This window comes from Acinetobacter sp. AB03 (assembly GCF_058107045.1).
Window position 1 is genome coordinate 113,015 of sequence record NZ_JBUEBA010000002.1, and the last position, 50,371, is coordinate 163,385.

Genomic DNA, 50,371 nt, shown 5'->3' on the forward strand with positions numbered 1-50,371 from the left:
ACTAAAATTAATTTTCTGGGGGAATTATGCCTTCCATAAAACCATCGCTGTTTGCAAACATCAAACGGAATGTATTTCTCAGCACTGTCCTGATTCTAGTGCTTTTTTTGGCCTTAATTCTTTTTGACCCAAGTGGTTTTGAGGCTTTAACCAAAAATTTAAATCAATGGATTATTGATTCATTTAGCTGGTTTTATGTTTTAGCCGTTGCGTTATTTCTGATCTTACTGATCTTTATTGCGCTCTCCGATATGGGGAAAATCAAACTCGGTCCTGATCATAGTCTGCCTGAATATAGCAGTGGTTCTTGGTTTGCTATGCTGTTTACCGCTGGGATGGGGATCGGCTTGATGTTCTTCGGTGTCGCTGAACCCGTGATGCACTATGTCAACCCGCCCACAGGGGATGGGCAAACCGTAGATGCCGCACAACAAGCGATGTGGATCACCTTTTTCCACTGGGGATTACATGCATGGGCCATTTATGCACTTGTGGGCTTGTCACTGGCCTATTTCTCTTTCCGACATAATTTGCCTTTAAAAGTTCGCTCCGCTTTATATCCTTTGGTGGGTAAAAAAATCTATGGTGCAACGGGAGACGCGGTCGATACCTTTGCAACCTTAGGTACCATTTTCGGGATCGCTACCACACTTGGTTTTGGAGTAACCCAAATTAATTCGGGACTGAATTATTTATTTGGTATCCAGCAAAGTATTGGTATTCAGGTCGGGCTGATTATCTTTGTCACTTCTTTAGCTTCGCTCTCAGTCGGTTTTGGTTTGGACAAAGGCATTAAGCGGCTGTCTGAATTGAACTTGGTGCTGGCAGTGGTTTTACTGTTATTTGTGTTTTTTGCCAGTTCTTCTATTTATATCTTACAAACCAGCATTCAAAATGCAGGGCAATATGTATCCAATCTGTTCACGATGACCTTCAACCTGTATGCCTACCAACCTAATGGTTGGATTGGGGGTTGGACCATTATGTATTGGGCGTGGTGGATTTCGTGGTCTCCTTTTGTGGGAATGTTTATTGCCCGAGTGTCTAAAGGACGAACTATTCGTGAGTTCATTGTCGGTGTGTTGTTCATTCCTACAGGTTTTACCCTAATTTGGATGGGCTTCATGGGGAATGCAGCGCTGTTCAGTATTATTCAAGATGGGCACACTTCGTTAATCTCAGCGGTACAACAAGATTCATCCGTCGCACTGTTTGAATTTTTGACCCATTTACCTTTCTCTCAAATATCGAGCCTGATTGCGACTGTTCTGGTGGTGCTATTCTTTGTGACTTCAGCCGACTCAGGCTCATTGGTGATTGATTACTTAACCGCAGAAACAGAAAATTCACCCTTATGGCAAAGGCTATTTTGGACCATTTTGATTGCGTTACTGTCGATAATCTTACTGATGGCAGGCGGACTTTCAGCCTTACAATCGGCCACAATTATGAGTGCCTTGCCCTTTACTTTGATTATGTTACTGGTCTGTTGGGGCTTAGTGAAAGCACTGCGTTTGGATGTCACCAAAATGCGTGCACTACAAGATGCGCGAATCACGCCACGTGCGATTCAAAATCCACGCAGTTGGCAACAACGTCTAGGTCTGATTATGCATTATCCGCATACCCAGTCTGAGGTTGAAGAATTCATTGGTCAGCAAGTACAACATGCATTTTCAGCGGTGCAAAAGGAATTTCAGCGCCGTCAGCTAGATGTGACCATTCAACCGATTGAGCATGGCTTGCAGTTACGCGTAGATCACCATAATGAAATTAACTTCATCTATCAGGTGGTTGCCCGTGAAACCCAGCCTCCTAGATTTATGGCGGATCGACTGGAGGAACAGCAGTTTTATCAGGCTGAGGTTTTCTTAAGAGAAGGCGGGCAGAATTATGATGTAATGGATTGGACTTTAGATGATCTCTTGCAAGATATTATTGACCAATATGAGCGTCATTTACATTTTTTAAATTTAGTCAGAGCCACAAACTAAAAAAAGGACGCTTAAAGCGTCCTTTTTTCTATTCAGTTTCTAAATTGAATTAGAAGCGGAATTTAGCGTTTACGCCAACAGTTTGTGTATCGAGATTCTCAGTATTGTCTTTAGCGTTAGCATTTACATAGCTTGCGCCTACAGCAACTGCTGGAGTGATGAAGTAGTTAACGTTTGCACCCCAAGCTGAATCTGGAGTACCAGCAAAGCTTGATTCAACATAAGAAGCACCAACACTTAACGCAGGTGTTAAGTAAAGGTCAGTTTTTAATTGGTAAGCAGTGTCATCACCATAAACAAGGCCAGCTTCTAAGCCAAGCGCCATGTTAGTACCGTCGATGTTACCTACGTATTTAGTACGTGCAGTAATCGCGTCTTGGTCATCACCGATTGTTACAGTTTCACCAACAGCTTTAACCGCGCCATTGCTCATTACGTTGAACGCATCAAGAGCAAATTGGTCAGCAACGCTAGTATAACCTACAGCAACCAAGAAGTTTGGAGCAGCTAAAGCACCCACTTCAAGAGCATAACGGTCGCCTTGGTCATTTGACTCGCCGTTTTTACCATCAAGAATAGTGTGGCTGTAAGACGCGCTTGCATAAGCAGGAACGAATTTAGTTGGTACATAAGCTTCAGCTTTAGCGCCATAGTTGTGAGCAACTACGTCAGCATCTAGTTCAGCATAGTTATACGCTACAGATAAATTAGATGCTTGGTTTAAGAAAGCTGCTTCAGCTAAAGGACCTTTAGATGAATCAACATCTTTAAAGTAGAAAGTACCTTGTAAACCGCCAGTAAAATCTTTGTCATTTGCATCAGATGCATCGATGTATTCAGATTGACCTTGTACTTCGAATTGGTATGCTTGAGCACCGGTCATGGCTAATAATAAAGCAGTGGCTAAACCGAGTTTTTTCATGATATTTACCAGATTGTTAACATTGGATTAAACTAAGGCTATTCTATTGTAACAATTTATTAAGTCAATGAGCTCTAATGGTATTATATTATTGAGTAATTACTCTAGCTGTGTTATAGGTTAAAAATTACTCAATTGAGTGTATCCATGTCAACCAAAAAAAACTTACAGCAGAACAATAGGGTATACCTATTTAGAAAACAGAGAATGCAGGAAAATGAATTGTACTGAACTTGATTTTTAATTGGTAAATTAGATTGAATATATAGATATAAACGGTAAAAAAGTTAAATAAAGCACCTTAAATATAGGCGTTTTTGTGTCCTAAATCTAAAAAACGCCTAAAATTAGCGCAAAAAGCTCGTTTTTTGCTTGCATAATGTACATATCCGCCGAGTATTTGTGATAATTTTCACGCTAATTATAGCGTTGTGTTAATCCATAGTGCTTTAGTTGGCTTTACAAGTGAACGGATTTATTTCATAATAATTTTAGCGAATCATTTAACAATATTGTTGTTTTGTGAGAAGCTAATTCTCCTCAAACAGTTTTTGTTTATCTGCCCAACTTTCCCCAAGGTTGGGCTTTTTTTTATTTAAATTTTCGAGATCTTCTTTTTTCTAATAAAAATCTATTGGAATTTAATGCACAATAATGGTGCAAATGTGGGGCTGTATTTTTCATTAAAAACTTTTATTCGAGCAAAAAAAAACCAACTTCTAAGAGAAGTTGGTTTTTTCCGCCAAAATTTGTGGGAAAATTAGAATATTTGCTGAGGATATACTCTAATTCGCTCCAATACTGTGCATTATGCACTTAAATGTTGCATATGTAAATATAGGAACTTTAAAAAATGGGAATTAAAAATATTGAATGAAATTCACACTAAACATGAATATTATTAAGGATGGATTGACTCAGCTTTCATAGGTGAGTGAAAGTTTAGCTGTGATCATTTGGGGATGATGAAATCTTAAAACGATGCAAAACAAAGAATTAATCACTTAAATACACGATATACTGTTCGTATAATAAACAGTTAATTTAGTTTTCTTTTATTTGGGAATGGGGGCGTGGTTGAAGTATGCGAGAAATACGCTCTGAGTATTTGAGTCAAAAGCTGTATATTGCAATGAGCATTATTATTTTGTCATTGTGCAGCTTATCCATTCCGTTGATAGTTAAAAGTTATCGTGATTACAACAAAACCAACCAAGCTTTAACTGAAATACAAGCCTTACAGGCTGTTGCAGACTTGGCCAATAAGATTTCACGAGAGCGTGCACCAGCCAACAAACTCATGTCGAGTAATCAACAAGACTTTGCCAAACACGTGCTTGAGTTAAAACTATATCGGCTCACGGTGGATGAGCAGATGAAAAAGACTTTAGAGGTTTTAAAGCACTCGAACCTCCCAAATTTAGATTTAAGTTTAGTTGACCGTTTAGATGAAGCTTTAATGCAAGGCAGACAACAGGTAGATGCCTATGCAGCTCTACCACGTGAGCAACGTAATGCCGAGACCATGGATCAAGCCATCCTAAAAATGTTTAGTGCTTGGGATCGTAGTCATGATGTTTTAAAAGACGTAATCGCTGTATCTGAAGGCAAAGACACCGCTGTTTCAAACTTCTATGTCCAAATTTTATTATTAGCGGACTTACGTGATCAGGCCGGTCGTGCTGCATCCAATGTGATGGCACATGTGGCTTTTAAACAACCGATTCCTGAAACCAATTTAGCGCGTTCTTTACAGACTCGGAGGCAAGTGATGTATTTGTGGGAACTCATTGATACCTTACAGCCCGAGCGTGATAAAACCGAAGAATTTAAAGTGCTGCATCAAGCGGTTTATAACGAGTTTTTAGCCAAAGGGCTATTAATCGTAGAGCGCTTGATGAATGAAAGTATTTACCATCGACCGTACTATTTAACAGGGACACAGTTAACTGAAGCAATCGTTGATAAATTTTCGACCGTGGTGGAATTGCAAAATTATTTACTCAAATATAGCGTTGAAAAAGCCATTATCGAAAAGCATAAAGCACAAAATATTTTGCTCACAACGGTGGGTATTTCACTGATTTCAATTTTTGCGGCACTGTTTACCATGATCTATGCGCGCAAGAGAGTGTTTAGTCCACTCATTCAAGCGCGTGAAATTCTGTTTGATTTATCCCATTCAAGTATTCGCCCCAACCCGATGGATACCAAAGATCAACCCGCCAATATGTATTCTTTATTTACAGCAATTCAGCAGTTAAAACAGACGCTTCAGCAGCGAGATGCGTTGGAGTTTCGACTCAAGAATATTGCGCATTTGGATTCATTAACCGGGGTTGCAAACCGTTATGCGCTGAATGAATACATTAAACTTTTGGAAAATCAGCCGACTCAGTTTTCGGAAACTTGTTTAATGGTGATCGATATCGATCATTTTAAACAGGTCAACGATGTGTATGGACATCTGATGGGGGATCAGGTGATTCAGTTTGTGGTTGAAAAATTAAAAGAAAATATTCGGACATCTGACTTGTTGGTACGTTACGGTGGCGATGAATTTATTGTGCTGATTGAAAATGTTGGAATGGAGCGCGCTTTAAAAATTGCGGAAAAGATTCGTTCTGAGATTTATGAAGCGAAGCCACTTGATAATGTACGTTGCCCTGATTTAAAAGTTAGTATTAGTATTGGGGTCGCAATTGGTGCGACCAGTTGGATGGCACTGTTAGAAAAAGCCGATCGTGCTTTGTTTCAAGCCAAAGAGCAGGGTAAAAATAAGGTGGCGAGTTGAGTTTATTTGTGAAATTCTTAGCTACTGGAAATATCAAAAAAACCAGGGTGATATAACTCAATAGAAGTCTGTGTTTAAATTAAATTTGATAATAATAGAAGGAGCTAAACGTGAGCGAAGGCTGTATTTTTTGTCAGATGATTCAAAATAAAATACCTTGCCACGTCATTGATAGCAATGATGACTATATGGCTTTTTTGACTATCTTTCCAAATACATTAGGCGCAACGGTTGTGATCCCGAAAAAGCATTATGCAAGTTATGCTTTTGATTTAGATGATGATGTTTTAACTGGGTTAATACTCTATACCAAGAAAATTGCGAAAAAGTTAGATGGATTCTTTGAAGACGTTGGACGTACCGCAATGGTATTTGAAGGTTTTGGTGTCGATCATATACATGCAAAATTGTTCCCTATGCATGGAACTATGCAAGTGCATGAAAACTGGAAAGCTGTAAATTCTAATGTTGATAAATACTTTGAGCAGTACGAAGGCTATATTTCATCACATGATTTTCAGCGGGCAAATGATGAAGAGTTGGCTTTGCTTGCTGAGCAGATTCGAGCTTTTGAATAATAAGTTGAACGATTGGTATTAATGACTATCGTTTTAGAGCATCTTCGTACTGGATTGCTGGCATAATTGCTATTGTGTAGCGTTATCTCATTTTTACTGGGCAAAAGTGACAAAACCCACTTGTTTAACTAATGTTCAGTCCCTTGAGCATAGTCAAACAGGCGACATTCATGTCGCCTGTTATGTGGAAGGAGGAAATCCTCCCCCTCTTAAAGTGGGAGAATCCCAGAATCACTTCAACAACGGCTTCAAAAACTTCGCAGTATGTGAAACTTTAGATTTCACCACATGCTCAGGTGTACCTTGCGCAATAATCATCCCACCACCTGCACCACCTTCAGGGCCCAAATCAATCACCCAGTCAGCAGTTTTGATCACATCCAAATTATGCTCAATCACCACAATAGTATTGCCCTTATTACGAAGCTCATGGAGGATATCTAACAGTTTAGCAATGTCATGGAAATGTAGACCTGTAGTGGGTTCATCCAAGATATACAACGTTTTACCCGTATCACGTTTTGCCAATTCACGTGCTAATTTCACACGTTGCGCTTCACCACCTGACAGTGTCGTTGCAGACTGACCTAAACGAATATAGCCTAAACCGACTTGATTTAACGTTTCCAAACGACGGTGAATCACAGGAATCGCATCAAAGAAATGCATGGCATCTTCAACCGTCATATTCAGTACATCGGAAATATTCTTCCCTTTATACCCAACTTCTAAAGTTTCACGGTTATAGCGTTCACCATGACAGTTATCACACGGCACATACATATCAGGTAAAAAGTGCATAGCCACTTTGATCATGCCGTCACCTTCACAGGCTTCACAACGACCACCTTTCACGTTAAACGAGAAACGTCCCGCAGCATAACCACGTGCTTTGGCTTCAGGCGTTTGCGCAAACAATTCACGAATTGGGGTAAACAAACCCGTATACGTTGCAGGGTTAGAGCGAGGTGTACGACCAATCGGGCTTTGGTCAATATCAACCACTTTATCAAGGAATTGCAGACCATCAATTGAATCAAATTTTTCAGCCGTTAAAGTGGTTGCACCATTAAGCTGTGTTGCTGCTAAAGGCAATAAAGTACGATTAATCAACGTTGATTTACCTGAACCAGATACACCAGTCACACAGGTCATCACACCCAAAGGAATGGTTAAATCCACATTCTGTAGGTTATGACCCGCAGCACCCATCAATTTAATTTGTTCTTCAGGCTTTGGTGGTTCAGTACGTTTTTTCGGTACTTCAATTTTCAGTTTGCCTGATAAATATTGACCCGTGAGAGATTCACTATTCGCAAGGATTTCATCATAAGTCCCTTCAGCAATCACATGACCACCATGAATACCAGCACCAGGGCCAATATCGATAATATGATCTGCTGCACGAATCGCATCTTCATCATGCTCAACGACTAAAACAGTATTCCCCAAATCACGTAAGCGGACTAAGGTTTCTAATAGACGATCATTATCACGTTGATGCAGACCAATCGACGGTTCATCGAGGACATACATCACACCCATCAAACCTGCGCCGATTTGCGAAGCCAAACGAATACGTTGCGCTTCACCACCAGACAAGGTTTCTGCTGAACGAGAAAGACTTAAATAATTCAAACCAACAGAGACTAGAAAGTGCAGGCGCTCACGAATTTCTTTAAAGATTTTATCGGCAATTTCGCCTTTTGCGCCATCAAGATTTAAATCTTGATAATAACTTTCAGCATCACCAATCGACATTTTGGTAATTTGGGCGATGGTTTTATCTTTTACTCGAACATGACGTGAAATTTCATTTAGACGTGATCCACCGCAAGCATCACAGGCCGCATTAGACAGGTACTGTGCCAAATCATCACGAACATAGTTTGACTCTGTTTCACGATAGCGACGTTCTAAATGTGGCAAAATTCCTTCAAAAGGTTGTACACGATTATGTTTACGACCCCGTTCGTCGATATAACTTAAATCAACTTTTTCTTTGCCTGTGCCGTAGAGAAATTTCTTTTTGGTGTCGGCATCCAGTTCATTCCAAGGCGTATCCAAAGAAAAGCTAAAATGCTCAGCCACTTTTTCAATCATGCTGTAGTAGTACGGACGTTGTCTGTCCCAACCACGAATAGCGCCTTGGCTAATCGACACATCAGGACTTGGAATGAGTTTTTCGGCACTAAAATGGCTACGAGTCCCTAAACCATCACAGGTTGGGCAGGCACCAAAGGGATTGTTAAATGAAAATAAACGGGGCTCAAGTTCTGCAACAGCGCGGTCACATTCTGGACATGAGTGTTTAGCTGAAAAGACCCGATCTGGGTGTTCACCGTTCATCCACGAAAGAATCGCAATATCACCGCCCAAACGTAGAGCCGTTTCAAAAGACTCTGCAATGCGGTTGCCGAGGTCATCACGGACTTTAAAACGATCCACCACCACTTCAATGGTGTGTTTTTTCTTTTTATCGAGTTCTGGAATTGGGTCGAGATCAACAATCTCACCATCGACGCGCGCCCGTACAAAACCTTGACTTTGTAGCTGTTCAAACAGGTTGGAATATTCACCTTTACGCTCACGCACCACAGGTGCAAGCAGCATCAGCGCTGTCCCTTCATCCAATCCTTTTACGGCATCGACCATTTCCGATACGGTCTGTGCCACCATCGGCAAATCATGCTCTGGGCAAAATGGCGTACCGACACGTGCGTAGAGTAGACGTAAATAGTCATAAATTTCGGTAATGGTGCCCACCGTAGAGCGTGGGTTATGGCTGGTTGACTTCTGTTCAATCGCAATGGCAGGGCTTAAACCTTCAATTGAGTCAACTTCAGGTTTTTCCATTTGTGATAAGAACTGGCGCGCATAGGCCGAGAGCGATTCGACATAACGACGCTGGCCTTCGGCGTACAGCGTATCAAATGCAAGCGATGACTTACCTGAACCAGAAAGTCCCGTGATCACCACGAATTTGTCGCGGGGAATATCAAGGTTCACATTTTTTAAGTTATGGGTACGTGCGCCTCGAATACGGATATGACTTTGGCTCATAAAACTATCTCGAAATTGTGCAGATGAAGGAGGTATATGATAACGACTTATGCTTTATTCAAGTGTTAAACATGATTTTATAGCGACAAATCATGTCGGCCAAAAGAAAAGTGATGCTGCTAAACTGTAGCTAGATTTCAGTGTTGAAACAAGTCTCAAGCTATCGATATTGGCTGCGACTGAAGATAGAAAGATGTTTACGCATTGCGTAAAAAAGAGTGGATCTCCCATTCGGCGCAGCGCAAAAGTTGCATCATGGTTGTGCTATTTTTGGTTTGCCATACGCCTTCAGGGATAGAGTGTTGTAGTGTTTGCAGCATTTAACATGCTAGCGCATAACGACGTTCAAAGATTGAATCGACCGTCTCAAAAGCAAAGGGACGGATAATGTCATGATGAAGACGGGCATAGAAATTGACTTTGTGCTCAAGAGTTTGCAAGAAGGCATCGTAGTCATTTTCAAAGTCTGGTAGGTCGAGTAAGTCTTGTTCTCGACTTAAAACGCAATGATATTTTTTAATAAACGCCAACATCAATTTTTGAATATGTGGATTGGTATAATAAATGAGATAGGTCGCGGCAGAACCGCAGTGTAAACAGCCTTTTTCAAGGTAAATTTCTTCGTTATTTAGCCAGCAACATTGTACGGTAAAAAATGCACGAATGGCTTCAGTACCAAGAGTATCCGGATGCATGAGAACGGCCCTCGAAAGTTAATTATGCAAATGATAATTATTATCATTACTAGAGTTTAGTTTTAAATGCTTAAAATAGCAATCGCGCCTTCTGAAAAAATACGATATTCGGTCAATAAAAAGCCCTGAAGGTTTCAGGGCTTTTTGGATCATTTTCGCTTTTAAGCGTGGTCTAAACCGAGCCATTGCTGCTGTTTATAAGCGCTGTCCCAGAACAACCATTCCAGTTCAGCCCCTTTACGGTAGGCTTTATGCATTTTCTCAATAGTGTCTGCATCGCAACGCGCAGCCACTTTATCGATGGTTGCAATTACATTACGTACTGCTTGGTTGAATTCTTCACCTGCGTAAGTATCAATCCACGCTTGGTACGGGTTGTTGGCGATAGAGTTACCCACAATGTCTTTACCGACTTCAGCATAAATCCAAAAACAAGGTAAGAGCGCTGCTAACACCACAGGGTAGCTTTCAGACCATGCTGTTGCCGTTAGAAATGAAGTGTAATGGTGACATGCCAAAGTCAGAGGTGTTTCTTCAAACTGTTGTTTTGAAATATCAAAATTTTTCATAAAGCCATCATGCAAACTGCGTTCCACCACAATCGCTTCTTTGGCTCCTTGGCTAAACTGGATAATGTCATCGGCCTCATACGCTTTGGCACCACACACCGCTAAAGCACGACCATAAGCCACCAAGTAGTGCGCATCTTGAATCACATAATGACAAAATGCTTCTTTATTAAGTGTGCCTGAAGCCAATTCTTGGTTAAAAGGTAAAGCCAGTGTTTTTTGATATAAGTCGACATTACGTTGCCAAACGTCTTGAGAAAAAGCCATGATTAGATCCTGAGGGAAGCCAAAATATGGGCAAGACTATAACAACAGTTTGCGCGGAACAACAATCCATCTCCGTACATCGGTGAGATAAGTAAAAATTAACGAAGATGTTTTGGTTTCAGACTTAAAAAGCGTCATAATTGCGGCCATAAAACTCAACCTGTTTTTTTAAGTTTTCGTTCATCTCCAAATTTTTTATAGGTCGATCTGTCATGATGAAACATTTTGGTTTCTCTATCATTTTTACGATCGTGTGTCTTGCGTTATCTGCGTACTGGGGTTTTACCCATGGACCAGAAGCGGGCTTAAAGACCATGTTTACTGCTTTGACCATTACTGCAATTTTAGCGGTGATGGAGGTCTCGCTATCTTTTGATAATGCCGTGGTCAATGCATCTGTGTTACGTGGCTGGGATCATTTCTGGAAAACGTTGTTCCTGACGGTGGGTATTTTAGTCGCTGTATTTGGTATGCGTTTAATCTTCCCTGTCGCAATTGTGGCGGTAACTGCAGATATGGGCTTTGTTGAAGTCGTACAACTGGCTTTGAATGATCCAAAAACCTACTCGCAACGTCTGATGGATCATCACCCTGAAATTGCTGCGTTTGGTGGTGCATTCTTGTTACTCGTGTTCTTAAACTTCTTTTTAGATGAAGAGAAAGATACACACTGGTTCCGCTGGTTAGAACGTCGTTTGACCAACTTAGCCAATGTTCCTGCAATGTCGGTATTCCTTGCACTGATTGCACTTTTGGTGATGGCGGCCAATGTCGATGAAGCCAAACGTCTGGTGGTGACCATGGCGGGAATCTGGGGCATCGTGGTTTATATTGGCGTACAAGTCTTGAGTCATTTGTTGGGTGGTGAACCTGAAGTTGATGAAGATGGCAATGCAGTTACGCATGATGCCAATGGCGCAACCACAGGGGTAGTCAAAGCAGGTATTGGTGGTTTCTTATACCTAGAAGTACTTGATGCATCGTTCAGTTTTGATGGCGTAATTGGCGCGTTTGCGATTACTTCGGATGTCGTGATTATTATGCTGGGTCTCGCGATTGGTGCGATCTTCGTGCGTTCGATGACCATTTACTTGGTCGATAAAGGGACTTTGGATGCCTATGTTTTCCTTGAGCATGGTGCACACTACGCGATTGGTGCTTTAGCATTCATTATGCTGGCAAGTGGTACAGGTCTACATGTACCAGAAGTCGTCACAGGCTTAATTGGTGTGGCCTTTATTGTTTGGGCTGTTATTGCTTCTATTCAATACAAAAAACATCAAGCCGCTTAAAGCAGATTGCTTTAAACCGCGGAAAAGCGCAGCTCAGGCTGCGCTTTTTGTTTTTCAGATCAGGAAGGCTTTTATTAAACATAAAATTCATGCCGCTAGTCGGATTGAATAGCCTATAATCTTGATCCAAGATTAATTCAATACAGTCTGTCCTCGTTTATGATGAATGCTTTAGAACGTCGTTCAACTTTTGCCTTAAGCAGTATTTTTGCCTTACGCATGTTGGGTTTGTTCATGATCATCCCTGTATTTTCTGTAGCAGGGCAGACCTATGAATATGCAACGCCTGCGTTGCTCGGTTTGGCTGTGGGGATTTATGGCTTAACACAGGCCATTTTACAGATTCCTTTTAGCTTGATTGCCGACCGTTATAGCCGTAAGCCTTTGGTGGTTTTTGGGCTACTCCTGTTTGCTTTGGGCGGTGCAATTGCAGCGATGTCAGACACTATTTATGGGGTGATTATTGGTCGTGCCATTGCGGGTGGTGGTGCAGTGTCTGCGGTGGTGATGGCACTACTGGCGGATGTGACCCGTGAAGAAAACCGTATGAAAGCCATGGCAACCATGGGCATGAGTATCGGGGTTTCTTTTGCTGTGGCTTTTAGTTTGGGGCCGTGGCTTACGGGTTTAGTGGGTATTTCAGGATTATTCTGGGTAACGACCATCATGGGTTTGGCAGCTATTTCGATGCTGTTTTTGGTGCCCAAAGTCACCCGCCATCACCGTAATTATCAACAAGGTTATTTGGCTCAGCTCAAACAAGTCTTAAAAATGGGCGATCTGAACCGTCTGCATGTATCGGTGTTTAGCTTACATTTATTGCTGACGGCAATGTTTATTTATGTCCCATCGCAACTCATCGACTTTGCAAAAATTCCACTAAATTCGCATGGCTGGGTGTATTTACCGCTGTTGGTGATTAGCCTATTTTTTGCCTTTCCAAGTATTGTGTTGGCTGAAAAATATCGCAAAATGCGAGGCATCTTTTTAACGGCTATTGGCGGCATTATTTTAGGTTTAGGCATCCTAATTTTTGGCTTTGAGTCGAAGTATATTTTGCTGACAGGTTTGGGCTTATTCTTTATTGCTTTTAACGTCATGGAAGCGTTGCTGCCGTCATGGTTATCGAAAGCTGCGCCAATTCAGTCTAAAGCCACCGCGATGGGCGTAAATGCCAGCAGCCAGTTTTTAGGCGCATTCTTTGGTGGTGTCACAGGCGGTCAGTTGCTGCTGTTAAACAATACAGCCTTGGGCTGGAGCATCCTGACTGGACTTGCGATTGTTTGGTTATTGATTAGTTTTGGCTTGGCACAACCGCGCTATTTGTCTTCGATGGTATTGCGTTTACCTGAACATAAACAAACGGACGAATGGACTTCACAGCTTTTAGCGATTCGTGGTATTGAAGAGGTCGTGGTGATGTCTGATCAGCAAGTAGCGTATGTAAAAGTCGATAAGCAGCAAATAGATGATGCTACGCGACAAGATTTAACGCAGTTGTTGGGGAAAGAGGTAGCCATTTAAGCATAACTCTTATAAAGTAAATAATAGAAATAGATAGGAAGTAAACATCAGATGCGCGGTGTAAATAAAGTTATTTTAGTGGGCACATTAGGCCGAGATCCAGAGACGAAAACTTTCCCAAACGGTGGTTCGTTGACCCAGTTTTCAATTGCAACGAGCGACTCTTGGACAGACAAAAGCACCGGTGAGCGTAAAGAGCAAACCGAATGGCACCGTATTGTGTTACACAACCGTCTAGGTGAAATTGCGCAACAATACCTACGTAAAGGTTCGAAAGTTTATATTGAGGGTTCACTGCGTACTCGTCAGTGGACAGATCAAAATGGTCAAGAACGCTACACCACAGAAATTCGTGGTGAGCAAATGCAGATGCTCGACAACAACCGTCAGCAAGGCGAGCAAATGCAAGGCGGAAATGATGGTTATGCACAACCACGTTTCAACAATAACCAAGGTGGTGGTTATAACAATAACAACAACCAAGGCGGTTATGGCGGTAATCCAGCAGCGGGTAATAGCAACAACCAACAAAGTGGTTATGCGAACAATAACCCAAGCGGTTTTGCACCAAAGGCGGCTCCTCAGTCAGCGCCTGCGGCAGCACCAGCAGATATGGATGATGATCTTCCGTTCTAACTTGTGCAATATCTAAATATTGTATGAAGTGAAAAAGAACTTGATTTATATCAAGTTCTTTTTTTATGGCTAGGCAAATTTGGTATTTAAAAAGAGCTTTATAGAATAAAAATGTTCAGCTAATACGAGTGACAGAGCATACTTTTTCTCTCTATAAAAAAGGGACCTCTGATGAGATCCCTTTTTAAAAATACGAAATGCTAATAAATCATGATAAAGATTGCTGAGGATGAACCATATTTTTGATTGATAGCACATCAGCCAAAAGTTGATCAGACAATAGGTTTTCAGCTTTAATTAAAGCCAATACACTTTGACCAGTTTCATTGGCTTGTTTTGCAATACGAGTCGTTGTTTCATAGCCCAAATAGGGGTTGAGTGCAGTAATAATGCCGATTGAATTATCTACATTTGCCTGACAGTGTTCAGCATTGGCACGGATGTTTTCAATACATTTGTATTGGAACATTTGCATCGCTTTACCCAACAAATCGATCGATTCGAACAGTTTAAAAGCAATTAACGGCTCCATCGCATTGAGCTGTAACTGACCTGCTTCGGCCGCCAAAGTAATGGCCAAATCATTTGCAATCACTTGAAAACACACTAAATTCATTGCTTCTGGAATAACAGGGTTCACTTTGCCAGGCATAATTGAGCTGCCCGGTTGACGCGGTTCCAAATGGATTTCATTCAGACCAGTACGAGGGCCACTAGAAAGCAAACGCAGGTCATTGGCAATTTTTGAGAGTTTAGTCGCGGTACGTTTTAAGAAGCTCGATAATAAAACGAAATCCCCCATATCTGAGGTTGCTTCGATTAAATCAGGTGAACTGCTGATCTGCTTTTGGGTAATTTCAGACAACGCTGCGATGGCATATTCACGATACTTAACTTCGGTATTGATGCCTGTTCCAATTGCTGTTCCGCCCAAATTTACAACACTTAAAGCAGACGGCATGATGTCATTGAGCTTGTTTAAATCATTTTGTAAGGTATTTGCAAATGCGCCAAATTCTTGGCCCAAGGTCATTGGAACGGCATCTTGCAATTGGGTACGACCCATTTTTAAGATATGCGAAAACTCATCTGATTTATTCTTAAAACTTTGAATTAAATTTTGAAACGGGCTATTCAATTGCTCAATTGCAAAAATTAAACCCACTTTAATTGCCGTTGGATAGACGTCATTGGTTGACTGAGACATATTAATATCATTATTTGGATGTAAATATTGATATTCACCTTTTAAATGATCTAAATGTTCTAATCCAATATTAGCCAGTACTTCATTGATATTCATATTGGTGGATGTTCCCGCACCACCTTGAATCATATCAATTGGAAATTGGTCATGATATTTATAATTAATAATTTGTTCACATGCATACTGAATAGCATTGTATTTATTTTCTTCAAGTTTATTGATTTTAAAGTTAGCTTCTGCGCATGCAGCTTTAACCATTGCAAGGGCATTAATAAAAACAGGGAATTGATTGAGTTTATTTGGACTTAAATTAAAGTTCTCTAAAGCTCTTAAAGTTTGTACACCATAATAGCAATGAGCAGGAATTTCTTTATGTCCTAATAAATCCTTTTCAACGCGTGTGTTAATCTTAATGTTCATTTAAATAGACTCTAATCTCGAATAAATCGATATTAAAGTGCGCACGGTTTTTTTTCTAATGTAAAAATATATTACTACATGCATTTTTTGCATAATAGATTATAATTGATCAAAGGATGAGTGAAGAATGAGGAGTTATGACTTTAGAAATTCGATGGATTGAAGATTTACTTGCGTTAGAGCAAGAAAAATCGATATCTCAAGCAGCAGCTCTACGACATGTCACGCAGTCTGCCTTTACGCGCAGAATTCAGAATATTGAAAACTCATTGGGTTTCCAAATTTTGAAAAGATATAGTAAAAATATTGATTTCACAGAAGCAGGCCAAGTTTTACTTGCTTCGGCAAAAAACATACAAAATCAACTCACTACAACAATAAAATATTTAGAAAAGAATGTGAAACATGATGAGTTAACCGTCAAGTTTGCAGTGTCACACTCGCTCATTACCCAGTTTTTCCCCCGCTTTATTCATGAGTTAGCGATGGATATGACGGACTTAAAATTGGAAATTATTGCCTCAAATTTCAAACAGGGGATGCGCTTATTAAAAGATGGCTCGTGTGATTTTTTAATCAGTTATTGTGATCAAAAAACATTAGAACAATTCGATCGTTCTTTGTTCGAATTTCATAAAATTGTTGAAATGGAAATACTCCCTGTAACGGCGTTAGATCATGACGGAACTGCCAAATATTCACTCGATCAGTCATTTCCTTTGTTGTCTTATAGTAAACAAGCATATTTAAGAAACTGTGTGGATGAAGCGATTGAAAATAGGTTGGATTATAGAACTTTATATGAGACTGATAATGCAGGTGACTTAAAAGAGTTGGTATTACAAGGTTTAGGTGTGGCATGGCTGCCTAAATTATTGGTTGAAAGAGAAATCCAAGAAAATAAATTAAAAGTACTGGACGGTAAGCAGTACTATTTATTTCAAGATGTCTATCTGGTTAAACGAGAAATGTCATTTTCAAATCGAATTAATTATATTTGGAATATTTTAATTCAGAAAAATAAATAATTGGATTTTATGAATTATTTTAGTTAATCGTTGTGAAACATATTGTTAATAATAAATATGGTGATTTTATGAATAGTAAATAAAGGGCTTTACTTACTATTTAAAAATCACCTTTTATTTTCTCTATAAATAATTCTAACTATTATCGGCCAATTGATTTGCGGGAGGAAGGTTGTTCACCATGATACCTTCTTGCTCCGTAAGCTCATCTTTATTGCCCTCAGTACGTGCAATCACGGCAGTTGCAATACTATTTCCAATCACATTGGTTGCCGTACGGCCCATATCTAAAAACTGATCAATCGCTAAAATTAATAGAATACCGGCTTCAGGAAGTTTGAACATGGCCAGAGTGGAGGCAATCACCACAATGGATGCTCGTGAAACACCTGCAATCCCTTTACTCGTAATCATGAGGGTAAAGAGTATGAGTGCTTGCTGGGAAAAACTTAAATCAATGTTGTAGGCTTGTGCAATAAATAACACGGCAAATGCCATATACATCATCGAGCCGTCGAGGTTGAAAGAATAACCTAAAGGGAGCACGAAACTGGTAATACGTTTAGGCACACCGAATTTATCCAAAGCTTCCATGGTTTTTGGATAAGCCGATTCACTACTTGCGGTCGCAAAGGCCAACATGGTGGGTTCTCGCACAATTCGCATCAATCTAAAAATATCTTTTTTCAAGAAGATATAGCCGAATGCAATCAGGAGAGTCCAAAGTACCAGTAGTCCCACATAGAACTGTCCAATGAAAATACTATAATCGATAATCAGCTTAGGGCCTTGAATGGTAATCGCTGAAGCAATGGCTGCAAAAACGGCGATAGGGGCAAATGCCATGACATAATCTGTAATTCGGAACATCACCTTACAGAGTTCATCAATAATTTTACCAATGACGGTCACTTCACTATGATGTTGAACATAGGCAAGTGCGGAACCAAAGAAAATTGAGAAAACCAAAATCTGTAATACCTCATTATTGGCCATGGCTTCAGCAAAACTACGCGGGAAAATATGCGTAATGAAGCTTTCTAAGCTCAGACTTGTCGCACTGACACCGATATCAACCGCTGTTTGAGGAACGGTGAGATTCATCCCAGCGCCAGGTTGGAATAAATTGGCTAAGCCCATGCCCAGTAAAAGTGAAATAAATGATGCACCAATAAACCAACTCATGGCCTTTAAGGTAATTGATCCCAAGGAAGAGGATTTTCCCATCGAGAGCAGACCAGAAACGATTGTTGCAAACACTAAGGGTGCAATAATCATTTTAATTAATCTTAAGAATACATCAGTCACAATTTTAAAATAGGCGGCAAGTTCTGTGGTTTGTGCAGTTGTTAAAGTGCTATGAAAAGCCCAGCCAATCAGTATTCCTGAGATCATGGCAATCAGAATATATTTCAGTAATTTCTTCTGCTTCATACTTATCGTTCCTTCTTTAATCTTCTTTTCATCAACTTTTGGCCTGATGTAGCAAGGCATTGATGACATTCCATGTTGATCAATTTATAGAGGCATTGCTTTAGGTGTTGAGTGCTAAATCGTCGATTGGGGATTTAGCTGTGGCAAGTGTTACTTTTTTTTAAAAAAAACGACAATGCAATTTTTAATTCAGTTATGCAAAAAATGCATGAGATGATTCTTTAGTTTTACTTGATATAGGTGAGCTGTTTTTAATATAACGACCGAATGTTTGTTTTTTTAATTCTGATTGGTGATAGGAAAGATATTAAATTTCCTGATTCTGTGAGGAAGAGCCAAGGTCAGAAAGAGGAGCCAAAGTTAATAAATACAAGAACTCAAAACCAAGCTTGCACTCATCATTTTCCCACAGACAAAACCATTGAATTGCCTGTTTTATCTAATATTTTAATAATCAGCTCATGACTTTAAGTTGCTGATGTAAAAAGATAATTAAAATAAAGATGTAGCGTGTTGATGACGTTGATTGAGCAATATCATGACTTTTCACAGCTCACGCACGAGGGCTTGATGTTTTCATTCTTTCCTTTCGTACATCCACAAAAATTATCCACGCATAATTGATTGTTAAAGTGAGAGAATTTCTAAACATGAATTTAGTTCACTTTGGTGTGAGATTAAATCATTTTTATTCATGTGATCATTCAGGTATAAATTAAACCACGCTCTTAACGATAGATCATATTCATCGTTGCTTCTTAGCCTGATACTCAGAAAAAACTGAAAAGGCTGGAAAGATGATTCACTAGAAATATCCAAAAAAGAAAATTGGACCCTCTAGAAAGAGCATGAAAGAAATTCAGTTTTATCGCAGAAATATAGGGTAATAGATCGCCATGAGTACAGAGTTTGCATGTTCAATTAAACGCATTCGTTTTGATGAAAACTATCAACCAGCAGATAACACACGTCTAACGACGAACTTTGCTAACTTGGCGCGCGGTGAAAGTCGTGAGCAGAACCTACGTAATACACTTCGTATGATTAATAATCGTTTCAATGCCTTAGCACAAACAGATAACCCGAATGGTGATCGTTATTCGCTTGAAATCGATATTATTTCTGCAAATTTAGACATTGAAGGGAATGGTCAAACTTTCCCAATTATTGAAATGCTGAAAAGCACGATTAATGATCATCATACCCATCAACGTATTGAAGGCATGATTGGCAATAGCTTCTCGTCTTATGTACGTGACTACGATTTTAGCGTTGTGCTGAAAGAACATAATAAAGAGAATTCGACGTCGTATGCACCTGAAGGTTTTGGTGATCTACATGGCAAACTGTATCAATACTTGGTGAACTCAGAGACTTTTAAAGCAGAGTTTAATCAACAGCCTGTGATTTGTTTGAGTGTTTCAACGGCGAAGAAGTACCACCGTACTGCCAATGAGCATCCTGTTTTAGGCGTTGAGTATAAACAAGATGAATATTCACGTACCGATGAGTATTTCCATAAAATGGGCTTAAGGGTTCGCTTCTTTATGCCAAAAGGGAGCGCTGCGCCTTTAGCATTCTATTTTGCGGGTGATTTACTGCGTGATTACACCGATCTTGAATTGATCAGTGCGATTAGCACCATGGAAACCTTCCAAAAGATTTATCGCCCTGAAATTTACAATGCAAATTCATCAGCGTCCCAAGTCTATCAAGCCAGCCTAGAGTATCCAGATTACTCATTGACACAAATTGTCTATGACCGTGTTGAACGTGGTCAGCTCGCGGTTAAGCAAGGTAAATGGACGGAAGAGAACTTTATTAAGCCTTATCAAGACATCCTTGAGCAATGGGCTGCGAATTATACCGTAGACAGCGACGCTGCTTAATTTAACTGAAATAGAATATTGAAATAGAGATTTAAAATGGCCATTTTATTACCAACATCAACAGCTGGCAGTTTACCTAAACCATCTTGGCTTGCAGAGCCAGAGAAGCTTTGGTCACCTTGGAAACTCGAAGGTGAGGCATTACTCGAAGCGAAACAAGATGCTTTACGTTTGTCATTGCAAGAACAACTCCATGCAGGTATTGATATCGTCAGTGATGGTGAACAAACCCGTCAACATTTTGTGACGACGTTTATTGAACATCTGGATGGCGTTGATTTTGAGAAACGCGAAACGGTGCGTATCCGTAATCGTTATGATGCAAGTGTGCCGTCTGTAGTCGGTGCAGTAAGCCGTCAAAAGCCTGTTTTTGTTGAAGATGCTAAGTTTTTACGTAGCCAAACAAATCAGCCGATCAAGTGGGCATTACCTGGCCCGATGACCATGATTGATACGCTGTATGATGGTCACTATAAAAGCCGTGAAAAACTGGCTTGGGAATTTGCTAAGATCCTGAATCAAGAAGCACGTGAGTTAGAAGCTGCTGGCGTGGATATTATTCAGTTCGATGAACCTGCATTTAATGTGTTCTTTGATGAAGTGAATGATTGGGGTGTTGCAACGCTTGAACGAGCACTTGAAGGTCTGAAATGTGAAACTGCGGTTCATATTTGCTATGGCTATGGTATCAAAGCCAATACCGATTGGAAAAAGACCTTGGGTTCAGAGTGGCGTCAATACGAAGAAGCATTCCCTAAACTGCAACAATCTAAAGTTGATATCATCTCACTTGAATGTCAAAACTCGCGTGTGCCAATGGATCTGATTGAACTGATTCGCGGTAAAAAAGTCATGGTCGGTGCGATTGATGTGGCAACCAACACTGTTGAAACACCTGAAGAAGTTGCGAATACACTACGTAAAGCACTTCAGTTTGTCGATGCAGATAAACTCTATCCTTCGACCAACTGTGGCATGGCCCCTTTAGCACGTGAAGTCGCACGTGGTAAGCTGAATGCGTTAAGCGCAGGCGCAGAAATTATTCGTAAAGAACTTTCGGCTTCATACGCAGCAAGCGCGTGATGTGAAAGGGCTATCTATTTGATCAGAAATGGGTAGCTTTTATCTGAGTCAAAGCATGTGTCCGTTCTACTGAGGAATAAAATGATGATTGAAGCAACAGACTTTAGAAATGCAATGTCTTTGTTAACCAGTGCAGTGAGTGTCGTAACCACGGCAGGCATGGCTGATCGTCATGGATTCACAGCATCTGCCGTATGCAGTGTGACGGATACACCACCGACATTATTGGTCTGTATGAATAAAGCATCGCGCTCACATGCACATTTTGTCGACAATAAAATTTTATCGGTGAATGTGTTAGGTGCACAACATCAGCATATTTCGAATGTCTTCGCATCTAAAATGACGTCTGAAGAGCGTTTTAAACATGGTGTGTGGACAGAGCTAGAAACGGGTGCACCTGTTTTAAAGGATGCTTTGGTCAATTTTGATTGTGAAATTGATGATATTCAAGAAGTGGGAACACATACGGTTTTTATGTGCCGTATTGTCGCGATTCAACAAAGCCAACATGAGCAAAGTTTGGTTTATTTTAATCGTGCTTATCATCAGGTGGGGCAGACCGAAACGGCTTAAATTCACTTTTTATTGAACATCAAAGCTTTGAAAGGCCCTTCCAAATCATAGATTTTCCTCGGCTTGACTCTAGATTTGACTGTATTGCGCTCATTTAAAAAGTCGAAAGGTTTTCATTTAGACTACAAACCGGTGAAAATCGAGCAACAGTGTCAGGAAATAATAAATCTAAAAATCCGATAAAAATAATAAAAACTTACTGTTTTACCAATTTTTGGTTTGTGCGTATTCTTGCTTCATCACTTAAGCACTCTCACAAATCTTTTGAGGACGAATACATGAGTTTAATCAATACTGAAGTTAAGGCGTTTAATGCAACAGCTTACCAAAATGGTGAATTCATTGAGTTGTCTGAGCAAAACTTGAAAGGCAAATGGTCTGTCGTATTTTTCTATCCTGCTGATTTCACCTTTGTGTGTCCAACAGAATTGGGCGACTTAGCCGATCACTATGCTGAATTTCAAAAACTCGGTGTGGAAATTTACGGTGTATCGACCGATACCCACTTTACCCATAAAGCATGGCACGACACGTCAGATGTGATTGGTAAAATTCAGTATCCATTGATTGGCGATCCAACTTGGACTTTGTCTAAAAACTTTGATGTGCTGATTGAAACAGAAGGTCTCGCAGACCGTGGTACTTTTGTGATTGATCCTGAAGGTAAAATCCAAATTATTGAAATTAATGCCGGCGGTATTGGTCGCGATGCGTCTGAACTATTACGCAAAGTGAAAGCAGCACAATATGTGCATGCGCACCCAGGCGAAGTATGTCCTGCAAAATGGAAAGAAGGTGAAGCAACGCTTGCGCCGTCAATCGACTTGGTTGGTAAAATCTAAGTCAACCTCGATGGTTGCATTGTGCTAAGTCATGAGCATGATACCTGTAAAAAATCAGCCCAAGTGGCTGATTTTTTTATGCTGGGTTCTTTTAGCTTTTACAGATGGTAACCCTTGCTGGTGCTGGCAAAGTCTCTTAAACCCTGAATCAAATGCTCAATCAGTTTCCCCATGACCAAACGTTGTCCTTTACGTCAAGCATAGACCAACTGTACGCTTCCAATATTGGAACACCAGTCGGGCAAAATGTGAACTAGGCGACCTGAAGCAATATCTGCCTCTACCGTTAAGTAAGGCAGGTTGGTAATGCCGAGTCCATCCAGAGCCGAGTAATACACGCCTGCGACATCATTACTTTTGACCCGTGGTTCTAAAGGAATCACGATCTGTTCATCACTCTGGGTATGATGCAATAACCATTGATAATCAGACTTTTGTACCCCCAGTGCGAGCGTTGGAAAATCATTCAGCTCGGTGGCAAATTGAATTTCACGGTCCTGTAACAGATCAGGACTGGCCACCAAACAATGCGTGGTTTTGACCACATCACGGACCACAATGCTCGAGTCTTCATTGGCACTAAAATTGGTCCGAATGGCAAGGTCAATGTCATCATGCAAGACATCGACACGACGGCTGGTCAGTTCCATTTCCACTTGGACTTTGGGATATTGTTTTAAAAAATGATTGAGTAAGCTTCGTACTTGATAGCGCATCATCACAGAAGGGCAGCTGATCTTGATTAAACCTTGCGGTTCACTTTTCTGTTTCAGTAAAACATTGTGCGCACTTTCGACTTGCTGAATGATTTGACGACATTCTTCAAATAGCTCTTGGCCCAAAGGGGTGACTTTAAAATGTCGTGTTGAACGCTGAATTAAGGTCACGTTGTATTTGGCTTCAAGGTCTAAAATACGGCGACTAAGCTTAGACTTGGTGATGTTCGAGGCATCACTTGCAGCACTGAAACCGCCGTGTTTGACCACAAGATAAAAATAATAATAGTCGTCAAATGAATGCATGATGGGTTCAAGCCTGTATTGATTTGTGACCGAAGGCAGTCTGCGATGGATGATCTGATACTGTATCATTGCTAACGATTGCACACGACAAAAAAGCGATCCGAAGATCGCTTTTACTGAGGTCTGATTATTTCTGCGCTGTATTTTTGCTATAGCTTTGAATCAGGTTTTTATAGTCTGGAATATGCGCTGCAAAGAGTGAACCGAGGCCTTCAATATCATTACGCCAGTCGCGGTGTAATTCGCAAGCTGCACCAAACCATGACATCAGCTGTGCGCCTGCCTGAGACATGCGATCCCATGCTGCATCACGTGTGATGGGGTTAAAGGTTCCCGATGCATCGGTAATCACAAAGACGTCAAACTCTTCTTCCAGTGCTGACAGTGCAGGGAAGGCCACGCAGACTTCAGTTACCACACCCGCAATAATCAATTGTTTTTTACCTGTAGCTTTTACGGCTTGAACAAAGTCTTCATTGTCCCATGCATTGATTTGCCCGGGGCGTGCAATATAGGGTGCATCGGGAAACATTTCGACCAATTCAGGGACCAAAGGACCGTTTGGACCCTCTTCAAAACTGGTGGTCAGAATGGTGGGAAGATTAAAATATTTCGCGGCAGCAGCCAGTGCCAGCACATTGTTTTTAAATTTGTCTGGGTCAATGTCACGGACCAATGAAAGGAGACCCGCTTGGTGGTCAACCAAAAGAACCGCTGCATTATCTTTGTCTAAGCGAATATAAGGTTTCGCCATTTTTCTGTCCTCGTTGTGATTATCAGTCGAGTCTCAAGGCAATCAGTAAGAAGGTTAGTGCCTTGAGCTTGAACATCATCATAGGTAGGAAAATGAGACAATAAAATAAGCCAAATGAGATGCTTAATCTTGAAAATAGGAAAATTTGAGCAAAAATATGCCATAAAAATAAAGAATGGCTTTGTTTTTAAATTGGTTTTTATGCAGGTGAGATGATTCTAACGAGATTGTCCTATCTGTGTGATTGTGTGTACTAGTGCAGTGCTATAAGAGGGCTGAGGAAAGGGGTAGTATAGATTGCATATTCATCCTATCGATATAGGAGTTCCAAGATGAAAAAAGTAATCGGTGTTTATCGTAATCAAGACATGCATTGGGTTGGTGATGGTTTTCCTGTCAAAAACCTCTTTTCATATGACCGCTTAGGACAAGCGATTAGTCCGTTTCTACTTTTGGACTATGCAGCACCTTACAAATTTGATCCAACCACATCGCAACGTGGTGTGGGTTCACACCCGCATCGTGGCTTTGAAACGGTTACCATCGCCTATAGCGGTGAAGTGACACACAAAGACTCTAGCAGCGGCGGTGGGACCATCAATACTGGCGATGTACAGTGGATGACTGCGGGTTCAGGTGTGGTGCATGAAGAGTTTCATTCTCCAGCCTTTGCTGAGCATGGTGGCTTGTTTGAAATGGTGCAACTTTGGGTGAATTTACCAGCCAAAGATAAAATGACCACACCGCGTTATCAAGCCTTGACCGTGGCGGATATCCCGCGCATCGAAATGGATGACAATGCTGGACATCTACGTGTGATTGCGGGTGAGTTTGGTGGTCATCATGGCCCTGCTCAAACGTATAGTCCCGTCAATGTTTGGGATGGTGAATTAAAATTAGAGTATGAAACTTTTATTCATGTGCCCGTCACGCATAACACGATTGTGGTGGTGCTCAGTGGTGAAGTGCTGATTAATGGCACGCAAAAAGTGGTGGATAGTTCTATTGTGATGTTTGCTCAAGATGGCGAAGCTGCAATTCAACTGCAAGCACTGCAAGACACTAAGTTCTTGGTGTTGACTGGTGAACCACTGAATGAACCGATTCAAGGTTATGGTCCATTTGTGATGAATAGCAAAGCGGAAATTGTGCAAGCCTTTGATGATTTTAATCGTGGCAAGTTTGGTGAAATCCCTGTTGCTGTGGTGGACTAAAATCTTGTCGCTAAAAAGAAGAAATCCCTACTCGGTCAAGGGTAGGGATTTTTTAGGCGCTGTAGTCTTCTTGTTTTGCATAGTTGGTCATGAATTATTATGTGATGTAATTATCGTTTTTATGCGGGGCGAATATTAGCGCTTTTTCGCTGGTTTGTAAAACAGATGTTATAAAAATAGTTAATTTATATACTTTGTTTTTAAAGGGTTTATATTTTTATTTAAAATAAAATGTATAAAAAACCTGTGTTTATTTAAGTGACTTTTTAGTGTAATGAAATGTAATTTAAGCAAATATCGTCCTACTGGTGCGGCACATGAAAAAATGTGATTCTGGTATTTTTTAATAGCCCTATTTTTTCGACATTGGGTCATAATTTCAGTCAATATAAGTCAGACTGACGGATCATAATTTTGGATATTGCAGTTATTGGTAGCGGCATGGCCGGTCTTGCTACCGCAAGAATTCTAAAGGATGCTGGGCATAATATTACTATTTTCGAAGCACTGACTGGGCGAGGGATGGATAGCCACAGTACAGAGTTTGAAGGTGGTCTGATTGATGCTCCGTTACGTGTCATGAACCCACACTTATGGAAAAACACCTTAAGTCTTGCGACTTATTTAGGCATCAAAACGTATCCAGTACGCACCTACATGGCATGTAGTTGGTTGTTTGAAGACCGTACAGAAACATGGCTAACCACTACGCGTAGTCGCATTGGCAATTTCCCAATTATCAATAACCGTAAAGGCCTGCAGCAGTATGGATGGCGCTTGGTTAAAGGTATGTTGCAGCTTAAAACCGCGATTGCTAAATTCTTCAAATCTAAAGATCAAGACATTACCTTAGCTGAATTTATCAACCAGCATGACATTGAAGAAGTGTTTTGGCATGGCGCAGTGATGCCTGTGCTCTACACCATCTGTACCTGTAATCCAAAAACCATCGGCGAATGGCCAGCGAAACCGCTGTTGATCTTTTTGCGTCAGTTGACGGATGGCGATGCTTTATTGCGTATACAAGGGGGAACACCTGCCTTGGTCGATAAATTGATTGAAAACATCAATATCCAAAGCGGATCGGCTATTAGCAAAGTCACTGAACAAGGTGACAAGGTTTTGGTTGAAAATAATAAGGGCGAACAGCAACTGTTTGACCGTGTGGTGGTGGCAACGCCAACCACAAAAATTGAAGAGTTTTTAGATCCTGTTCAGTTTGCAGATGATATTGCGCTGTTAAAACAGTTCCGTTTTGAGCAAGGTCAACTGGTGATCCATACTGATCCTTCCGTGATGCCACCTAAGCGTAAAGACTGGTCGGTGCTGAGCTATATGATGGACCGTAAGTTTACCCGTCAACAGTTCACGGTTTGGCTCAATTCAGTCGAACCAAGTCTGGTCGGTAAAAACGCCGTGTTCCAAACGTGGCAGCCAGTGACTGAGATTGACCCGAAAAAAGTGATTTCAACAGTAACTTTGACCCGTGCGGTGGTGGACTCGCAAACTGTGGCTTTGAATAAAGAGTTACAACAACGCCATAAGAGTGCTAACCGAAAAGTCTTCTTCTGTGGTTCATGGTCGTGCGATGGTCTGCCTATTTTAGAGTCTGCCGTAACTTCAGCAATGCATATTGCAGAAATTTTCGGTGCGCCATTGCCGTTTGTTGGATTAAAACCTAAAGTTGAGGTTGCCCCACAACTCGGCTACTAAAGCATGAAATGGCTCCAAACCTTACAGCGACATCTGCCCAAACATAAATATGCAATTGATGCAAAACAATTGGGAGATCAGGCGGTATTGGCTTGGAGCAATCTTGGCTATTGGGATGATGCAAGGTCATCCTATCCTGAGGCTTGCCAAACACTGGCAACGCATCTTGCTGATCGATTACAGCTAAAATCAAATGACCGTGTTTTAGACTTGGGCTGTGGACAGGGCGCTAGTCTATTGCTGTGGCAGCAGCATTACCATGTTCAGCAACTTTGTGCGGTTGAGTTACAAGCCGAATGTGTTCAGCGTATACAACACACGTTAAATTCAAAGATACACATCATTCAAACGTCATTTTTAAATTTAAATTCAAAGCTATTTTTAGCGCCTTTTGATGTGGTGTTTTGCCTCGATGCCGCTTATCACAGTGATTTAAATTCATTTCTGAGATCAACCCATTCTGTTTTAAATTCAAAAGGGCGCATCGGTTTTCACTATCTGATGTTGAGTGATGCATTTTTGAATTTAAATCGTTTTGAGAAGCTTCAACTGAAAATGCTGTTAAAAGCAGCCGATGTTCATTTGGAACATCTTCAGTTAGAAGAGAATTTGCAGCATTCGATAGAAGCGCAAGGCTATCAGCAGGTTGCTATTGAAGATTTATCAGATGCAGTTTTGGCGGGGTTTTCTCGTTATTATCATGTGCATTTAGTCCAACAGGCCGCTCAAAATTTGGATTATTTCAAAATTAAAATGACGGCTAAGCTTTGCCAAAAATTATTTGAACAGGGCATTGTGCGCTATGTTCAAATTACAGCAGTTAAAGACATTTAAAATGAAATAAAAAACCAAAGGGCCAGAAACAACAAAGCCTCACTAAAAAGCGAGGCTAAGTATAAAATGGTGCCGGCACACGGATTCGAACTGTGGACCTACTGATTACAAGTCAGTTGCTCTACCAACTGAGCTATGCCGGCAACGTGGTGAGAATAATAGCGGATTTTCTTGAAAACGCAAGCCAAAAAGTGAGCGATTGAAATGCGCAAGATTTTTTGTGCAAACTTCACCCACCAAGGGGTGGGTGAAAGCTAAGAATAAAATTTGGGTGGCTGTGATGAAACTGTTTTTAAATAGGGTTAAGTGAAAACATGGAACTTATTTGCTTCTTAAAATTTGATCGAGGTCTTGGGCACATTCTTCCAATGTAAAAGCCATGTCGAGTTGCATTTGAGGTTTGAGTTCATTGGCCAGCGTTCTCCATTGTTCAATCAGACGAATTGCTTTTTGAATTTTATGTTTGTTGACATCCTTTGCAAGGGTTGGGGTATAACCGCCTCGTTTAGCGTTTTTAATTTGTTTGACATAATTGGTGCTGTTATTCATTCTGACTCCCGAATAGCAGTTTTATTGGTCAATTTTGTGTTTCGCTAGTTATATACCGCAAATGAATTGTGCTTCATAAACATTGCATCTAGATGATCATTGATGATTTATTTTAACCTCCCTTAGAAATTGTTTTAGCTCAAGTTTGAATCAGGTTCAAGCGTTTATTTTTGAATAAATATTTCACTTTGTGGTGCAAATTATCCTATTGGGTGAAGAGTCATTTTTATAAAGCAGACTTTGTGCCAAGTCTAAATAAGAATGTTCAGCATAAAAAAAGACCTTAATCTTTCGATTAAGGTCTTTAAAATTTTGGCGGTGAAAGAGGGATTCGAACCCTCGAAACGCTATAAACGTTTACACACTTTCCAGGCGTGCTCCTTCAGCCACTCGGACACTTCACCATGGCCGAGGATAATATCGAAAAACATAGCCATCGACAAGGTGAAACAATTGATTTAGAGAAAAACTTTTAGCGTGATGATATGATTCGCAAAAATACTGTCTAAATTGAAGACACCCTATGCAAAGTACTGCAAAAAAAGCCGCATTGCCCGCAATCACCTTAGCCGCCCTTGGGGTCGTGTTTGGAGACATTGGAACCAGTCCACTTTATGCACTGCGCCAATGTTTTTTAACAGCCCATCTAGCGATATCAGAAGCGTCAGTTTTAGGCATTTTGTCCCTCATTTTTTGGTGCATGATGCTAACGGTGAGTTTTAAATACGTTACGATTATTATGCGAGCAGACAATAACGGTGAGGGCGGAATTATGTCCTTACTGGCACTAAATCTGCGAACCACCTTAATTAGTGATAACAAGAAAATTTATCTTATTGCTCTGGGGTTTATTGGTGCATCACTGTTTTTTGGTGATGGAATTATTACTCCTGCAATTTCGGTTCTTTCTGCAATAGAAGGTCTCAGCATTGCTACGCCTATTTTTAATCAGTGGTTAGAGCCCTTATCCATAGGAATTATCACTGGCTTATTTTTGGTACAGCGCCATGGGACAGGGACAATGGGGAAATTCTTTGGGCCATTAACCCTACTGTGGTTCTTAGCGATTGGTGCTTTAGGGCTGTGGAGTATTTTTCAGACCCCTCATGTATTATTGATGGTTAATCCGTACTGGGCATTGAGTTTTGTTTTTAATCAACCCTATGTAGCTTTTCTGACTATGGGTGCCGTGATTTTGACTATGACGGGCGGCGAAGCACTTTACGCCGATATGGGACATTTTGGTCGTCTTCCGATTCGTTTAGCTTGGTTTATTATTGTATTACCATGTTTGTTATTGAATTATGCAGGGCAAGGAGCATTGTTATTGCGTGACGCGGATGCACTCGCAAATCCTTTTTATATGCTTATTCCAGAATGGGCACTATTTCCAATGATTGGTTTGGCGACAGCAGCAGCAGTTATCGCATCTCAGGCGGTTATTACGGGCGTATTTTCTATGGTTAATCAAGCCATTCAATTACGTTATTTACCTCGTTTGGCAGTGCGACACACTTCAGAGGTAGAGCGCGGTCAAATTTATTTGCCATTTATTAATTGGGCGCTGTATATCTCTGTACTGATCTTAATTTTATTGTTTGAGAATAGTGAGAATTTGGCTAGTGCTTATGGGGTTGCTGTCACCATGACTATGTTGTGTGGCACTATTTTAATCTCTATTTTGGCCTATGGGTTGTGGCGTTGGCCAATGTGGAAAGTTGCATTATTCGCCGTGCCATTTTTGTTACTTGATACAGTTTTTGTTGCCTCGACTTCGCTTAAAATTTTATCAGGTGGATGGGTTCCAATTTTAATTGGTGCAGTGCTGTATACTATTTTAATGACATGGAAAGATGGTCGTGCATTAGTGTTGAAGCGTCTTGAAAAGGATTCATTGCCAATAGACCTATTTATTAAAAGCATTAGTATGGGTAGTGAAACTAAGTTCGTTCCAGGTGATGCAGTCTTTTTGACTGGTACACCAAATATTGTGCCACACGCAATGCTTCACAATATTAAGCACAACAAAGTCCTGCATGAACGCAACATCATGGTAACGGTTATTACACGCGATATTCCTTTTGTTCCGTCACAAGAACGCAGTAGTGTTGAAAAACTGGATGTCCGTTTTTATCGTATTACTTTGTATTATGGTTTTAAAGATCAGCCAAATATTCCGCAAGCATTGGAAATGGCCTATGCTGAACTTGGTTTTGAATATGATCTAATGCAAATTAGTTTTTTCATCTCGCGTGAACGGATTATCAGTACTGTAGGGGATGGTATGGCGCCGTGGCGTGAAAAGCTCTTTATCTCAATGCAACGGAATACCAGTCCTGTGAGTGATTTTTATCAAATTCCAACCAATCGCGTGGTTGAGCTAGGTAGTCAGATCCAGATTTAAACTTCAATAAAAAACCAGCATATATGCTGGTTTTTTTGGAGGATAAATCAGTTGAAGTTTTAGTTCATTGGATCATTTGCAGGTGCTTCAGGCATCGCTTGAGCAGGGGCATCTGGTGATGGCAGTGAATCAGGCTTAACCGCATTGACAGGTGCCTCTGCTGATGAATCTAATGGCGGTGCAGCAGCTGGGGCAGCATTCATGTCTGTATTTACCGTGGGTGCGACAGCATCATTTAATGCCGCTTCAGCTTGTTGTGCTGATAGTTCTGCATTTGGGACCAGCGGATGTTGCTCTGTTGGAGTCGCAGCGACTTGTTGTTGCGCTGTGGTATCGGGTGCGGCCTGTTGAACAGGAGCTTCACTCTGTGGTGCTGTTGGCATCACTGCTTGGTCATTGGGTGCACCTTGGCCTGCTGGGCTGATAGGTGCTGCATTTGGATCAAGCAATTTAATTTGCCCTGAGCTTACGAGTTCTTGAATAGAACCAGGTTGACCATTAACAGTAGTCGTGACTTTGGCTTGAGAGAGACTTTCTAAGGTGTCACCCGGTTGGATAGGGGGCTCGGCAAAAGCTGAAGCACTTATCACTGTGCCGATTAAACCAAGAGAAGCTAAAATCTTAGAATGCATAAGAACTCCGTAAATTGCATGTATTATTTCGTTCGATTCATTTTTACCTTGGCATATTTTTTGAAGCGACAGCAATCAAAGATACGCAATCGCATCACGTTGCCGTAGAAAAACTCTACAAAAAAGACATTTTGTTACATGCAAAATCATCTAAATATGGCGTTTTGTTTAATTGTTATGCGAATAGAACTCGAGCGATATACTTCGTATACGCTGATTGTTAAGCTCGTGAAAAACCGATGTTTATTGTAGTTGTGATGGCGAAGAAGAAAAGTAGTTCAGGTAAGTCAGTCTTTAACATGTTTAATCAAAATGGCCTGAAAGTGATTTTAGGATTGGTGGCAACGGGAAGTTTTGCGATTGCCTTTGGTCAAGAAAAAATTCAGCAATACGTGTCTTTAAGCCCAAGCTCAAATTCAGCCTGTTTAGAACAATTTTATCGGGAAATTCCGCCTTATTTACTCAAAGAAAGTTTAAGTAAACACAGCTATGCACTGTGCTTTAACGGTTTTAATGTGATGTATTCGGGCGTTTCGAAAACCCCCCTCTGGGTTGCAGAGGCCCTGACGCCACAGCGCCTGAGCCAAAAAATTCCACGTGAAGATAGTTTTCACGAAGAAAATAATGTTGCAACCGAACATCGAGCGACATTGTCGGACTACCGTGGTTCAGGCTATGACCGTGGACACCTTGTATACCCCCCTAAAAATATACTCTATATTTAAAATCAATAGCTTTGATTGAGTATGTATACTCAATTAATATACTCAACATTTTTATTAAGAAGGTAACTGTGAAATTTAGTTTTTATTTGACTTTATCCTGTATTTTTTTAAATACTTCTTTAGTTTTTGCTAAAGAGAATTTAAATAATATATATTATTCAGATATAGCTAAAAAAAGACCAATAGAATTATATGATAATAATCAAAAACAAAATTCTTTTAATGGTTGTAAAGACTTATTCCCTAAAGGAAACCCCAGAGAAACCACAGAGCTAACTTATTTTAATAAGTCTAAATGGGGTATTAGAGAGTTATGTTCTGATAATTTTGCAGTACTATATGCTGATCGGACAAAAACCCCCCTCCTTGTTATTGAAAAGTTAAGTGCTAAACAAATAAAGAATAAAGGTGAAGGCCTGCAACGAACAGATTTTTTCTACGCTGATCCAAGAACACCCACAAATGGCCGGGCAAAAGCATCTGATTATAAAAATGTTCAACCTAGTGTTGATAGAGGACATTTAGCACCTGCAGGTAATGCAATTTCAGCGCGTGGTATGGCCCAAACTTTTGCATTATCTAATATTTTTCCTCAAGATTCCGATAATAATAGAGGCCCTTGGAGAAAAATTGAAGCTGATGTTCGAAAATATATATCACGTTCAGAAGGTGATACTTATATCCTTTCGGGTCTCATATTTGATAAGCAAGAGAACTCGGTGAAGATTGGCAAAAACAAAGTATGGAAACCTTCTAGAATTTTCAAATTAGTTTATAACCCAAGTGAAGATAAAATTTGGGTGTATCTCATGAAAAATGAATCTACAAATAATGTATCTACTCCAATATCGTATAAAGATTTTGTTGACGAAACAGGAGTAAAGTTTGCATTTATTGAGAATAATGGTTCTTCCAATTATATTCCAAATAATAGCTCTAATGAAGAAAATGTATTGATCGAAAATATAAAGTCAAAGCTAATAGGGTTTTTACAAAATTTTATTCAAACTTTAATAATAAAAATTTTCCAATAAATTTTATTTATTTGAATTTTTAATCAATTAATCGGATTGTTATGCTAAGACCTAAAAATCAATATAAAGCCAAATCTAATTTTTTTCATGGAAGTTTTATTAAATTTGTTCTGGCAATTATAGCCATTTGTAGTTTTAGCTTAGCATTTAATTACGATTATATTTCGTCCATACTTTTGGGTAAGTTTCATCCTATTCCAGATAAAAAGTGCCTTCAACAATTCTACAAAGATACACCACCTTATTTAATTAAAGAAAGCTTAACGAAGCATACTTACCCATTATGTTTCAATGGCTTCAATGTGATGTATTCAGGTGTTGCTAAAACACCTCTTTGGGTAGCAGAAAGTTTAACACCACAACGATTAAGTAAAAGTGCACCGCGGGAAGACAACTTTCATGAAGAACTCAGAATTCCTTCTAATCATCGTTCTACAATTTCAGATTACCGTGGTTCTGGACATATTCGTTGGCGTGTAGCTCCAAATGCAGATATGTCAAATGAAGAGGCAAAATCTGATAGTTTTTCTTTAGCGAATATAATTCCTGTTGCTAATTTAGATGTACTTACGAATTTAGAATATGTGATAAGGGGGATTGTAATTAGAAATAAAGTAGACCTTTATGTTGTTTCCGGTCCTATTTTTAGTTCGCGAAAACTAAAAACAATTGGAAAAGGTGTAATCATTCCTAATGCGGTGTTTAAAGCAATATATATTCCTAAAACTGGAACAATTGGGGCTTACTATATACCTAATAATGATTCTTCTGATGTAAAGATCGTGAGTGTATGCTTTTTAGAAGAGTTGCTGAATATAAATTTATTTCCTCAATTAACAGAGGAGCAAAAACGGAACACATATAATTTACCTTTGAGTTCAAAAGATTTGAATTTAAATAAGGAAATTGAATATTCTTACTGGGATGCTGAGAGTCAATGTGAAATTAGTGTTTCTGATAAGGATATTGATATGCTTCAGAATAGATTTAGATTTGAATAAGTAAATTTTTGTCGCACAAAGAATTCGATAAGGACTTATTCAGCAATTTCTAAATGTTTATGACACAAATCATTTTTAAGTCATAATGTTTGAGATCGAACGTTCGATAGATGTCCGCAATCCATCGAATAGCTGAACCTCATTTGAGGTATGAAGATAGTCCAATATATTTTCACTAAAGGATTCTATAATTTCTTTGAGATTTCTAATTCTAAAATGGTCACTTTCAGCCAATTTGATGAGGTGAGAAAGATCTGGAAACATCTTACTTCCAGCAAGTTTTAGAGCCATTTTATTATCAATAGATTCGTAGATAAGTGTATGTGTAATATCAAATGGTGGTGAAACAAAAATGTTCTGCATATCAGGGGAATATTGCAGAGCAAAATTTTTAAGATGTGCCTCACCATTACCGATTAAACAGTTGAATACAATATATTTATACATTTTTTCTACTTCAGATGTGCTACCTGTATATAGATAAGTTGCTTTCAACAGTGTTTCATAACTACTTGTATATTTTGCACTTGGATCATTTGACTTTTTCATCAGTGTTGTAAATGATATACGCTGAACTATCAGGAGACTTTCCCTTGGGAGATTCTAGGCAGCCAACTTATAAAAGTCTTCGGCCATTTGATTTGGTGTCTTAAAACCCAAACCCTTTTGAATTCTTCGATGATTATAAAATAACTCAATGTATTTTATAATATCTGCTTTGGCTTCCTCTCTGGTTTGATAGTTGTAATTCAGCGTATATCAATCATCGGGTGGCTCAATCTGTATCACGATTGTATTTGAGAAATGACTACACTTTTCGTTAAAGCAAACCTTCTGACAATAATCATAGATTTCTTTATAGTTTTCTAGGGAATAGAGTGCTTGACTCGGACTGTCACTCTTTTCGTCCAAAGCAATTGGGCTAGATAGCATTGAATTGGGTATGTTTGGCATTTCATGCAGACAGGCAGCCTCTGCCACACTCCAAATATTCTGGAATGTGAATAAGAGCACCAATATCTGAATTAGAAATGTTTTTCTCTTCATACACAAATCTGTATTTAAAACACCAATAGGAAGCTGTCCAAATCCATCTAAGATCTGATCATAAAATTTAAGTCACCTTAAACTTTTTGCAATCTTAAGTAAAGATGTACACAATCTTTGAAAAAAACGTCTGTCTAGATAATCAAGCTAGATTTTTTAGAACTCCGCATTGGTCAATTGTACATAAACCATCACAAGTACCTCTTAGATCAGACAATTGTTCAATCAGCTTTTGCTGTTTGATTATATTTTCCTTGATAGCACAGACATGTAAGTCAATTAATTCATTCACATCCGAACAATTCTTCTCAGGGTTGTCTTTATATGTGAGTAACTGACGAATTTCATTCAAACTCATATTTAAAGTTCGGCAATTCAAAATAAACTTAATTCGCTCAACATAACCTATATCGTAAAGGCGGTAATTTCCTTCAGTTCTTTCTGGTTCTGGAATTAAACCTTCCTTTTCATAAAACCTAATCGTTAAGACTGAACATGAGGTTTTTTTAGAGAGTTCACCAATTTTTAAATGCATTAATCTTGTATTTCCAAAAAATCTTGACTCTATAGTAACTATAGGGATTCTAATATTCAAAGTTTATAACTTTTTCAATGGGTATAATTATGAGTGGCTGTGGATGTAGTAAAGAAACACCATGCGAAGATAAGCAGTTTCAACAAGAAAATAATCCATCAATTTCAAAAGAATGCACTTCAAAAAATTGTGATAGCACTCCTAGCTCTTGTTGTGATGGAGATGAAAAAAAATCTTCATCTGCTTGCTGTAACACTTCAAATAGTTGTGAAGATACCGCTCAATCCTGTTGTGACTCTAATTCCAAAGAGAATCTAAGCTCCGAAGAAGTTTTAAAAAACGCTCAATACATGAGTGAATACATAATTCCCAAAATGGATTGTTCTGCTGAAGAACAGATGGTTCGTATGGCGCTAGCCTCAATTTATGATGTTCAAAAACTCATCTTTGATTTACCGAATCGTTCGTTAAAGGTTTTACACAATCAAGAAAATGAAAATATAACAACCAAACTTGAGGCATTGGGTTTCGGTGCAAAACTTCTAAAGACCGAACCTTATACAAACAGTCAACAAGCCAAACAAACAAGTACTTACACCATTCCCAAAATGGATTGCTCTGCTGAAGAGCAAATGGTTCGTATGGCACTTTCAGATATTGAAGCAGTCAAAGGTCTAACTTTTGATCTTCCCAATCGAAAACTGAAAGTCTTCCACAATGAAGGTGTTGAGCAAATTACGACCAAACTTGAAGGACTCGGTTTTGGTGCGAAACTTGATCAAACACAGCTTTCTTTAGGAGATATACCCAATGAGCCTGATCCGGTTAAACAAGCTAAAGTTCTTAAACTGCTATTAGGCATTAATGCTCTACTTTTCTTTATTGAATTTATCAGCGGTATTATTGCTGCATCTACAGGATTGATTGCTGACTCTTTAGATATGTTTGCCGATGCAGCCGTTTATGGTATTGCGCTATATGCTGTAGGAAAAGTTGCCAGATATCAAGTGAAAGCAGCCCATTTTGCTGGTTGGATTCAGTTATTACTTGCTGTCATCGTGATTGTCGATGTCATTAGACGCTTCATGTTTGGAAGTGAACCAGAATCAACACTCATGATTGTTATTGGCTTGTTCGCACTTATAGCGAACGTGACATGTTTATATCTTATTTCTGGTCACAGAGAAGATGGCGCACATATGAAAGCAAGCTGGATTTTCTCGGCAAATGACGTTGTCGTAAATATGGGCGTTATATTTGCCGGTGTACTCGTGGCTTGGACGGGTTCTGCTTACCCAGACTTAATCATTGGCATACTGGTTTCTTTATTCGTACTCAATGGTGCACGAAAAATTTTGGCATTGAAATGAGAGTACTAAAAATGAATCTATTTGAAGTTAAACAAAATCAGATTGTCAAAATCATCGATCTAAAAAAAGGTAATCAATACAGTCATACCACTGATCCCGTATTGGAACGACTCCAACTACTAGGTTTTAGAGTGGGTGAGTCTCTACAAGTACTCGCTAAAGGTCTTTTTGGTGGAGACCCTGTATTAGTTCAAATTGAAACTTCAAGATTTGCTTTAAGAAAGAACGAAGCTGAACGCATTTTTGTAGAGATCATCAATGAACACTAAAAATATTGCACTTATTGGTAATCCCAATTGCGGTAAAACTTCACTTTTTAACACCCTTACAGGTACTCGTCAAAAAGTTGCCAACTATGCTGGGGTTACTGTTGAAAGAAAGGAAGGTTCTTTTAAATTACCTTCTGGTGATACAGTACGAGTATTAGACTTACCTGGAACTTATAGTTTAAAACCTAGCAGTTTAGATGAAGAAGTCACTAGAGCAGTTTGTTTTGGTGAGCTAAAAGGTGAAGTTTTACCTGACATATTTGTATGCGTTGTAGATGCCACAAATCTCAGCTTACATTTGAGCTTAGTTCTTGAAGTTCGTGCTCTAAACAGGCCTATGCTTCTTGTATTAAACATGATGGATGAGGTCAAGAAGCGTGGTATATCCATTGATAAGGATAAGCTCTCTCAATCGTTAGGTATCCCTGTAGTTGAATCTGTCGCTGTCAAAACTAAAGGGATTCAAGATTTAATTAATCAGTTAGATCAAAAAAATCTTTTTGTTGCCCCTTATCATTCTGAATTAGATCACTTTGAACAGATCAAGCAAATCACCAAACAAGTCATTTTAAATAATGACAGTGGTGACAAAAGAACTGCGTTTCTAGATAAGATTTTTCTACATCCTGTACTGGGTTTGGTAATCTTAGCTTTAACCATGTTTGTGATGTTCCAAGCGGTATTTATATGGGCCACACCATTTATTGAATTCATTGAAAATTTTGTGGTCTGGCTTAGTGATTCTATTGGCCCCCTCATTCAGCATCCATTATTAAGAAGCTTAGTCGTTGATGGCGTAATTGCTGGTGCAGGTAGCGTACTTGCATATATGCCCCAAATTCTGATTTTATTCTTCTTCATTTTAATGCTCGAAGAATCAGGCTACTTGCCACGGGCAGCATTTCTGTTAGATAAATTAATGTCTAAAGCAGGCCTTAGTGGGCGTTCATTTATTCCTTTGCTATCTAGCTTTGCCTGCGCTATTCCCGGAATTATGGCAACCAGAAGCATTAGCTCTGAACGGGATCGATTAGCGACAATTATGATTGCACCCTTGATGACCTGTTCAGCAAGATTGCCAGTATATGCTTTATTAATCGCTGCCTTTATTCCAAACCAATTGATCTATGGCTGGTTAAGTCTGCAAGGATTGGTCCTTTTTGGTCTTTATATGTCGGGAATAGTATCTGCGTTATTAGTTTCACTCTTTCTGAAATTAGTTCGTAAAGATAAAACTGAAAGTATTTTTATTTTTGAACTTCCTACCTATCGAATTCCAGATATTAGAAACATTGCATTAGGTTTGTATGATAGAGCGAGCATTTTCTTAAAACGAGTTGGTGGCATTATCGTGGCACTGTCTATCCTGTTATGGGTACTTGTTACTTTCCCTCAACCACCAGACCACGCAACCATGCCAGCAATTAACTATAGTCTAGCTGGTCAATTAGGACATTTAATTCACCCTATATTTGCACCTATTGGTTTTACATGGGAGATTTGTATTGCCCTCATCCCTGCTATGGCAGCAAGGGAAGTTGTAATTGCTGCTCTTGGTGTCATTTATGCAATGTCTGGCGATGAAAATATAGTAACCCAAAGTCTGCTAAGTCAAATTTCAGGTCCAGATGGGTGGGGGCTAGCCACCGGTTTATCATTATTAGTATGGTTTATTTTTGCTCCCCATTGTCTCGCCACTTTAGCAACAATAAGACGAGAAACAGGTAGCTGGAAACAGCCAGTCATTATGGCAACTTATCTATTCGCATTAGCTTACATCTTTTCATTCATCACATACCAAGTTGCTAGTAATCTTTAATTACCAAAATAATAACAACGGGAGTCTAGTTCCCGTTGTTATTAAATATTCACTGTTAAATTGCTAGCCGTAAATTAAATGCTTTTACAACTTTGATCATAGTATCGAAACTAGGGTTAACCTCACGAGAAAGAACTTTATAAAGGCTTTCTCACCTAGACCAGTATCTTCAGACAATTGAGTCATCCCTTTGACCTTTGCGATAGTTCCCAAAGCTTTAGCTATAAATGCCGCATCGCAATTAGACGGGAATAACATTATGTGTCGTTCAATGACAAATCTTGTGTCACCTGACGTCACAAGTGCAAAACATATAAAATACCCTTTTATGTTATTTTAGAGTATGCCTCCCTTTTACTGACGGTCTGATTTTCGGTTTTTATTGCACCTTGGACAAGTTGGTGCGTTGCACATGAGGTAAGAATTATTATCACTGTAAAAGGATATTTTATTTGTATTGTGGCCTCAGCAATTATTATATGGTTCTTATATCACCGTGAATACGGTGCTGAAGAACCCTGTGTGCGTTTGGTAGTTAACAAGCCATGATTTCTGCTTTACTGCACTTGCAAGCTGAAATTAAAATGCCTAATTCAGTCCCAAAAAATGAAAGCTTTCGTGATTGTAGCAGGTCAGAACAGGGTTTTAGGTTTGCTGCGTTATTCCCAAATTATCAAGCAATGTGTGCCTGTATTACAGTCGTTAAACTCCCCTTAAAAAATATATCTTCTCAATAACCGTCAAAAGGATAAGCGATGGAATATATTTATGACATATGAAAAATAGCTGTTTAATCAGCTTTTTTACATTGCTTTGTGTATTTCTTTCGCTATAACAGCTATTTTATCGGCCAGTTTTACCCATTCGAGCAAGTAAAATAACTGGGATTAAGCCAACCAATACAATGAGTAAAGCTGCTATTGCACCATCTTCATAGGTGCCTCTTGAGGCTTCCGCATATAGCTGTGTAGCAAGCGTTTCCATATTTAGTGGTCTTAGTAACAGAGTGGCAGGCAATTCTTTCATGCAGTCTACGAAGATCAATAATGCAGCCGAGATGATCGCAGGGCGTAAAAGTGGGAAATGAACTCGCCATAAAATACCCCGTCTGTTCTGTCCTAAATTGCGTGCAGCATCATCAATAACCCCATGGATCCGGTTATATCCAGACTCTATTCCACCAATCGAAATGGCCAGAAAACGAACAGCATAGGCATAGATCAAAGTGAAACTAGTACCCAAAAATAGTAACCCTGTAGAAATGCCGAGCTTGAATTCAAGAAAATCTGCCACCGCATGATCGAGAGCACCCAACGACAGCATAAGGCCGATTGCGAGCACAGTACCCGGAATGGCATAGCCTAAACTTGCAATACGACTAAACCAGGTATTTCGGCTAAATCGTGCAGCGCTGACAATCAAGAAACCTATAAGGATGGTAATGAATGTGGCGATACTGGCTAAGGTAAGGGTATTCATCGAAGTTTGTAATAAATATTCAGAAAAACCAGCGTATTGAATACGTTTATAAGACTCCACCAATAAATGGCTGAACGGGATGAGGAACCCAATACAAACAGGGATAAGTCCAAGCCCGAATAATATTAGCGCTCTGGTTCCTTTAATGGGTTGAGGAGACATCAGCCGGCTGCGTTGAGCCGAGTTCATGTAACGCTGTTTGTGTCGTCCCAACCTTTCTATGATCACTAAAAAGGTAATGATCATGAGCATAAAAATGGCAATCTGTGCGGCACTTGCCAGATCAGACTGGTTGATCCATGTTGAATAAATGGATAACGTTAGTGTTTTAATGCCAAGAAACTCTGTTGCACCGATGTCATTAATGGTTTCCATTAAAACCAGACTGGTGCCCACTGCAATTGCCGGTCGAGCGAGTGGCATCGCGACTCTCAAAAAGACCTGATCGGGTTTCAGTCCCAAGCTGCGTGCGACTTCAATCAGACTTGCTGACTGCATTAAAAACATTGCGCGGGTGCTTAAATAGACATAGGGATAAAGGACGAAACTTAATAAAAAGATTCCTCCCCACACCGAGCGGATATTAGGGAACCATAGCTGTTGCATGTCTAACCCCAACCCGTCTCGCAGCAGGCTTTGGGCGGGACCAATGGGATGCAGAATATCGATATAGCTATAGGCAATGATATAGGTGGGTACTGCAAGAGGTAACAGTAGTGCCCAGTCGAGAAAAGCTCGACCATGAAATTGATAAGCCGTGACGATCCAGGCACTTCCTGTGCCAATAAGAATGGTCAGTAGACCAACACCAAGTAGAAGTAAAGATGTTTCTACCAATGTAGGTGGGATAACATAGCGAATCAGATGTTCCCAAATATCACTATTGCCTTGCAGTGCTGTCCAAACTAAAGCAAGGACGGGTAAACAGGCGAGAAGCGTCAATAGTCCACTTAGCGAAAATAACGAACTAAATTCAAATTTCTTTTTTGGCATTGAAGATCTAGGTATGATGAGAGGTGGAAACAAACCTGATCTTACAGAGAGAGTAAATCCTCCCTGTAAGTCGAGCGAGATTTAGTGATTAAACTGTACCTTATCAACCAAAAGATTGGCTGTTTTGCGGTATCGGGCAATTTCACTTAAGCGAATTGAATCCACCTTGAGTTTGCCAAAGCTTGCAATAATCGGGTCAATTTTAACCCCAGGTTTCACTGGATATTCAAAATCGCTTTTCGCATAGATCGCCTGAGCATGGTCAGAGACTAAAAACTCGAGCAATTGTACTGCTTCTTTACGATTGGGCGCATATTTAGATACGACGGCACCTGAAACATTGACGTGTGTACCACCATTTTCAAATCGCGGTAAAACCACATTAATGGAATTGCCCCAACGTCGTTGCTCTGCATCACCTGTGCGCATGGTGCCAACATAATAGGTATTTGCTACCCCAATGTCGCAAATCTTGCCGAGAATATCCCGTGCTACATCACGATCACCACCACTCGCAGGACGTGCTAAATTCGCTTTTACACCACGTAACCATTTTTCAGCTTCTTTCTCACCATGATGGGCAATATAGGCTGCGATTAAACCTGTGTTATAAGGATGGCTGCCGGAACGGATACAGATCTTATCTTTCCATTTTGGACTAGCCAAATCTTCATAAGAAATAGCAGTGATGGGAGTGCGCTCTTTAGAAACATAAACTGCACGTGCACGCATTGACAATGCATACCAGTGCCCATTTGCAGCACGTAAATTACCCGGAATTGAGCTGTTCAATACTTTTGAGTCTACACGTTGCGTCAAACCACTTTCGACTAAATCCACCAAATTCCCAAAGTCGACAGTGAGCATCACATCTGCAGGCGAACGTCGGCCTTCAGCTTTAACGCGTTCAAGCAACCCATCTTTAATAAAAACAGTATTGACTTTCACCCCAGTTTTTTGGCTGAACTCTTTTAAAAGAGGTTGAATTAGAACTGGTTCTCGTGTGGTATAAAGGTTGACTTCAGCTGCATGTACCCAGTTACAGCTAAAGGCAACTAGACCAGTTAAAAGAAGGTGAACTTTCGATAGTGATTTCATTTCTTATTTCCTTAACAGAGTTTAAACCTGAACTGCTTGTTCAAGCTGAGATGTGATGGCTATGTTAGAGTCGTCATCGGATGCAAAGAAGAAACATGCTGTTAAGTCTACGGATACATAGACTTGTTCAGTTTCAAAAAAATGCTGGAGATGGTCAACTTGAGCCAATAAAATGGTCGACTCAGCAGCAAGTTGCAGATGTAACTGGTAAGCGTGACCCATAAAACTGGATGAAATGACTTTTGCTGCGGCAGCGCCTTCGACTGGTTCTCTACAAACCTGTACCTGATGCGGACGGAAACAACAGGAAATCGATTTTTCAGCATATGCTAAGTTTTCAGGTAGTGCGATGTGACCAAAAATTGTTTTGATTTGATGATCTAACCGCTTGGCCGGTATTTCATTCAAAGCAGAAAAATAGCGTGCCGCGAACAGGGTTGAGGGCTGCAAATAAAGTTGCTTAGGTGTGCCGATCTGAATAATTTTCCCTTGATGCATCAATATAATTTGATCAGAAATTTGCAAAGCCTCTTCCGGATCATGCGTTACGATAACAGTAGTGGTTGCTGTCTTTTTTAAAAGGTCAATCGTACTTTGGCGGATTTGATCACGTAGCCGATGGTCCAGATTAGAAAAAGGTTCATCCATGAGTAACACATGGGGTTTAGGAGCCAAAGCACGCGCCAGAGCAACGCGCTGTTGTTCTCCACCCGATAAGGTGTATGGATAACTATGCATGTGATGATGCATGGAAACATGTTTTAAGGCTTGTTCTGCAATTTCTTGTCGCTGCTGTTTTGAGAACTTTTTTAACCCAAACATCACATTTTCCAGCACATTCAGGTGCGGAAACAACGCATAGTCTTGAAAAACCAGACCAATATTCCGTGCTTCTGCAGGGATGTGCTGTTCTTCATTCCAAAGAATGTTTTGTTCAAGCTGAATTGAGCCACTACTCGGTTCTTCTAAACCTGCAATCAAACGTAGCATGGTGGTTTTACCACAACCTGAATGTCCGAGTAAGCAAATGATTTGCCCACTCGTTGCAGACCATGTGGCTTGATTAACAGCAAAATGTGAGCCGAATTTTTTGCTTAATTTATTAATAGTTAATACATTGTTTGAATGTTCTGCATAGACATTCATGTTCAACTCGCAGTGCTATTTTCTTCACTAAATAATAACTAATAATCTTTCTCATGTAGAGAATTTTTATCAGTTTGATACAACATAAAATATTAAAATTGAGTATGGGTATATAAACGAAAGAAGTGAGATATTATTTTTGGAGAGTCTAGCTTTCTAACAACTCTCTTACGAAACTTTTCCTATTTTATATTTTTAGAACTAGGTGTTTATTTTTATATCAAAAGAAAATCCAAAAATGACACATGAATCAGTGTTAAACAAAAAATTTAAATGGATCTTCTTCTATGGTGGTCTTGGATAGGGAAGTAGTTTTGCTCTTATTTTCATATCATTAGATTCCTTCAACATAAACCTCAAGGTTTTGGCTCATTCCCTTTATTTTTAGCAATTTGTATTGTTGCTGGAATGATTCGTGGATGGGTAATGTCTAAGTCGACTATAGGTAGAAAATCTGAAAAAGCTCTCCTAATTGAACACATTATCATCAATTTAACATAATGGGCGTTATACGAAACGCATATAAAAATAGTTTTATATTTCAAAAAGTTATGCTATAAAAAAATTGGGACGCAAACCCGCAAAGCCGACTTGGAAACAAGTCGGCTTTTTTATAAGCAGTTTTGATAGTTCTTGCCAATAAATTTGACTAAAAATTACGCTTCTCAACTTGAGTGATACAATTTTGTGATACATTATTGTATATACAAATTTGAATGTTTTTTATGGAACAGTATTTTGAATGGGATGAGGCTAAGAATCGAAAGAAACAGAAAAAGCATGATATCTCTTTTGAAACTGCAAGCCTTGTATTTGAAGATCCTCTGCGGATCTCAATCCAAGACAGACATACCAATGGCGAAGAACGTTGGCAAACCATTGGTAGGGTAAAAGGCGTACTAATGCTGTTAGTTGCTCACACCATCTTTGATGAAGATGACTGTGAAATCATACGAATTATTAGTGCAAGACAAGTCACTAAAGCGGAGCGAAATCAATATGAGCATGGTTAGATATACACGCAAAGAGCTGAATGAAAACTTCAGTGACAAGCAAGATGCTGAAATTAAACGCTTGCTTGCTAAGGGAACTGTGCCTGATGATCAATTAGACCTATCTGATATTCCAGAAATAACCGACTGGAGTAATGCAGTTCGTCATGGGCAATTTTATCGTCCAGTGAAGCAACAGACTTCAGTTCGTCTAGATGCTGATGTACTAGCATGGTTGAAATCGCAAGGTAAAGGCTATCAAACACGTATGAACAAAATTCTACGTGAAGCAATGCTAAATGAACGTAAAAATCATCGATAAAAAAGGGTGCTATAAGCTCCCTTTTTTAATTTTAAAAAACACTAAATTTTGATAAATAGGGTTAACGTTACGCATTCCCAGGAATCTGAAATCCTGCATAGCAGTTTTGTTCTGTAAGTCGTTAAGAAATGCATTGCGCCAGTCATTAATATCAAAATCTTTTAAACCTTTCATTAGTTGTTTGTAGCGTGAAATACGTTCTTGTCGTGGCATTTCCAGTGCTGTTTTTAATACATCGACCATTGCCGTTTTATCGGTAGGATCAACCAGTAGTGCTTCTGACATATGCTCTGCAGCACCTGCATATTTGGATAGAATAAGTACACCAGGATTTGATGGATTTTGCGCGGCAATATATTCTTTCGCAACCAGATTCATCCCGTCTCGTATTGAACTGATCCAGCACACATCGGCTTGACGATAGATTTGCATCAAATGATGATGTTTTATTGCATCATAAATACATTCCACGGGTTGCCACTCTTCCTGTGCAAATTCCTGATTAATCATCTCGATCTTAATCTTGAAACGCTCAAATAAACGTTGATAAGCTGGAACTTCCAAACGGCATGGGCAAGCAATTTGTAAATGTTGAATATGCTGCTGATACTCAGGATATTTCTCTAAGAACTCTGCATAGGACAAAAAACGTTCCAGTAAACCTTTTGAATAATCAATCCGATCTACGCCGATAATAGTTTTTGCAGCATTCAGCTCTACTGGGCGGGTAAGGAAGTCTTGTACATCAATAAACTGCTGGGCCGCTTTTTGAATCGCTGTCGGATTTACCCCAATTGGATAGCATTTAATTATGGTTAAACGTTGATGGTAGCTTAACAACGTTTGTTGAATTTTCTGTACTTTCAATAAAGATGTGCATACTTGCATACACACTTTTTGATCTTTATCTGTTTGTAGACCCACCACATCGTATTGGCATAGATCCTCAATCAATTGTTGAGCACATGGAATTTTTTGCCAGATAAATAAAGGTGCAAAAGGAATATGCAGGAAAAATCCAATTTTATTCTGCATACCGAGTTCACGGCAATATTTCGCCACACTTAAAAAATGATAATCATGGACCCAAATGATATCGTCTGGATCTGCAATTTCGGCAAGTTTTTGAGCGAATAAATAATTTACTTTTTGATATCCTTCGTATTCTGATGTTTTAAACTCAATCAGGTCTGGACGATAATGCATGGCAGGCCAAAGTGAATTGTTGGCAAACCCTGCATAATAATCTGAATATTGAGAATTTGTTAAAGGGCAGGTGACATATTCAACTTTATCCTTCCGAAGAATATTAAAATGTACTTCCTCTTGCTTATGAACTCGTTCGCCATTCCATCCGACCCATACACCACCAATATCATCTAATGCATCTTGTATAGCGACTGCAAGCCCACCTGCTGTAGTTTTTTGTCCATTGGGAATACTGACTCGATTCGATAAAATAATTAATTTAGACATGTTTTCTCTCCATCTAAGTTGTTGTTACCCTTAACATTGTTGTCACAGTTCCGAGTGTGTTCTAAAAATAATTCCAAAAAATTATGTACTTGCTTTGTGTCTTTAAGCTGGTATTTCGCATAGGTAAGCCCTTGACCGACTTTGATTGAGATGCCATCTTCCACCTGATTCACAAAATAAAAACCATCTTCGTCCGTGACGTCATCGCCAATGAATATTGGTGTGTAAACCTCATACTGGTTTAAATGAGCTAAAACTTCCTTGATTGCCAAGCCTTTATTGGCTTGAGCGGGTATTAATTCATAAACGAATTTCCCTTGAATTAATCTTAGGTTGGGGAATAACTTTTGACCTTCTAATATTATTTTTTTTGCTATATCTTTTAGCTCTGGAGCTTTCCTATAATGCAATGCAATTGATGATTTCTTGTTTTCAATCAGTAAACTCGGATAGGCGATACATGCTCGAGCTAAAATTTTGTGAATATGTGTAATTTCTAAGAAACCCTTTGGTGTACGTAATTCTTTTTCATTTCCAAGATATATTTCTAATCCATGCAATGCAGCAATTGGAAGATCAAGGGATTCAAATAATTTACGTGCAGAATCAATGTCTCGTCCTGTCACAGCTATAACAGGAATTTTATTTGAAATAATTTGTCTTAAAATATTTAAAGTTTTAGTCGGAATATAACTGTCAGTAGGATCTAATTGAAAATCAGCTAAAGTTCCATCTATATCTAAGAATAGACATGGCTTATTGTAATTTGAGTTAAGCTTATCTCTTAAAGAGTTCAAATATTCTAATTGTGAAATTGATTCATCTATTATATTTCTCAATTTTAATATCTCATATTGCAATTATATTTTATTATAGGCTGATATTTTTTTTATAATACTTAGGTTGTCAATAAGCAAACACAAGCAGAACGTAATTTACATTATTAATGCTTATCATACATCGTAAATCTTTTTTACATGTTTAAGAAGAATTCATTTTTTTATATTTATTATGGCTTTGTTACACAAAGATGTATAAGTTGAAGTCGCTTTATTGCATAAACCTATTCTTGAAGGCTTCTTCAGCAATATAATTTTCAAATGAAGAAGCCTACACACAAAATCTACCGCACAACCAATTGGCCCGTATATAACCGAGCTCTCATTAATCGTAGGAATATTGCCATTTGGTTCGATCCAAAGACCTAGTGTATGCACAATCACAAGGCAAGCATGGTCGAAATCAAACTTATTCGAACAAATCCATCCAATGTTGTTTAATGATCAAATCCTTATTTCATCTAATGTAGACCAAAAAAGTAAAATCAAATTTTCCCATATTATTAACTTATTGTTCCTTAAATGTCTCATTCAAAGCCTGTTGAACTGCATCCACACGTGTTTTACAGGCTTTGTATGCAACCATAGACTCTTCAACGATTTTCATTAAATTGTCGATGTCTGGTTCTTCCTGCGACTCCAATAGCTCCGCATTCTTTTTAAGGACTTTATAGCCTTCCTTGAAAGAGAGTTCTTTTTTAATCATTACTAATTACCTTCGTTACATTTGCTTGAATGGTGCCATCCTGTAATTCTACTTGGACTTTATCACCTGAAATCTGTTGAATAGAGCGAATAGCTTTTCCTTCATTACGAACAATTCCGTAGCCTTTAGCCATCACGTTTCTTGGATTCTGAATTAAGGTTTCACGCATCAGTGATTCGACTTGATTCGTTGCCAGTTTGATCTGTTGCTGGGCTAAGTAATGTAGGGTGCTTCTCATCAAATCTACGCTCTTATTTGCTTCATTGATTTGCCCATGCGCAAGCGTCTTAATCATCCTCATGTATTGATCATTTTGGCTTTGGTACGCTGTGATTTGATGTTGGGATAATAGCTTAATGGTTTGGAATGAATCTAAGACATCCTGAGTCCGATCAGCAATTAGATTACGAATCCCACCAATTACCTTACTAGGTGTGTCAAATGAACGGTTTGCAACTTCATCTAGTATCGTACGATCTTTTTCGTGACCAATACCGACCCAAATTGGAACAGTTCGTTTGGCCAACAATGCTGCCAGTTCATAATCATTTAAATAGGCAAGGTCGTTTACAGCACCACCGCCGCGGATAATCACAATGAGATCAGGTGGTGTATTGAAATCGGTAGCCCATTCTCTGAGGCCATTACTGAGAGAGGTGATAATGCTTTGCGCAGCTGTGTTCCCTTGGAATGTTGCTGAGTAGTACTTGAAATGACATACACCAGATTTTTCTAAAGCATCAGCATCTTTTTTGAAGTCACCTAGACCTGCAGCATTTTCAGGAGCAATTACCAGGACATTCTGAATATCAAAAGGGGTAGGGATGAGCTTGTTCTTGTTTAATAGGCCTTCAGAGGTAAGTCTTTCTAAAATTTGTTGATAGCGCCGTGCAATGTCTCCAAGCGTATAGCTTGAATCAATATCTTCAACATTCACCGAAAAGCCATACTGAGGATCAAACTTGGCTCTGACTTTTACCAAGACATTTAAATCCTTTGAAAGCTCTATACCGCTTTCTCTTTCAAACTTAAGCACCATTTTCTGAGCTATAAATTTCCAGATGGTGCCTTTACAACTCGCTATAACTTTGTCGGTACTTTCATCCTTTTCAGCTAACTCAAGATAGTAATGTCCGCCCTTAATATTTAGATTACGGATCTCAGCTTTCACCCATACAGGCTCATTGAAAGTAATTTGAATTACTTCCTGTACTGTGGATAGATAATCACTAAGAGAAAACTGAGGTTCAGACATTAGGTCAATTATTTTAAGTGCTTAGATGAATAGTATTAAAGCAAAGCTATAAGTGCAAATTGAGAATATGCTCACTTGACCTTGATCAAGGTATATGGCATATTTCTTCTATAGTGGACGTACATATGGAAATTCACTTAATTACCGTAAAAAGCTCATCATTTGATGGGCTTTTTTTGTTACTAGATAATTTGATATAAAATGTGAATGAGATCTCAATATAAACCAAGTATATTATTTGGTATTAAGTTCTCCATGGTAGTTAATATCAGTTTATACCTGCACCTTCCCCAAGTTGCAGGTTTTTTTTCTTCATTTTTTATTCGATTT

General features: G+C 39.4%; 40 protein-coding genes, 2 tRNA genes and 7 pseudogenes. 24 read left to right on the forward strand and 25 right to left on the reverse strand.

The features are described from left to right. Nucleotides 1-26 precede the first annotated feature (26 nt). Nucleotides 27-1,994, forward strand: coding sequence for a BCCT family transporter (locus tag ACY3FQ_RS00700; RefSeq protein ID WP_489773514.1), 1,968 nt, complete (start codon nt 27-29; stop codon nt 1,992-1,994). A 49-nt stretch (nt 1,995-2,043) separates the two neighbouring features. Here ACY3FQ_RS00700 and omp33-36 read toward each other — a convergent pair whose 3' ends face one another. Beyond that, nucleotides 2,044-2,916 (reverse strand): porin Omp33-36, encoded by an 873-nt coding sequence (omp33-36, locus tag ACY3FQ_RS00705; protein ID WP_159152718.1) that lies wholly within the window; start codon nt 2,914-2,916, stop codon nt 2,044-2,046. 1,084 nt (nt 2,917-4,000) lie between these two features. On the opposite strand from omp33-36, the gene ACY3FQ_RS00710 reads away from it, so the two are divergent. Together ACY3FQ_RS00710 and ACY3FQ_RS00715 are read left to right on the forward strand one after the other, a co-directional pair. Further along, the gene (locus tag ACY3FQ_RS00710) at nt 4,001-5,710 is read left to right on the forward strand and encodes a GGDEF domain-containing protein (RefSeq protein ID WP_178895762.1); all 1,710 of its coding nucleotides are present in this window, start codon (nt 4,001-4,003) and stop codon (nt 5,708-5,710) included. Nucleotides 5,711-5,820: 110 nt separating this feature from the next. Next, complete coding sequence (locus tag ACY3FQ_RS00715) at nt 5,821-6,288, forward strand: HIT family protein (protein ID WP_159152716.1); 468 nt, start codon at nt 5,821-5,823, stop codon at nt 6,286-6,288. Between the two features lie 231 nt (nt 6,289-6,519). Here ACY3FQ_RS00715 and uvrA read toward each other — a convergent pair whose 3' ends face one another. The 4 genes from uvrA to tenA all read right to left on the reverse strand — a co-directional run bounded on the left by uvrA (nt 6,520) and on the right by tenA (nt 10,882). Next, entirely contained in the window at nt 6,520-9,351 is a 2,832-nt protein-coding gene (gene uvrA, locus ACY3FQ_RS00720) for an excinuclease ABC subunit UvrA (protein ID WP_159152715.1), read from the reverse strand. Nucleotides 9,352-9,548: 197 nt separating this feature from the next. Then, nucleotides 9,549-9,671 (reverse strand): hypothetical protein, encoded by a 123-nt coding sequence (locus tag ACY3FQ_RS00725; protein ID WP_289845600.1) that lies wholly within the window; start codon nt 9,669-9,671, stop codon nt 9,549-9,551. Then, a complete protein-coding gene (locus ACY3FQ_RS00730) occupies nt 9,672-10,046 on the reverse strand; it encodes a hypothetical protein (protein ID WP_159152714.1) in 375 nt (124 codons plus the stop codon). It lies immediately after the preceding gene. Nucleotides 10,047-10,207: 161 nt separating this feature from the next. Beyond that, nucleotides 10,208-10,882, reverse strand: coding sequence for a thiaminase II (gene tenA, locus ACY3FQ_RS00735; protein WP_004691671.1), 675 nt, complete (start codon nt 10,880-10,882; stop codon nt 10,208-10,210). A 212-nt stretch (nt 10,883-11,094) separates the two neighbouring features. Here tenA and ACY3FQ_RS00740 point away from each other — a divergent pair, with 212 nt between their 5' ends. From ACY3FQ_RS00740 to ssb, 3 genes are all read left to right on the forward strand, one after another. Continuing rightward, the gene (locus ACY3FQ_RS00740) at nt 11,095-12,174 is read left to right on the forward strand and encodes a DUF475 domain-containing protein (RefSeq protein WP_489773515.1); all 1,080 of its coding nucleotides are present in this window, start codon (nt 11,095-11,097) and stop codon (nt 12,172-12,174) included. Nucleotides 12,175-12,333: 159 nt separating this feature from the next. Then, nucleotides 12,334-13,698 (forward strand): MFS transporter, encoded by a 1,365-nt coding sequence (locus ACY3FQ_RS00745; protein WP_004978200.1) that lies wholly within the window; start codon nt 12,334-12,336, stop codon nt 13,696-13,698. Between the two features lie 51 nt (nt 13,699-13,749). Continuing rightward, nucleotides 13,750-14,334 (forward strand): single-stranded DNA-binding protein, encoded by a 585-nt coding sequence (gene ssb, locus ACY3FQ_RS00750; protein WP_004691666.1) that lies wholly within the window; start codon nt 13,750-13,752, stop codon nt 14,332-14,334. Nucleotides 14,335-14,542: 208 nt separating this feature from the next. Here the strand turns inward: ssb and ACY3FQ_RS00755 are convergent, their stop codons facing one another. Beyond that, nucleotides 14,543-15,961 (reverse strand): aspartate ammonia-lyase, encoded by a 1,419-nt coding sequence (locus ACY3FQ_RS00755; protein WP_178895764.1) that lies wholly within the window; start codon nt 15,959-15,961, stop codon nt 14,543-14,545. Between the two features lie 137 nt (nt 15,962-16,098). Between ACY3FQ_RS00755 and ACY3FQ_RS00760 the strand changes: the two genes are divergently transcribed. Then, the gene (locus ACY3FQ_RS00760; RefSeq protein ID WP_489773516.1) at nt 16,099-16,989 is read left to right on the forward strand and encodes a LysR substrate-binding domain-containing protein; all 891 of its coding nucleotides are present in this window, start codon (nt 16,099-16,101) and stop codon (nt 16,987-16,989) included. 135 nt (nt 16,990-17,124) lie between these two features. On the opposite strand, the gene ACY3FQ_RS00765 is transcribed toward ACY3FQ_RS00760, so the two are convergent. Next, the gene (locus ACY3FQ_RS00765) at nt 17,125-18,423 is read right to left on the reverse strand and encodes a dicarboxylate/amino acid:cation symporter (protein ID WP_489773517.1); all 1,299 of its coding nucleotides are present in this window, start codon (nt 18,421-18,423) and stop codon (nt 17,125-17,127) included. 896 nt (nt 18,424-19,319) lie between these two features. Here ACY3FQ_RS00765 and ACY3FQ_RS00770 point away from each other — a divergent pair. From ACY3FQ_RS00770 to ahpC, 4 genes are all read left to right on the forward strand, one after another. Further along, nucleotides 19,320-20,312: a DUF1852 domain-containing protein gene (locus tag ACY3FQ_RS00770; RefSeq protein WP_234964968.1), complete on the forward strand. Its 993-nt coding sequence runs from the start codon at nt 19,320-19,322 to the stop codon at nt 20,310-20,312. A gap of 36 nt (nt 20,313-20,348) precedes the next feature. Beyond that, the gene (locus ACY3FQ_RS00775) at nt 20,349-21,395 is read left to right on the forward strand and encodes a methionine synthase (protein WP_004691635.1); all 1,047 of its coding nucleotides are present in this window, start codon (nt 20,349-20,351) and stop codon (nt 21,393-21,395) included. Between the two features lie 84 nt (nt 21,396-21,479). Next, nucleotides 21,480-21,971 (forward strand): flavin reductase, encoded by a 492-nt coding sequence (locus ACY3FQ_RS00780; RefSeq protein WP_333656810.1) that lies wholly within the window; start codon nt 21,480-21,482, stop codon nt 21,969-21,971. Between the two features lie 278 nt (nt 21,972-22,249). Next, nucleotides 22,250-22,813 (forward strand): alkyl hydroperoxide reductase subunit C, encoded by a 564-nt coding sequence (gene ahpC, locus ACY3FQ_RS00785; protein ID WP_005401564.1) that lies wholly within the window; start codon nt 22,250-22,252, stop codon nt 22,811-22,813. Between the two features lie 98 nt (nt 22,814-22,911). Here the strand turns inward: ahpC and ACY3FQ_RS00790 are convergent. Beyond that, nucleotides 22,912-23,835 (reverse strand): annotated as a pseudogene (locus tag ACY3FQ_RS00790) (LysR substrate-binding domain-containing protein). A gap of 127 nt (nt 23,836-23,962) precedes the next feature. Beyond that, nucleotides 23,963-24,589 (reverse strand): isochorismate family cysteine hydrolase YcaC, encoded by a 627-nt coding sequence (gene ycaC, locus ACY3FQ_RS00795; protein ID WP_004691629.1) that lies wholly within the window; start codon nt 24,587-24,589, stop codon nt 23,963-23,965. Nucleotides 24,590-24,921: 332 nt separating this feature from the next. Between ycaC and ACY3FQ_RS00800 the strand changes: the two genes are divergently transcribed. The 3 genes from ACY3FQ_RS00800 (at nt 24,922) to ACY3FQ_RS00810 (ending at nt 28,350) form a co-directional block, all read left to right on the forward strand. Next, entirely contained in the window at nt 24,922-25,803 is an 882-nt protein-coding gene (locus ACY3FQ_RS00800) for a pirin family protein (protein WP_489773518.1), read from the forward strand. Between the two features lie 414 nt (nt 25,804-26,217). Continuing rightward, nucleotides 26,218-27,516, forward strand: coding sequence for an FAD-dependent oxidoreductase (locus ACY3FQ_RS00805; protein ID WP_004978178.1), 1,299 nt, complete (start codon nt 26,218-26,220; stop codon nt 27,514-27,516). Between the two features lie 3 nt (nt 27,517-27,519). After that, nucleotides 27,520-28,350, forward strand: coding sequence for an SAM-dependent methyltransferase (locus ACY3FQ_RS00810; protein WP_489773519.1), 831 nt, complete (start codon nt 27,520-27,522; stop codon nt 28,348-28,350). A gap of 67 nt (nt 28,351-28,417) precedes the next feature. Here ACY3FQ_RS00810 and ACY3FQ_RS00815 read toward each other — a convergent pair. From ACY3FQ_RS00815 to ACY3FQ_RS00825, 3 genes are all read right to left on the reverse strand, one after another. After that, nucleotides 28,418-28,493: transfer RNA gene (locus tag ACY3FQ_RS00815), tRNA-Thr, on the reverse strand. A gap of 178 nt (nt 28,494-28,671) precedes the next feature. After that, the gene (locus tag ACY3FQ_RS00820; RefSeq protein WP_004691623.1) at nt 28,672-28,899 is read right to left on the reverse strand and encodes a hypothetical protein; all 228 of its coding nucleotides are present in this window, start codon (nt 28,897-28,899) and stop codon (nt 28,672-28,674) included. 313 nt (nt 28,900-29,212) lie between these two features. Beyond that, nucleotides 29,213-29,303 (reverse strand) — tRNA-Ser (locus ACY3FQ_RS00825). Between the two features lie 119 nt (nt 29,304-29,422). On the opposite strand from ACY3FQ_RS00825, the gene ACY3FQ_RS00830 reads away from it, so the two are divergent. Continuing rightward, nucleotides 29,423-31,303, forward strand: coding sequence for a potassium transporter Kup (locus ACY3FQ_RS00830; RefSeq protein WP_005401570.1), 1,881 nt, complete (start codon nt 29,423-29,425; stop codon nt 31,301-31,303). A 59-nt stretch (nt 31,304-31,362) separates the two neighbouring features. On the opposite strand, the gene ACY3FQ_RS00835 is transcribed toward ACY3FQ_RS00830, so the two are convergent. Then, nucleotides 31,363-31,935: a hypothetical protein gene (locus ACY3FQ_RS00835; protein ID WP_126034935.1), complete on the reverse strand. Its 573-nt coding sequence runs from the start codon at nt 31,933-31,935 to the stop codon at nt 31,363-31,365. A gap of 257 nt (nt 31,936-32,192) precedes the next feature. On the opposite strand from ACY3FQ_RS00835, the pseudogene ACY3FQ_RS00840 reads away from it, so the two are divergent. From ACY3FQ_RS00840 to ACY3FQ_RS00850, 3 genes and pseudogenes are all read left to right on the forward strand, one after another. Beyond that, nucleotides 32,193-32,627, forward strand: a pseudogene (locus tag ACY3FQ_RS00840) (DNA/RNA non-specific endonuclease); the annotation flags it as partial. Between the two features lie 101 nt (nt 32,628-32,728). Next, nucleotides 32,729-33,694, forward strand: a complete 966-nt coding sequence (locus tag ACY3FQ_RS00845) for a DNA/RNA non-specific endonuclease (protein WP_160362368.1) — start codon at nt 32,729-32,731, stop codon at nt 33,692-33,694. A gap of 41 nt (nt 33,695-33,735) precedes the next feature. After that, complete coding sequence (locus tag ACY3FQ_RS00850) at nt 33,736-34,695, forward strand: DNA/RNA non-specific endonuclease (RefSeq protein WP_005401574.1); 960 nt, start codon at nt 33,736-33,738, stop codon at nt 34,693-34,695. A 75-nt stretch (nt 34,696-34,770) separates the two neighbouring features. Here the strand turns inward: ACY3FQ_RS00850 and ACY3FQ_RS00855 are convergent. The 4 genes and pseudogenes from ACY3FQ_RS00855 to cadR form a co-directional block, all read right to left on the reverse strand. Then, nucleotides 34,771-35,256 (reverse strand): annotated as a pseudogene (locus tag ACY3FQ_RS00855) (HipA domain-containing protein); the annotation flags it as partial. A 42-nt stretch (nt 35,257-35,298) separates the two neighbouring features. Then, a pseudogene (locus ACY3FQ_RS00860) lies at nt 35,299-35,439 on the reverse strand (IS3 family transposase); the annotation flags it as partial. Between the two features lie 18 nt (nt 35,440-35,457). Continuing rightward, nucleotides 35,458-35,742: pseudogene (locus tag ACY3FQ_RS00865) on the reverse strand (hypothetical protein); the annotation flags it as partial. 142 nt (nt 35,743-35,884) lie between these two features. Then, a complete protein-coding gene (cadR, locus tag ACY3FQ_RS00870; protein WP_005401421.1) occupies nt 35,885-36,277 on the reverse strand; it encodes a Cd(II)/Pb(II)-responsive transcriptional regulator in 393 nt (130 codons plus the stop codon). Between the two features lie 89 nt (nt 36,278-36,366). Between cadR and ACY3FQ_RS00875 the strand changes: the two genes are divergently transcribed. The 3 genes from ACY3FQ_RS00875 to feoB are packed head-to-tail and all read left to right on the forward strand — an operon-like array spanning nt 36,367 to nt 39,735. Next, nucleotides 36,367-37,647: a cation efflux transmembrane domain-containing protein gene (locus tag ACY3FQ_RS00875; protein ID WP_039890606.1), complete on the forward strand. Its 1,281-nt coding sequence runs from the start codon at nt 36,367-36,369 to the stop codon at nt 37,645-37,647. 11 nt (nt 37,648-37,658) lie between these two features. After that, on the forward strand, nt 37,659-37,916 hold the full coding sequence (locus ACY3FQ_RS00880) for a FeoA family protein (RefSeq protein ID WP_005401419.1): 258 nt from the start codon (nt 37,659-37,661) through the stop codon (nt 37,914-37,916). Then, a complete protein-coding gene (gene feoB / locus ACY3FQ_RS00885; protein ID WP_125275006.1) occupies nt 37,906-39,735 on the forward strand; it encodes a ferrous iron transporter B in 1,830 nt (609 codons plus the stop codon). Before ACY3FQ_RS00880 ends, feoB begins: the two co-directional genes overlap by 11 nt. Nucleotides 39,736-39,790: 55 nt before the next feature. Here the strand turns inward: feoB and ACY3FQ_RS00890 are convergent. The 4 genes and pseudogenes from ACY3FQ_RS00890 to ACY3FQ_RS00905 all read right to left on the reverse strand — a co-directional run bounded on the left by ACY3FQ_RS00890 (nt 39,791) and on the right by ACY3FQ_RS00905 (nt 44,451). Beyond that, nucleotides 39,791-39,993: pseudogene (locus tag ACY3FQ_RS00890) on the reverse strand (addiction module antidote protein). Between the two features lie 585 nt (nt 39,994-40,578). Then, nucleotides 40,579-42,207 carry an ABC transporter permease gene (locus ACY3FQ_RS00895; RefSeq protein WP_151836186.1) on the reverse strand — a complete coding sequence of 543 codons (1,629 nt, stop codon included), beginning with the start codon at nt 42,205-42,207 and terminating at the stop codon, nt 40,579-40,581. An 81-nt stretch (nt 42,208-42,288) separates the two neighbouring features. Further along, nucleotides 42,289-43,305 (reverse strand): extracellular solute-binding protein, encoded by a 1,017-nt coding sequence (locus ACY3FQ_RS00900; protein ID WP_005401415.1) that lies wholly within the window; start codon nt 43,303-43,305, stop codon nt 42,289-42,291. A gap of 21 nt (nt 43,306-43,326) precedes the next feature. Then, a complete protein-coding gene (locus tag ACY3FQ_RS00905) occupies nt 43,327-44,451 on the reverse strand; it encodes an ABC transporter ATP-binding protein (RefSeq protein ID WP_126034948.1) in 1,125 nt (374 codons plus the stop codon). Nucleotides 44,452-45,176: 725 nt separating this feature from the next. Here ACY3FQ_RS00905 and ACY3FQ_RS00910 point away from each other — a divergent pair. Beyond that, on the forward strand, nt 45,177-45,464 hold the full coding sequence (locus ACY3FQ_RS00910; protein ID WP_039890600.1) for a BrnT family toxin: 288 nt from the start codon (nt 45,177-45,179) through the stop codon (nt 45,462-45,464). Next, nucleotides 45,451-45,765, forward strand: coding sequence for a BrnA antitoxin family protein (locus tag ACY3FQ_RS00915; RefSeq protein ID WP_126034950.1), 315 nt, complete (start codon nt 45,451-45,453; stop codon nt 45,763-45,765). Before ACY3FQ_RS00910 ends, ACY3FQ_RS00915 begins: the two co-directional genes overlap by 14 nt. A gap of 9 nt (nt 45,766-45,774) precedes the next feature. Here the strand turns inward: ACY3FQ_RS00915 and ACY3FQ_RS00920 are convergent, their stop codons facing one another. Both ACY3FQ_RS00920 and otsB read right to left on the reverse strand, forming a co-directional pair. Further along, nucleotides 45,775-47,241: a trehalose-6-phosphate synthase gene (locus ACY3FQ_RS00920; RefSeq protein WP_489773520.1), complete on the reverse strand. Its 1,467-nt coding sequence runs from the start codon at nt 47,239-47,241 to the stop codon at nt 45,775-45,777. After that, nucleotides 47,229-48,080: a trehalose-phosphatase gene (gene otsB, locus ACY3FQ_RS00925; protein ID WP_005399582.1), complete on the reverse strand. Its 852-nt coding sequence runs from the start codon at nt 48,078-48,080 to the stop codon at nt 47,229-47,231. Before otsB ends, ACY3FQ_RS00920 begins: the two co-directional genes overlap by 13 nt. Nucleotides 48,081-48,341: 261 nt before the next feature. Here otsB and ACY3FQ_RS00930 point away from each other — a divergent pair. Next, nucleotides 48,342-48,544 (forward strand): annotated as a pseudogene (locus tag ACY3FQ_RS00930) (transposase); the annotation flags it as partial. 44 nt (nt 48,545-48,588) lie between these two features. Here the strand turns inward: ACY3FQ_RS00930 and xseB are convergent. Next, entirely contained in the window at nt 48,589-48,786 is a 198-nt protein-coding gene (xseB, locus tag ACY3FQ_RS00935; RefSeq protein WP_004638737.1) for an exodeoxyribonuclease VII small subunit, read from the reverse strand. Beyond that, a complete protein-coding gene (gene xseA, locus ACY3FQ_RS00940) occupies nt 48,779-50,041 on the reverse strand; it encodes an exodeoxyribonuclease VII large subunit (protein WP_004638739.1) in 1,263 nt (420 codons plus the stop codon). The genes xseB and xseA overlap by 8 nt, the downstream gene beginning before the upstream one ends. Between the last annotated feature and the right edge of the window lie 330 nt (nt 50,042-50,371).

What these genes read in the sequence shown, in the direction of transcription:
- ACY3FQ_RS00700 (WP_489773514.1), top strand. Translation starts at nt 27, where the DNA reads ATGCCTTCCATAAAACCATCGCTGTTTGCAAACATCAAACGGAATGTA.
- omp33-36 (WP_159152718.1), bottom strand. Translation starts at nt 2,916, where the DNA reads ATGAAAAAACTCGGTTTAGCCACTGCTTTATTATTAGCCATGACCGGT.
- ACY3FQ_RS00710 (WP_178895762.1), top strand. Translation starts at nt 4,001, where the DNA reads ATGCGAGAAATACGCTCTGAGTATTTGAGTCAAAAGCTGTATATTGCA.
- uvrA (WP_159152715.1), bottom strand. Translation starts at nt 9,351, where the DNA reads ATGAGCCAAAGTCATATCCGTATTCGAGGCGCACGTACCCATAACTTA.
- ACY3FQ_RS00725 (WP_289845600.1), bottom strand. Translation starts at nt 9,671, where the DNA reads ATGCTGCAAACACTACAACACTCTATCCCTGAAGGCGTATGGCAAACC.
- ACY3FQ_RS00730 (WP_159152714.1), bottom strand. Translation starts at nt 10,046, where the DNA reads ATGCATCCGGATACTCTTGGTACTGAAGCCATTCGTGCATTTTTTACC.
- tenA (WP_004691671.1), bottom strand. Translation starts at nt 10,882, where the DNA reads ATGGCTTTTTCTCAAGACGTTTGGCAACGTAATGTCGACTTATATCAA.
- ACY3FQ_RS00740 (WP_489773515.1), top strand. Translation starts at nt 11,095, where the DNA reads ATGATGAAACATTTTGGTTTCTCTATCATTTTTACGATCGTGTGTCTT.
- ACY3FQ_RS00745 (WP_004978200.1), top strand. Translation starts at nt 12,334, where the DNA reads ATGATGAATGCTTTAGAACGTCGTTCAACTTTTGCCTTAAGCAGTATT.
- ssb (WP_004691666.1), top strand. Translation starts at nt 13,750, where the DNA reads ATGCGCGGTGTAAATAAAGTTATTTTAGTGGGCACATTAGGCCGAGAT.
- ACY3FQ_RS00755 (WP_178895764.1), bottom strand. Translation starts at nt 15,961, where the DNA reads ATGAACATTAAGATTAACACACGCGTTGAAAAGGATTTATTAGGACAT.
- ACY3FQ_RS00760 (WP_489773516.1), top strand. Translation starts at nt 16,099, where the DNA reads ATGACTTTAGAAATTCGATGGATTGAAGATTTACTTGCGTTAGAGCAA.
- ACY3FQ_RS00765 (WP_489773517.1), bottom strand. Translation starts at nt 18,423, where the DNA reads ATGAAGCAGAAGAAATTACTGAAATATATTCTGATTGCCATGATCTCA.
- ACY3FQ_RS00770 (WP_234964968.1), top strand. Translation starts at nt 19,320, where the DNA reads ATGAGTACAGAGTTTGCATGTTCAATTAAACGCATTCGTTTTGATGAA.
- ACY3FQ_RS00775 (WP_004691635.1), top strand. Translation starts at nt 20,349, where the DNA reads ATGGCCATTTTATTACCAACATCAACAGCTGGCAGTTTACCTAAACCA.
- ACY3FQ_RS00780 (WP_333656810.1), top strand. Translation starts at nt 21,480, where the DNA reads ATGATTGAAGCAACAGACTTTAGAAATGCAATGTCTTTGTTAACCAGT.
- ahpC (WP_005401564.1), top strand. Translation starts at nt 22,250, where the DNA reads ATGAGTTTAATCAATACTGAAGTTAAGGCGTTTAATGCAACAGCTTAC.
- ycaC (WP_004691629.1), bottom strand. Translation starts at nt 24,589, where the DNA reads ATGGCGAAACCTTATATTCGCTTAGACAAAGATAATGCAGCGGTTCTT.
- ACY3FQ_RS00800 (WP_489773518.1), top strand. Translation starts at nt 24,922, where the DNA reads ATGAAAAAAGTAATCGGTGTTTATCGTAATCAAGACATGCATTGGGTT.
- ACY3FQ_RS00810 (WP_489773519.1), top strand. Translation starts at nt 27,520, where the DNA reads ATGAAATGGCTCCAAACCTTACAGCGACATCTGCCCAAACATAAATAT.
- ACY3FQ_RS00820 (WP_004691623.1), bottom strand. Translation starts at nt 28,899, where the DNA reads ATGAATAACAGCACCAATTATGTCAAACAAATTAAAAACGCTAAACGA.
- ACY3FQ_RS00830 (WP_005401570.1), top strand. Translation starts at nt 29,423, where the DNA reads ATGCAAAGTACTGCAAAAAAAGCCGCATTGCCCGCAATCACCTTAGCC.
- ACY3FQ_RS00835 (WP_126034935.1), bottom strand. Translation starts at nt 31,935, where the DNA reads ATGCATTCTAAGATTTTAGCTTCTCTTGGTTTAATCGGCACAGTGATA.
- ACY3FQ_RS00850 (WP_005401574.1), top strand. Translation starts at nt 33,736, where the DNA reads ATGCTAAGACCTAAAAATCAATATAAAGCCAAATCTAATTTTTTTCAT.
- cadR (WP_005401421.1), bottom strand. Translation starts at nt 36,277, where the DNA reads ATGCATTTAAAAATTGGTGAACTCTCTAAAAAAACCTCATGTTCAGTC.
- ACY3FQ_RS00875 (WP_039890606.1), top strand. Translation starts at nt 36,367, where the DNA reads ATGAGTGGCTGTGGATGTAGTAAAGAAACACCATGCGAAGATAAGCAG.
- ACY3FQ_RS00880 (WP_005401419.1), top strand. Translation starts at nt 37,659, where the DNA reads ATGAATCTATTTGAAGTTAAACAAAATCAGATTGTCAAAATCATCGAT.
- feoB (WP_125275006.1), top strand. Translation starts at nt 37,906, where the DNA reads ATGAACACTAAAAATATTGCACTTATTGGTAATCCCAATTGCGGTAAA.
- ACY3FQ_RS00895 (WP_151836186.1), bottom strand. Translation starts at nt 42,207, where the DNA reads ATGCCAAAAAAGAAATTTGAATTTAGTTCGTTATTTTCGCTAAGTGGA.
- ACY3FQ_RS00900 (WP_005401415.1), bottom strand. Translation starts at nt 43,305, where the DNA reads ATGAAATCACTATCGAAAGTTCACCTTCTTTTAACTGGTCTAGTTGCC.
- ACY3FQ_RS00905 (WP_126034948.1), bottom strand. Translation starts at nt 44,451, where the DNA reads ATGAATGTCTATGCAGAACATTCAAACAATGTATTAACTATTAATAAA.
- ACY3FQ_RS00910 (WP_039890600.1), top strand. Translation starts at nt 45,177, where the DNA reads ATGGAACAGTATTTTGAATGGGATGAGGCTAAGAATCGAAAGAAACAG.
- ACY3FQ_RS00915 (WP_126034950.1), top strand. Translation starts at nt 45,451, where the DNA reads ATGAGCATGGTTAGATATACACGCAAAGAGCTGAATGAAAACTTCAGT.
- ACY3FQ_RS00920 (WP_489773520.1), bottom strand. Translation starts at nt 47,241, where the DNA reads ATGTCTAAATTAATTATTTTATCGAATCGAGTCAGTATTCCCAATGGA.
- xseB (WP_004638737.1), bottom strand. Translation starts at nt 48,786, where the DNA reads ATGATTAAAAAAGAACTCTCTTTCAAGGAAGGCTATAAAGTCCTTAAA.
- xseA (WP_004638739.1), bottom strand. Translation starts at nt 50,041, where the DNA reads ATGTCTGAACCTCAGTTTTCTCTTAGTGATTATCTATCCACAGTACAG.